The sequence below is a fragment of the Flavobacterium arabinosi genome, from assembly GCF_048158725.1.
Lineage (GTDB): Bacteria > Bacteroidota > Bacteroidia > Flavobacteriales > Flavobacteriaceae > Flavobacterium > Flavobacterium arabinosi.
In genome coordinates this window covers 115,343-173,013 of sequence record NZ_JBLNKX010000002.1, presented here as the reverse complement: position 1 = coordinate 173,013, position 57,671 = coordinate 115,343, and the positions used below count along the sequence as shown (strand labels likewise).

At 34.4% G+C, this 57,671-nt stretch carries 52 protein-coding genes (2 of these 52 running past the window's edge); 27 read left to right on the top strand and 25 right to left on the bottom strand.

Translation table 11 applies throughout. From position 1 onward, the window contains the following. On the bottom strand, positions 1-1,171 hold the 5' portion of the coding sequence (locus ACM55K_RS04860; protein WP_416849479.1) for a peptide chain release factor 3. It extends 419 nt beyond the left edge of the window; 1,171 of the gene's 1,590 nt are visible here — the first part of the coding sequence; the start codon lies at positions 1,169-1,171; its stop codon lies off the left edge, out of view. Between the two features lie 188 nt (positions 1,172-1,359). Further along, complete coding sequence (locus tag ACM55K_RS04855; RefSeq protein WP_416849133.1) at positions 1,360-2,802, bottom strand: alpha-amylase; 1,443 nt, start codon at positions 2,800-2,802, stop codon at positions 1,360-1,362. Between the two features lie 780 nt (positions 2,803-3,582). On the opposite strand from ACM55K_RS04855, the gene ACM55K_RS04850 reads away from it, so the two are divergent. The 6 genes from ACM55K_RS04850 to ACM55K_RS04825 all read left to right on the top strand — a co-directional run bounded on the left by ACM55K_RS04850 (position 3,583) and on the right by ACM55K_RS04825 (position 14,279). Then, positions 3,583-5,010 (top strand): peptidylprolyl isomerase, encoded by a 1,428-nt coding sequence (locus ACM55K_RS04850; RefSeq protein ID WP_416849132.1) that lies wholly within the window; start codon positions 3,583-3,585, stop codon positions 5,008-5,010. A gap of 78 nt (positions 5,011-5,088) precedes the next feature. Next, the gene (locus ACM55K_RS04845) at positions 5,089-6,042 is read left to right on the top strand and encodes an AAA family ATPase (RefSeq protein ID WP_416849130.1); all 954 of its coding nucleotides are present in this window, start codon (positions 5,089-5,091) and stop codon (positions 6,040-6,042) included. Between the two features lie 354 nt (positions 6,043-6,396). Next, positions 6,397-9,168 carry a bifunctional aconitate hydratase 2/2-methylisocitrate dehydratase gene (locus ACM55K_RS04840; RefSeq protein ID WP_416849129.1) on the top strand — a complete coding sequence of 924 codons (2,772 nt, stop codon included), beginning with the start codon at positions 6,397-6,399 and terminating at the stop codon, positions 9,166-9,168. 122 nt (positions 9,169-9,290) lie between these two features. Continuing rightward, the gene (locus tag ACM55K_RS04835) at positions 9,291-11,558 is read left to right on the top strand and encodes an aconitate hydratase (protein WP_416849128.1); all 2,268 of its coding nucleotides are present in this window, start codon (positions 9,291-9,293) and stop codon (positions 11,556-11,558) included. 199 nt (positions 11,559-11,757) lie between these two features. Then, entirely contained in the window at positions 11,758-12,078 is a 321-nt protein-coding gene (locus tag ACM55K_RS04830) for a hypothetical protein (protein ID WP_039109077.1), read from the top strand. Positions 12,079-12,788: 710 nt separating this feature from the next. Beyond that, entirely contained in the window at positions 12,789-14,279 is a 1,491-nt protein-coding gene (locus tag ACM55K_RS04825) for a LysM peptidoglycan-binding domain-containing protein (protein ID WP_416849127.1), read from the top strand. Positions 14,280-14,719: 440 nt separating this feature from the next. On the opposite strand, the gene ACM55K_RS04820 is transcribed toward ACM55K_RS04825, so the two are convergent. Both ACM55K_RS04820 and ACM55K_RS04815 read right to left on the bottom strand, forming a co-directional pair. Then, the gene (locus ACM55K_RS04820; RefSeq protein ID WP_416849126.1) at positions 14,720-15,175 is read right to left on the bottom strand and encodes a VOC family protein; all 456 of its coding nucleotides are present in this window, start codon (positions 15,173-15,175) and stop codon (positions 14,720-14,722) included. A 45-nt stretch (positions 15,176-15,220) separates the two neighbouring features. Further along, positions 15,221-16,273, bottom strand: a complete 1,053-nt coding sequence (locus tag ACM55K_RS04815) for a glycosyltransferase family 9 protein (protein WP_416849125.1) — start codon at positions 16,271-16,273, stop codon at positions 15,221-15,223. A 401-nt stretch (positions 16,274-16,674) separates the two neighbouring features. On the opposite strand from ACM55K_RS04815, the gene ACM55K_RS04810 reads away from it, so the two are divergent. Further along, entirely contained in the window at positions 16,675-16,902 is a 228-nt protein-coding gene (locus tag ACM55K_RS04810; RefSeq protein WP_416849124.1) for a CDGSH iron-sulfur domain-containing protein, read from the top strand. A 122-nt stretch (positions 16,903-17,024) separates the two neighbouring features. Here the strand turns inward: ACM55K_RS04810 and ACM55K_RS04805 are convergent, their stop codons facing one another. Then, positions 17,025-18,485 carry a sialate O-acetylesterase gene (locus ACM55K_RS04805; RefSeq protein WP_416849123.1) on the bottom strand — a complete coding sequence of 487 codons (1,461 nt, stop codon included), beginning with the start codon at positions 18,483-18,485 and terminating at the stop codon, positions 17,025-17,027. Positions 18,486-18,631: 146 nt separating this feature from the next. Then, positions 18,632-19,027, bottom strand: a complete 396-nt coding sequence (locus ACM55K_RS04800) for a VOC family protein (RefSeq protein WP_416849122.1) — start codon at positions 19,025-19,027, stop codon at positions 18,632-18,634. Between the two features lie 405 nt (positions 19,028-19,432). Between ACM55K_RS04800 and ACM55K_RS04795 the strand changes: the two genes are divergently transcribed. Further along, positions 19,433-20,842 carry an APC family permease gene (locus ACM55K_RS04795; RefSeq protein WP_416849121.1) on the top strand — a complete coding sequence of 470 codons (1,410 nt, stop codon included), beginning with the start codon at positions 19,433-19,435 and terminating at the stop codon, positions 20,840-20,842. A 247-nt stretch (positions 20,843-21,089) separates the two neighbouring features. Here the strand turns inward: ACM55K_RS04795 and ald are convergent, their stop codons facing one another. Further along, on the bottom strand, positions 21,090-22,214 hold the full coding sequence (gene ald, locus ACM55K_RS04790) for an alanine dehydrogenase (protein ID WP_416849120.1): 1,125 nt from the start codon (positions 22,212-22,214) through the stop codon (positions 21,090-21,092). Positions 22,215-22,413: 199 nt separating this feature from the next. Here ald and ACM55K_RS04785 point away from each other — a divergent pair, with 199 nt between their 5' ends. Then, positions 22,414-22,872: an Lrp/AsnC family transcriptional regulator gene (locus tag ACM55K_RS04785; RefSeq protein WP_416849119.1), complete on the top strand. Its 459-nt coding sequence runs from the start codon at positions 22,414-22,416 to the stop codon at positions 22,870-22,872. A gap of 156 nt (positions 22,873-23,028) precedes the next feature. Here ACM55K_RS04785 and ACM55K_RS04780 read toward each other — a convergent pair whose 3' ends face one another. Together ACM55K_RS04780 and ACM55K_RS04775 are read right to left on the bottom strand one after the other, a co-directional pair. Continuing rightward, positions 23,029-24,471, bottom strand: coding sequence for a glyceraldehyde-3-phosphate dehydrogenase (locus tag ACM55K_RS04780; RefSeq protein WP_416849118.1), 1,443 nt, complete (start codon positions 24,469-24,471; stop codon positions 23,029-23,031). A gap of 150 nt (positions 24,472-24,621) precedes the next feature. Further along, positions 24,622-26,022, bottom strand: coding sequence for a trypsin-like peptidase domain-containing protein (locus ACM55K_RS04775; protein WP_416849117.1), 1,401 nt, complete (start codon positions 26,020-26,022; stop codon positions 24,622-24,624). A 136-nt stretch (positions 26,023-26,158) separates the two neighbouring features. Between ACM55K_RS04775 and dapF the strand changes: the two genes are divergently transcribed. The 5 genes from dapF (at position 26,159) to ACM55K_RS04750 (ending at position 30,243) form a co-directional block, all read left to right on the top strand. Next, positions 26,159-26,941 (top strand): diaminopimelate epimerase, encoded by a 783-nt coding sequence (dapF, locus tag ACM55K_RS04770; protein ID WP_416849116.1) that lies wholly within the window; start codon positions 26,159-26,161, stop codon positions 26,939-26,941. 32 nt (positions 26,942-26,973) lie between these two features. Then, positions 26,974-27,522: a GNAT family N-acetyltransferase gene (locus ACM55K_RS04765; protein ID WP_416849115.1), complete on the top strand. Its 549-nt coding sequence runs from the start codon at positions 26,974-26,976 to the stop codon at positions 27,520-27,522. 21 nt (positions 27,523-27,543) lie between these two features. Continuing rightward, on the top strand, positions 27,544-28,584 hold the full coding sequence (gene mltG / locus ACM55K_RS04760; RefSeq protein WP_416849114.1) for an endolytic transglycosylase MltG: 1,041 nt from the start codon (positions 27,544-27,546) through the stop codon (positions 28,582-28,584). A 2-nt stretch (positions 28,585-28,586) separates the two neighbouring features. Next, the gene (locus tag ACM55K_RS04755; RefSeq protein ID WP_416849113.1) at positions 28,587-29,504 is read left to right on the top strand and encodes a DUF2279 domain-containing protein; all 918 of its coding nucleotides are present in this window, start codon (positions 28,587-28,589) and stop codon (positions 29,502-29,504) included. 97 nt (positions 29,505-29,601) lie between these two features. After that, the gene (locus ACM55K_RS04750) at positions 29,602-30,243 is read left to right on the top strand and encodes a peptidoglycan-binding protein LysM (RefSeq protein WP_416849112.1); all 642 of its coding nucleotides are present in this window, start codon (positions 29,602-29,604) and stop codon (positions 30,241-30,243) included. A 76-nt stretch (positions 30,244-30,319) separates the two neighbouring features. On the opposite strand, the gene ACM55K_RS04745 is transcribed toward ACM55K_RS04750, so the two are convergent. From ACM55K_RS04745 to udk, 5 genes are all read right to left on the bottom strand, one after another. After that, a complete protein-coding gene (locus ACM55K_RS04745; protein WP_416849111.1) occupies positions 30,320-30,853 on the bottom strand; it encodes a hypothetical protein in 534 nt (177 codons plus the stop codon). A gap of 349 nt (positions 30,854-31,202) precedes the next feature. After that, positions 31,203-33,341, bottom strand: a complete 2,139-nt coding sequence (gene scpA, locus ACM55K_RS04740) for a methylmalonyl-CoA mutase (protein ID WP_416849110.1) — start codon at positions 33,339-33,341, stop codon at positions 31,203-31,205. 55 nt (positions 33,342-33,396) lie between these two features. Next, positions 33,397-34,764: a methylmalonyl-CoA mutase subunit beta gene (locus ACM55K_RS04735; RefSeq protein WP_416849109.1), complete on the bottom strand. Its 1,368-nt coding sequence runs from the start codon at positions 34,762-34,764 to the stop codon at positions 33,397-33,399. A 42-nt stretch (positions 34,765-34,806) separates the two neighbouring features. After that, positions 34,807-35,139, bottom strand: a complete 333-nt coding sequence (locus ACM55K_RS04730; RefSeq protein ID WP_416849108.1) for an FtsB family cell division protein — start codon at positions 35,137-35,139, stop codon at positions 34,807-34,809. Positions 35,140-35,262: 123 nt separating this feature from the next. Next, positions 35,263-35,871, bottom strand: a complete 609-nt coding sequence (udk, locus tag ACM55K_RS04725) for a uridine kinase (RefSeq protein ID WP_416849107.1) — start codon at positions 35,869-35,871, stop codon at positions 35,263-35,265. A 153-nt stretch (positions 35,872-36,024) separates the two neighbouring features. On the opposite strand from udk, the gene ACM55K_RS04720 reads away from it, so the two are divergent. From ACM55K_RS04720 to ACM55K_RS04705, 4 genes are all read left to right on the top strand, one after another. Continuing rightward, positions 36,025-36,606 (top strand): Crp/Fnr family transcriptional regulator, encoded by a 582-nt coding sequence (locus tag ACM55K_RS04720; protein ID WP_416849106.1) that lies wholly within the window; start codon positions 36,025-36,027, stop codon positions 36,604-36,606. Positions 36,607-36,696: 90 nt separating this feature from the next. Next, positions 36,697-37,449 (top strand): pirin family protein, encoded by a 753-nt coding sequence (locus tag ACM55K_RS04715; protein WP_416849105.1) that lies wholly within the window; start codon positions 36,697-36,699, stop codon positions 37,447-37,449. Between the two features lie 50 nt (positions 37,450-37,499). Beyond that, positions 37,500-38,030 (top strand): YceI family protein, encoded by a 531-nt coding sequence (locus tag ACM55K_RS04710; protein ID WP_416849104.1) that lies wholly within the window; start codon positions 37,500-37,502, stop codon positions 38,028-38,030. Positions 38,031-38,103: 73 nt separating this feature from the next. Beyond that, entirely contained in the window at positions 38,104-38,415 is a 312-nt protein-coding gene (locus tag ACM55K_RS04705) for a response regulator (protein WP_416849103.1), read from the top strand. 53 nt (positions 38,416-38,468) lie between these two features. Here ACM55K_RS04705 and ACM55K_RS04700 read toward each other — a convergent pair whose 3' ends face one another. The 6 genes from ACM55K_RS04700 to dnaA form a co-directional block, all read right to left on the bottom strand. Further along, complete coding sequence (locus tag ACM55K_RS04700) at positions 38,469-39,350, bottom strand: SDR family oxidoreductase (protein WP_416849102.1); 882 nt, start codon at positions 39,348-39,350, stop codon at positions 38,469-38,471. Between the two features lie 77 nt (positions 39,351-39,427). Next, the gene (locus tag ACM55K_RS04695) at positions 39,428-40,555 is read right to left on the bottom strand and encodes a methionine aminotransferase (RefSeq protein WP_416849101.1); all 1,128 of its coding nucleotides are present in this window, start codon (positions 40,553-40,555) and stop codon (positions 39,428-39,430) included. A gap of 149 nt (positions 40,556-40,704) precedes the next feature. Beyond that, positions 40,705-41,223: a hypothetical protein gene (locus ACM55K_RS04690; protein WP_416849100.1), complete on the bottom strand. Its 519-nt coding sequence runs from the start codon at positions 41,221-41,223 to the stop codon at positions 40,705-40,707. Between the two features lie 510 nt (positions 41,224-41,733). Beyond that, positions 41,734-42,456 carry an SAM-dependent methyltransferase gene (locus ACM55K_RS04685; protein ID WP_416849099.1) on the bottom strand — a complete coding sequence of 241 codons (723 nt, stop codon included), beginning with the start codon at positions 42,454-42,456 and terminating at the stop codon, positions 41,734-41,736. 115 nt (positions 42,457-42,571) lie between these two features. Continuing rightward, positions 42,572-43,039: a low molecular weight protein-tyrosine-phosphatase gene (locus ACM55K_RS04680; protein WP_416849098.1), complete on the bottom strand. Its 468-nt coding sequence runs from the start codon at positions 43,037-43,039 to the stop codon at positions 42,572-42,574. 8 nt (positions 43,040-43,047) lie between these two features. Further along, positions 43,048-44,475 (bottom strand): chromosomal replication initiator protein DnaA, encoded by a 1,428-nt coding sequence (dnaA, locus tag ACM55K_RS04675; RefSeq protein ID WP_035674283.1) that lies wholly within the window; start codon positions 44,473-44,475, stop codon positions 43,048-43,050. A gap of 184 nt (positions 44,476-44,659) precedes the next feature. On the opposite strand from dnaA, the gene ACM55K_RS04670 reads away from it, so the two are divergent. Next, a complete protein-coding gene (locus tag ACM55K_RS04670; protein WP_416849097.1) occupies positions 44,660-45,064 on the top strand; it encodes an acyl-CoA thioesterase in 405 nt (134 codons plus the stop codon). A gap of 29 nt (positions 45,065-45,093) precedes the next feature. Here ACM55K_RS04670 and ACM55K_RS04665 read toward each other — a convergent pair whose 3' ends face one another. The 3 genes from ACM55K_RS04665 to ribD are packed head-to-tail and all read right to left on the bottom strand — an operon-like array spanning position 45,094 to position 47,373. Next, the gene (locus tag ACM55K_RS04665) at positions 45,094-45,723 is read right to left on the bottom strand and encodes an IMPACT family protein (protein ID WP_416849096.1); all 630 of its coding nucleotides are present in this window, start codon (positions 45,721-45,723) and stop codon (positions 45,094-45,096) included. Positions 45,724-45,734: 11 nt separating this feature from the next. Continuing rightward, positions 45,735-46,337, bottom strand: coding sequence for an HAD family hydrolase (locus tag ACM55K_RS04660; RefSeq protein WP_416849095.1), 603 nt, complete (start codon positions 46,335-46,337; stop codon positions 45,735-45,737). After that, complete coding sequence (ribD, locus tag ACM55K_RS04655; RefSeq protein ID WP_416849094.1) at positions 46,330-47,373, bottom strand: bifunctional diaminohydroxyphosphoribosylaminopyrimidine deaminase/5-amino-6-(5-phosphoribosylamino)uracil reductase RibD; 1,044 nt, start codon at positions 47,371-47,373, stop codon at positions 46,330-46,332. The genes ACM55K_RS04660 and ribD overlap by 8 nt, the downstream gene beginning before the upstream one ends. A 118-nt stretch (positions 47,374-47,491) precedes the next feature. Here ribD and ACM55K_RS04650 point away from each other — a divergent pair, with 118 nt between their 5' ends. Continuing rightward, a complete protein-coding gene (locus ACM55K_RS04650) occupies positions 47,492-47,977 on the top strand; it encodes a GNAT family N-acetyltransferase (RefSeq protein WP_416849093.1) in 486 nt (161 codons plus the stop codon). 134 nt (positions 47,978-48,111) lie between these two features. Beyond that, on the top strand, positions 48,112-48,963 hold the full coding sequence (gene prmC / locus ACM55K_RS04645; protein ID WP_416849091.1) for a peptide chain release factor N(5)-glutamine methyltransferase: 852 nt from the start codon (positions 48,112-48,114) through the stop codon (positions 48,961-48,963). A 76-nt stretch (positions 48,964-49,039) separates the two neighbouring features. Here prmC and ACM55K_RS04640 read toward each other — a convergent pair whose 3' ends face one another. Together ACM55K_RS04640 and ACM55K_RS04635 are read right to left on the bottom strand one after the other, a co-directional pair. Continuing rightward, a complete protein-coding gene (locus ACM55K_RS04640; protein WP_416849089.1) occupies positions 49,040-50,284 on the bottom strand; it encodes an ABC transporter permease in 1,245 nt (414 codons plus the stop codon). An 88-nt stretch (positions 50,285-50,372) separates the two neighbouring features. Continuing rightward, positions 50,373-50,513, bottom strand: coding sequence for a hypothetical protein (locus tag ACM55K_RS04635; protein ID WP_416849087.1), 141 nt, complete (start codon positions 50,511-50,513; stop codon positions 50,373-50,375). A 163-nt stretch (positions 50,514-50,676) separates the two neighbouring features. On the opposite strand from ACM55K_RS04635, the gene hisS reads away from it, so the two are divergent. The 6 genes from hisS to ACM55K_RS04605 all read left to right on the top strand — a co-directional run. Further along, positions 50,677-52,047 (top strand): histidine--tRNA ligase, encoded by a 1,371-nt coding sequence (gene hisS / locus ACM55K_RS04630; RefSeq protein WP_416849086.1) that lies wholly within the window; start codon positions 50,677-50,679, stop codon positions 52,045-52,047. Between the two features lie 300 nt (positions 52,048-52,347). Continuing rightward, positions 52,348-52,926 carry a nucleotide exchange factor GrpE gene (locus ACM55K_RS04625; protein ID WP_416849084.1) on the top strand — a complete coding sequence of 193 codons (579 nt, stop codon included), beginning with the start codon at positions 52,348-52,350 and terminating at the stop codon, positions 52,924-52,926. 79 nt (positions 52,927-53,005) lie between these two features. Beyond that, on the top strand, positions 53,006-54,121 hold the full coding sequence (gene dnaJ / locus ACM55K_RS04620; RefSeq protein WP_416849083.1) for a molecular chaperone DnaJ: 1,116 nt from the start codon (positions 53,006-53,008) through the stop codon (positions 54,119-54,121). A 145-nt stretch (positions 54,122-54,266) separates the two neighbouring features. Further along, on the top strand, positions 54,267-55,187 hold the full coding sequence (locus ACM55K_RS04615; RefSeq protein ID WP_416849082.1) for an ABC transporter ATP-binding protein: 921 nt from the start codon (positions 54,267-54,269) through the stop codon (positions 55,185-55,187). Between the two features lie 59 nt (positions 55,188-55,246). After that, positions 55,247-56,563: an ABC transporter permease gene (locus ACM55K_RS04610; RefSeq protein WP_416849080.1), complete on the top strand. Its 1,317-nt coding sequence runs from the start codon at positions 55,247-55,249 to the stop codon at positions 56,561-56,563. 137 nt (positions 56,564-56,700) lie between these two features. Then, positions 56,701-57,671, top strand: partial view of a sigma-54-dependent transcriptional regulator gene (locus ACM55K_RS04605; RefSeq protein WP_416849079.1) — the 5' portion only. 193 nt of this gene lie beyond the right edge of the window; the window shows 971 of its 1,164 coding nt (coding positions 1-971); its start codon is at positions 56,701-56,703; its stop codon lies beyond the right edge, outside the window.

The window sequence follows — 57,671 nt, the reverse complement described above, 5'->3', positions numbered from 1 at the left end:
AGAAACTAGGAATTCCCTTGAAGCTCATGATTTCACCCTCAGTCAATGTATCTCCAATTTTAAAATTTCCAGTATCATGTAATCCTACAATGTCGCCAGGATAGGAGATATCCACGATTTCTTTCTTTTCAGCAAAGAAAGCATTTGGACTGGAGAATTTTAAATTCTTTTTTTGGCGGACGTGATAATACGGTTTGTTTCTTTCAAAAGTTCCGGAAACGATTTTTATAAAGGCCAGACGGTCTCGGTGTTTTGGATCCATATTAGCGTGGATTTTAAAAACAAAACCAGTCATTTTTTCTTCTTTTGGGTCAACTAGTCGAGTTTCTGAATCTTTTGGTCTTGGTGATGGAGCTATTTGCACAAAACAATCCAGTAACTCTCTTACTCCAAAATTATTCAATGCCGAACCAAAAAATACAGGTTGTAATTTCCCGTCTAAATAATCCTGACGATCAAATTTTGGATATACTTCGTCAATAAGTTCTAATTCTTCACGTAATCTGTCAGCAGGTTTTTGACCGATTATTTTCTCTAATTCTGGATTTTGAACATCAGAAAAAGCAATAGTCTCTTCAATGTTTTTGCGACTGTCTCCACTAAATAAGTTGATGTTTTGTTCCCAAAGATTATAAATTCCTTGAAAGTCATATCCCATTCCTATTGGAAAACTTAACGGAGTAACTGTTAAACCCAGCTTTTGCTCTACTTCATCCATTAAGTCAAAAGCATCTTTTCCCTCTCTGTCTAATTTATTGATGAATACAATAATTGGAATTTTTCGCAATCTACAAACAGCGACTAATTTCTCCGTTTGTTCCTCAACACCTTTGGCAACATCAACTACAACAATAACGCTGTCAACAGCTGTTAAGGTTCTAAAAGTGTCCTCCGCAAAATCCTTGTGTCCCGGAGTATCTAGAATATTTATCTTTTTGTCTTTATAATTGAATGCCAAAACCGAAGTAGAAACCGAAATTCCTCTCTGACGTTCAATTTCCATAAAGTCACTGGTAGCGCCTTTTTTGATTTTGTTGTTTTTTACAGCACCTGCTTCTTGAATGGCTCCACCAAAAAGGAGTAGTTTTTCAGTAAGTGTTGTTTTTCCGGCATCAGGATGTGAGATAATCCCGAAAGTTCTTCTGCGTTGTATTTCTTCTAAAAAGCCCATATTTGTATAAATAGTTTGCAAAAGTACTATTTATAAATGCCAATTAAAAAAATAGTATACTCTTAATTGATTATATGAATTTTGAAGAGGATATTCTTTTAATTTTTAAGATCAATTATAGAATTTTGAAGCTGTTGACCTATAAAAAAAGGGCTACCTTTTCAGGTAGCCTTTAGAATAATTGTAGATTACATGTTAATGGACCAAACGGAATACCCATTTGGGGGACACTGAATTTTTACCCATGTGTCTCCTTGGGTTGTAGGTATCCAAGTTGAGTTACCGGTAAAATCTTTGATTTGAGCATTAGCCCAATTTGTAGGAACCCATCTTTCTTGCCAAGTGGATGAATTATTAATATAAACGATTAATCCTGGATTTCCATTATAGCCGTTTCTTCGAGCAATATACTCATCCGTATCTGCATATAAAATAGAAGTCGTGCCAGTTGCTTTATTGTTGTGAATCCAAATCAGGTTGTTCATTTTTGTTTTATTCAGCCATTCTTCATAATCTCTGTAAAAAATAGTTGGATACCCTTCATGTGTAAGAATATAAGCATACGCTAATTCTTTTTTCCAAATTTCATCTGTGTCATGATTGGTAACGAAAGTAACCGCTTTGTATGGGTTTCTTTTCCACATCATATCATCATTCAATAAAGCAAGGTTGTTTCCGTCAAATGCGTCGTTCATTTTATAATAACAAGCAAAATCAAATACAGAACTATTGGCGTTGTTCGCCCAATCATTCAATGTGTTTACGTTTGAATCCCATAATTCTCCAACAGAAAATCCGCCGACATTTGCATTCCAACTGTTAATAACCCAAGGACCAAAACCTTTTACATAATCAAATCTCCAGCCATCAAAGTGCATGGTGTTTTTATAGTATTTACCCACGCCATCAGCTCTTTTCCAAAGCCAGTCTTGTACATTAGGAACTACATGTGCTAAATCTGGGAATCCTCCAAAAGCGCCTTCGTCATTATTTGCATAGGAATTTTTATAAAAATCAGCACTGGTTCTTGGGAATTTTCCTGAAGCTACACCGGTAAAATTAGTGTAGGTTTGTGTTCCTGTGAAAGGATTGTTTTCTAATTGTCCACCGCTATTGTGATTAATTACGATATCAGCATATACTTGCATGTTTTCAGTATGTGCTTTTGTTATTAAACTTTCTAATTCGGTGCGTGAACCAAATCTGGTTTCTACAGAACCATTTTGATTATAATCTCCAAAATCAAAATAATCAGTTGGGTCGTATCCCATTGAAAATGCACCATTTTGTGCTTTTGATACTGGAGGAAGCCATAGGGAGCCGATACCTGCATTAGACCATTCGGTCACTTTGGTATTGACGGTATTCCACCAGGTTCCTCCCGAAGGTACGTCCCAATAAAAGGCTTGCATCATAACGCCACCTCCGGGATTTGCTACATATTTTCCTGTTAATGAAGTAGTTGTTTTTCCAGTACTAAATGGATGCCCATCATGATGCGTTACGTCTATTACATTGAATTGTGAAGCTGCTGCAGGCGAATCTGTTACTACATCATCATTTGAACTGCACGAATAAAAGCCAATGAATAAGGCTGATAAAAGATAAATTTTGAAATTTTGTTTTTTCATAAAATAAATAATTTAGGTTAAATAATAGATTTGGTTAATAGCAATGAATAATAGAGTAGGATATTAATTCTATAGCATGTGGGTTTTGGCCTTTTTTATTGGTTTAAGGTTGAAGATGAAAACTCAAATTTATTAAAATGATAGTAAGTGAATTAAATAAATGCATTAAATGTAATTTCACGCTATTTATTTGAATAAAATGTTATTTTTTTGCTAATTTATGCAAATTCTTACACGATATGTGTAAGGGTTATTTTAATTCTTTACGAAAACGTAATAGTGTTAAAAACTTTTTAAATAGGAGCCTTAAAATGAGAATTTTAGGCCTCTTTTTGAGTTTTTTTATGTTGTCTAATAAAGTGTTTTAAGGATTTTGAGTCCTATTTAAAGATTTCAAAACAAGTTCGCCTCGGAAATAAATAATTCAAAAAAGAATAGAAGCCAAAAAGATAAAAGAGGGAGTCGATTTAAATAGGTGTATTTAAACTATTTCATTTAGTCTTTAAAGTGCACTTTTAATACGATTTATAAAGTAAATAAGGCGATAGATAAATGCGTTTATAAATTTTTGTTAATAGTAGTAAGGAAACTTGTATTATGTAATTGAATTGTTATTTTTGTTCGTTTTAAATTTAAAGATTTGAAAGTAATTGTATTGTTAAATTCAATTCATTTCTTGATTCTTAAAGTGTATATTTGGCCAAAATTAATATACTCTTTCTCATTCAGATTTAAAGACAGGAAAAACAACGATACTTTACGATAAAAATAAATTAAAAAATGCCATTTAAAAAAATACAAATGAAATTCATAAATAATAAAATTGTACTTTCTTTTTTTCTTTTGCTTTTTTCATGTGTGATTACCAGGGCACAAGAAATTATTAAAGATAGTGCGGTTGTTACTACTAATAAGATACAATCCAATCAAAAACAAAAAATTGACGGTGTAATTGCTACAGTTGGAGATTACATTATATTAGACTCAGATATTGATAAATCTTATTTAGAAATTTCGAGTCAAGGGGGGTCTGTAAAAGATATTACAAGATGTCAAATGTTAGGAAAATTACTTGAAGATAAATTGTATGCGCATCAAGCGATACAAGATAGTGTTAAAGTGTCGGATTCCGAAGTAAAAGGGATGATGGAGGATCGAGTAAACTATATGGTTGAGCAATTGGGATCTTTGGATAAAGTAGTTAAGTATTATAAAAAAAATTCTGAAGAAGAGTTTAGAACTTATTTCTTTGATATTCTAAAAGAACAGAAGCTTACTTCAGAGATGCAAAAGAAGATTATTGATGCGGTCGAAATAACACCTGAAGAGGTTCGTAATTTTTTCAAAACTATACCTGCGACTGAGCTTCCAGTTTTTGGTGCGGAAATGGAAGTAGCACAAATCGTTATTAAGCCTAAAGTTTCCGAGGCTGAAAAACAAAAAGTGATTGACAAATTAAATAGTTTCAAAAAAGAAATTCAGGAAGGTTCCAGTTTTGCAACTAAAGCAGTTCTATATTCGCAAGATCCCGGTTCAAGATCTAATGGAGGGTATTATAAAATGAATCGTAAAACGCCTTTTGTCAAGGAATTTAAAGATGTTGCTTTCGGACTTGCCGAAGGAGAAATATCTGCTCCATTTGAAACGGATTTTGGGTATCACATTATATATGTAGAAAAAATAAAAGGACAGGAAATAGAATTGCGTCATATTTTATTGACTCCAGCAGTTTCTGAAGAATCACTGAAAGAGGCTAAAGAAAAAATTACTTTAATTAGAAAAAGAATTGAGGATAAGGAAATAACTTTTGCGGAGGCAGCAAGAACGTTATCTGAAGAAAAAGAAACCAGAGCAAACGGTGGAGCATTAATCAATCCAAAAACACAGGATACTCGTTTTGAATTAACAAAAATGGATCCTAGTTTATACGGACAAGTTTCCAATTTGAAAGAAGGAGAAGTTACTGCGCCATTCATCGAAGATGAGCAAGGAAAGAAAAAATTCAAGTTGATTACCGTAACCAATAGAATAAACGAACATACGGCTGATTATGCTAAGGATTACATCAAAATTAAAGACTTAGCGCTGAAAGAAAAACAAATCAAAGCGATTGGAAAATGGTTTGATGAGAAAATCAAAGAAACCTACATTAAAATTATCGGTGAATACAGAGATTGTGCTTTTACAAACAACTGGTTGAAAAAATAATTTTTATAAAATAAATAAAAAGAGTTAGCTTTATGAATTCATATCGCTAACTCTTTTTAATTTAAAATACATTCTAAAATGTCTGACGTAGCAGCAATACATAACTTAGTTCAAAAACGAAATGAGCTAAAAAACGAAATAGCAAAAATTATTGTAGGTCAGGATGCGGTGGTAGATCAAATTTTGCTTTGTATTTTTTCTGGAGGTCATGCGCTTTTAGTTGGGGTTCCCGGATTAGCAAAAACATTGATGGTAAATACATTGGCGCAAGCCTTAGGGCTTGATTTCAAAAGAATTCAGTTTACTCCTGATTTGATGCCATCAGATATTTTGGGAAGCGAAATATTAGATGAAAGCCGAAAATTTAAATTTATAAAAGGGCCTATTTTTTCGAATATTATTCTGGCAGACGAAATCAATAGAACACCGCCTAAAACACAGGCAGCTTTGCTGGAAGCAATGCAGGAACGTTCCGTTACTATTGCTGGGGAGAATTATAAATTGGATTTGCCGTATTTTGTGCTGGCAACTCAAAATCCTATTGAGCAGGAGGGAACGTATCCTTTGCCTGAAGCACAATTAGACCGATTCATGTTTGCCATAAAACTCGAATATCCTTCTTTTGCGGAAGAAGTGCAAGTGGTAAAACGCACAACTTCTGATATTAAAAACACAATTAATCCATTATTTACGGCGCAGGAAATTATTGATTTTCAACAATTAATTCGCAGGATTCCTGTTGCGGATAATGTAATTGAATATGCAGTAACACTGGTCAGCAAAACACGTCCGGACAATCCGTTGTCGAATGAATTTGTGAAAAATTATTTAGATTGGGGAGCTGGACCAAGAGCTTCGCAAAATTTAATTTTGGCTGCCAAAGCCAATGCTGCTTTTAATGGGAAATTTTCACCGGATATCGAAGATGTAAAAGCGGTGGCTACCGGAATTTTACGTCACAGAATCATCAAAAATTACAAAGCTGATGCCGAAGGAATTACCGAAGAGATGATTATTGATAAATTGATTTAAAGAGTCGTTTTTAGTCATAAACTAAAAAGTTTCCTTTTGACTCATACAATATCACATATTTAGTAGTATAATTTAGAAAAAAATGAAAAAATAATCTTGGTAAAAAGGTGATTTTGTCTTCTAAAGTAATAATTATACAAATAATCTTTCTGATTTTCAGAATTTTTCAATAAAACACATAATATTTATTCTTTTTATAAATATTATGATTCAAATGGCATCTTTTGCTGATTTTTTTAAATTCTCATCTTTAATTCTTAAGTTTGCATCACAAATAAAATAAACTAATATTATGGCTTTTTTATTTTGAAATAATCAAGGAAATCTGCCATATAAAATTGAAAATACATCATTATGAACACTTATAACGATTACATCAAGGAGATCGAAGAACGAAAAATTCAGGGACTTCACCCAAAGCCAATTGATGGTGCCGAATTGTTAAGCGAAATCATTGCGCAAATTAAAGATTTAAATAACGACTACAGAGCAGATTCTCTTAACTTCTTTATTTATAATGTTGTACCTGGAACTACTCCTGCTGCTAATGTTAAAGCTAATTTTTTAAAAGAAATCGTTCTAGGTCAATCAGTAGTTGATGAAATTACGGCCGATTTTGCTTTAGAGTTATTATCACACATGAAAGGTGGAACTTCTATAAAGGTTTTACTTGATTTAGCTTTAGGTAATGATGTTGCTATTGCTAAACAAGCTGCTGAAGTTTTGAAAACACAAGTTTATCTTTATGAGGCTGATACAGATCGTTTAGCTGAGGCTTTCAAAAGCGGTAACGAAATTGCTAAGGATATTTTAGAGAGCTATGCTAAGGCTGAGTTCTTTACTAAATTACCAGAAATAGCAGAAGAGATTAAGGTAGTTACTTTTATTGCTGGTGAAGGAGATATTTCAACTGATTTACTTTCTCCAGGTAACCAAGCGCATTCAAGATCGGATCGTGAACTTCATGGTAAATGTTTGATTTCTCCTCAAGCACAAGATGAAATCAAAGCACTACAAGCACAGCATCTTGATAAAAGCGTGATGTTGATTGCTGAAAAAGGTACTATGGGTGTTGGTTCATCAAGAATGTCAGGTGTAAACAACGTGGCTCTCTGGAGTGGAAAACAAGCAAGTCCTTATGTTCCATTTATTAATATTGCTCCAATAGTTGCAGGAACAAACGGTATTTCTCCGATTTTCCTAACAACTGTTGATGTTACTGGTGGGATTGGTCTTGACCTTAAAAACTGGGTAAAAAAATTAGATGAAAATGGTAACGTTCTTCGTAATGAAAGCGGCGACCCTATTCTTGAGGAGGTTTATTCTGTTGCTACTGGGACTGTTCTTACAATCAACACAAAAACAAAAAAACTTTATAACGGCGATAAAGAATTGATTGATATTTCTAAGGCATTTACGCCTCAGAAAATTGAATTTATAAAAGCTGGTGGATCTTACGCAATTGTATTTGGAAAAAAACTTCAAACATTTGCATCAAAGACTCTTGGTATTGATATTGTGCCTGTATATGCTCCATCAAAAGAAGTTTCTGTTGAAGGACAAGGTCTTACGGCTGTAGAAAAAATATTTAATAGAAACGCTGTTGGTTCAACTCCAGGTAAAGTTTTACACGCTGGTTCAGATGTTCGTGTAGAAGTGAATATTGTTGGTTCACAAGATACAACTGGTTTGATGACTTCTCAGGAATTAGAGTCTATGGCTGCTACTGTGATTTCTCCAATCGTTGATGGTGCTTACCAATCGGGTTGTCACACTGCTTCAGTATGGGATAATAAATCTAAAGCAAATATTCCGAGATTGATGAAATTCATGAACGACTTCGGTTTGATCACAGCTCGTGACCCGAAAGGCGTTTATCACGCAATGACGGATGTAATTCACAAAGTACTTAATGATATTACTGTAAACGAGTGGGCTATCATCATTGGTGGTGACTCTCATACAAGAATGTCTAAAGGTGTTGCTTTTGGTGCTGACTCAGGAACAGTTGCTCTTGCACTTGCTACTGGAGAAGCTTCAATGCCAATTCCTGAATCTGTGAAGGTAACATTCAAAGGAGAGATGAAAGGGTACATGGATTTCCGAGATGTAGTTCATGCTACACAATCTCAAATGCTTAAGACATTTGGTGGAGAGAATGTATTTCAAGGAAGAATCATTGAGGTTCACCTTGGAACTCTTAATGCTGACCAAGCATTTACGTTTACGGACTGGACTGCAGAAATGAAAGCAAAAGCTTCGATCTGTATTTCTGAGGATTATACCTTGATCGAATCACTAGAGATTGCGAAGGGTAGAATTCAGATTATGATCGACAAAGGCATGGATAATAAAAATCAAGTTCTTAAAGGACTGATTGCTATAGCCGATAAGAGAATCGCCGAAATTATATCAGGTGAGAAACCAGCGCTAAGACCGGATGCAAATGCTAAGTATTACGCTGAAGTTGTTGTAGATCTTGATCAGATTTCTGAGCCAATGATTGCTGATCCTGACGTAAATAATGCTGATGTTTCTAAAAGATATACTCACGATACTATTAGACCATTATCTTTCTATGGAGGAGTTAAAAAAGTAGATCTTGGATTTATTGGTTCTTGTATGGTTCACAAGGGAGATATGAAAATTCTAGCGCATATGCTTAAGAATATTGATGAGCAAGAAGGTAAAGTAGAGTTCAAAGCGCCACTAGTTGTAGCTCCTCCTACTTATAATATTGTTGATGAATTAAAAGCAGAAGGTGATTGGGAAATTTTACAAAAATACTCTGGCTTCGAATTCGACGATAATGTTCCTAAAGCGGCAGCACGTACATCATACGAAAACATGCTGTATTTAGAGCGTCCAGGTTGTAACCTTTGTATGGGTAACCAGGAAAAAGCGGCAAAAGGAGATACTGTAATGGCAACATCTACTCGTCTTTTCCAAGGGAGAGTCGTAGAAGATACTGAAGGTAAAAAGGGAGAGTCATTACTTTCCTCTACACCGGTTGTGGTATTATCTACAATCCTTGGTAGAACTCCAACAATAGAAGAATATAAGACTGCAGTAGAAGGAATTAATCTGACTAAGTTTGCACCTTCTCATAAGTTATTAGTTAAATAATTCACATAATTAGTTAATTATAATTTAAAAGCCTGAGTCTAATGACTCAGGCTTTTTTTGTACTCTATTTTTTTGTATCTTGTATGTTTAAAATAGATTAGTAACAATTATATATAAATCTTATGGCTTTTGATATTGAAATGATTAAAAAAGTGTATGCGAATATGACTAGTCGTGTTGATGCAGCACGTGAAATAGTTGGTCGTCCACTAACTTTAACTGAGAAAATTTTATATAGTCACCTTTGGGATGGCGTTGCTAAGCAAGCATACGGAAGAGGAGTTGATTATGTTGATTTTGCTCCGGATAGAGTAGCCTGTCAAGATGCAACAGCTCAAATGGCTTTATTGCAGTTTATGCACGCTGGAAAGAAAACAGTTGCTGTTCCAACAACGGTTCACTGTGATCATTTGATTTTGGCTAAAAATGGAGCTGAATTTGATTTAGCGGCAGCAAATAAACAATCTAAAGAGGTTTTTGATTTTCTTTCTTCAGTATCTGATAAATACGGAATTGGTTTTTGGAAACCAGGTTCAGGAATTATTCACCAAATCGTTTTGGAGAATTATGCATTCCCTGGAGGTTTGATGATTGGTACCGATTCACATACTGTAAATGCAGGTGGATTAGGTATGCTGGCAATTGGTGTTGGTGGAGCTGATGCCGTAGATGTAATGTCAGGAATGTCATGGGAATTAAAATTTCCAAAATTAATAGGTGTAAAATTAACTGGAAAACTTTCTGGTTGGACTGCACCAAAAGATGTTATCCTTAAAGTAGCTGATATTCTTACTGTAAAAGGTGGAACAGGAGCTATTGTTGAATACTTTGGAGAAGGAGCTACTTCAATGTCTTGTACTGGAAAAGGAACTATTTGTAATATGGGAGCCGAAATTGGTGCTACCACTTCTACATTTGGTTATGACGAGTCGATGAGAAGATACCTTTCTGCAACAGGTCGTCAAGATGTAGTAGATGCTGCTGATAAGGTAGCTTCTTACTTAACTGCTGACCCAGAAGTATATGCAAATCCAGCAACTTATTTCGATCAAGTTATCGAAATTAACCTTTCTGAATTAGAGCCACATATTAATGGTCCTTTTACTCCGGATAGAGGTACGCCAGTTTCTAAAATGAAAGAAGAAGCTGCTGCTAACGGATGGCCAATTAAAGTAGAATGGGGATTAATCGGTTCTTGTACCAACTCTTCTTACGAAGATATGGCTCGTGCAGCGTCTATCGTGAATCAAGCTGTTGAATTAGGAATTAGCCCAAAAGCTGAATTTGGAATTAACCCAGGTTCTGAGCAAATTAGATATACAATCGAAAGAGACGGAATCATCGCTACTTTCGAAAAAATGGGAACCAAAGTATTTACAAATGCTTGTGGCCCATGTATCGGACAATGGGACAGGGCAGGAGCTGACAAACAAGAAAAAAATACAATCGTTCACTCTTTCAACCGTAACTTTTCTAAACGTGCGGATGGTAACCCAAACACACACGCTTTTGTAACTTCACCAGAAATGGTTGCTGCTTTAGCAATTTCAGGTCGTTTGGATTTCAATCCTATTACTGATACTTTAATCAACGATAATGGGGAAGAAGTAAAATTGAGCGCTCCTTATGGTGATGAATTACCTAAAAAAGGATTTGCTGTAGAAGATGCAGGATTTCAAGCACCAGCTGCTGATGGTTCAGGAGTTCAAATCGTAGTTAGCGAAACTTCAGATCGTTTGCAATTATTGGCACCATTCCAACCTTGGGATGGTAAAAATATTTCAGGAGCTAAATTATTGATCAAAGCTTTCGGGAAATGTACTACTGACCACATCTCTATGGCTGGTCCATGGTTGCGTTTCCGTGGTCACTTAGATAATATTTCTAACAATATGTTGATAGGAGCAGTTAATGCTTTCACAGATAAAACCAATTCGGTTAAAAATCAATTGACTGGTGCGTATGATGCAGTTCCTGCAGTTGCACGTGCTTACAAAGCAGCTGGAGTTCCGTCTATTGTTGTGGGAGATCACAATTATGGAGAAGGTTCTTCTCGTGAGCATGCGGCTATGGAACCTCGTTTCTTAGGTGTTCAAGCAGTATTGGTAAAATCATTTGCTCGTATCCACGAAACAAACCTTAAAAAACAAGGTCTTTTAGGATTGACATTTGCTAACGAAGCAGATTATGATAAAATCCAAGAAGATGACGTTATCAACTTTACAGATTTAGTAGATTTCGCTCCAGGAAAACCTTTAACATTAGAATTCGTTCATGCTGATGGAACCAAAGATATCATCTTGGCAAACCATACGTATAATGAAGGGCAAATAGGTTGGTTCGTTGCTGGTTCAGCATTAAACTTAATTGCTGCTGCTAGTAATGCATAAGTAAATTAAAATATTTTATATTCAAAACTCTCAGGGAAACTTGGGAGTTTTTTTGTTTTATGGTTTTTTAGAACAGGGCTATTTTTCATTTTAAATCATATTAATTTGAAGTTAAAATATTGATAATAAAGGTTTTGAAGTTTAAAATGATTGTGCTATTTTGTATCTTTAGTCACTATTAATTTTAAATCTAATTGCGATGAGAATGTTAGTTAATGTTATCTTCCCTATTGAGCCTTTCAACTCAATGGCAAGAAATGGTACAGCTGGTGAGATTATCAGTCGAGTGATTGAAGATATTAAACCAGAGAGTATTTATTTTTCTGAACAAGATGGTAATCGAGGTGCGGTTATGGTAGTTGAAGTTCCTGATGCTTCTGCTATTCCATCTATTGCTGAACCTTGGTTTTTAAATTTTGAAGCCAATTGCGAGTTTAGGATAGCTATGACTCCTGATGATTTAATGCGGGCTAACCTCAGTAAACTTGCAGAAAAATGGCATGATGTTCATGTAATGTAAAGAAAGCGAAAGAACTAAAAGCACCACTTCATATAAAATGGGGTGGTTTTTTTTTTGGAGCTATTTCCTGCTGACCGCTTCAAGCTTTTTCATAAAATTGCTTTTTTCCAAGATAAAAAAGGAGCTTCCACCGGTCGCTCTTTTTTCTCAGGAAAAAAATGCAATTCCATTTCAAAAGGCTTTCCACTTTCATCAGGGCTAGAAATCGGGGAGACGATTTCTTTTGGATTTTACGATTTAAAAAAAAGAAGTGAATAGTATCATTTTAAATAAAATGGAATTTTTTGTTCTAAAAAGACCAAAAAAATGCTGAAAAATAGGCGTTTTCTTTATTTTACACGTTAAAACCAAAAAAAAATATTGTTTTTTAAATTTTATAACTTAAATTAGCTTTTTGTAGATAAATTTTCAGAGAAGCTTTTTTTAATTGTAAACAAATCATCTTCATCAGAATATTTATTTCAGCGCAACAATACATTTGGCTTGTACTGCGTTACTGTTTGAGTAGCTTTTGAAATTCGAACAAAAATTCAATTAGATTTTAAAATGAAAACATTATTGCCCTCTTTTTTGAAAAGAGATACCATTTTTTTTGAATTTTTAAAAAATATAAAATAGTTGAAAAAAGAAACCCTAGCGAGATTTAATAATTATATCCCGAAATTGCTAAGGAGAATAAAAATGGGGTAAGTAATTTGAAATAAATGAATATGAGTTTAAGATTAGTTGTAACATTGTTTTTATTAAATAGTATTGTACTTTTTTCACAGGAAAGCACCAAGAAACATACCATCATAAAAGGGGAAACTATTTCGAGTATTGCAGAGAAATATGATGTAAAACAAAGCGAAATCTATAAATTAAATCCAAAAGTCAAGAATCTATTAAAACTCAATTCAGTCTTATTAATTCCTGTTACTGCTCCAAAAAACACCACTACCAAATCTAAGATTGCAACAAATTATTCCGAGAAAGAACACGAAGTGCTTGCCAAAGAAACACTTTACGGAATCGCAAGACAATACGGAATTACAGTAAAAGAATTAAATGAAGCCAATCCCACATTAGAAACTTCAGGATTAAAAATAGGACAAAAAATCGCAATTCCAGGTAATGCAACTTCAACAGAAATCGCAGTTGCTCCCCCAGCAAAAAAGTCTTCACAAAAAGTACCTGTAGCAATTGAACCTAAAATTGCTGAAACCGAAAGTACTATTGGCGAAAGTACTATTATAGAAGTTTTGCCAAAAGAAACAAAGTATTCCATTACAAAAAAATACGGAATCACAATCAAGGAATTCGATAAGGCCAATCCAACATTAGGAGTTAAATCACTTAGAGTGGGGCAAAAAATTAATATTCCTGCAAACGCATCACTAAAAACTGAAATCGCAGTTGCACCTCAAGAAAATAAAATACAATCCCTACAAGAGCCAACTGTTATGGCTCTACCGATAAATGATTTGTCAAAAGCAGCATTGGTAATTGTTACAAACCCAACAGAAAGTTCAAATACTTCAAATGAAACTATTGTTCGCGAAGTGTTGCCAAAAGAAACAAAGTACGGTATTGCAAAACAATACGGACTTACGGCTCATGAATTAGAAAACCAAAATCCTGAAATTAAATATAATTTTCCAGTTGGCTATAAATTAAACATTCGATCTGCTAATGCAAATAACGAAAATGTAGCAATTGCAGATACTGAAAATGGCAGGCATAAATTTATAAATGATGAAAACGATAACGAGCAATATAAGAACGTCGAAAGCAATAAATGGGAATTTAAAAGTTTTGTAAAACCGGCTTCCAATCCTAACTTTTTAGATGAATTGATTGAAACAGCTTCATCTAATATCGGGACTAGATACCAGTCAGGTGGAACTTCGAAATCAGGCTATGATTGTTCTGGTTTAATGTGTACTACATTTGGAGCTTTCGATATCAAATTGCCAAGAACTTCTATAGAGCAATCCCGTTTAGGAGTTGTAGTCAATGCAGAAGATGCTCAAAAAGGAGATTTAATTTTCTTTAAAACTAATGGAAGAAGCCGCATTAATCATGTTGGAATGGTGGTTGAAGTTTGCGATGGTGATATAAAATTCATTCATGCCTCAGTAGGTGGAGGTGTTGTTATTTCATCTGTGAAAGAGAAATATTATGAAAAAAAATTAACTCAAATCAATCGCGTTTTACAATAATCAAATTTTAGAAAACACATAACTTCTTATATATAATGGAAACTCTTCAGCAAACTGGGGAGTTTTTTGTTTTTTATTAAATGCAATTTCATCTTTAAACTTTTATAGCTTGAATGGATTTACAGTGGTGCCATCGTCTGTTTTAAGAGTTAATACAAAAGAGATAACGATTAATTTCGTATTACTGTTTTGAGTTTTTTATTTTTCCTCGTCCTATTATTGGTCTTATTATTTAGTTCAACATAGAACTTAAATCTATACTACAAAGTTGCAAAAGATACACAAAGAAAACATTACACAATTTAGAAGAAAAGTATCAATTTTCACACATCTGATTAGAAGCGTTTTATTGTTTTTTTGCGAAAGAATAGATAAGAGTCTACATTTTATTACTCACTTTTAAAATATTAAGGACTATAGCTTTTAAAAGTGATAGGAATCTATTTTTCAACGCTGTTTACTTCAATCCAATAGCCATCTGGATCCTGAAAATAAATCTGTTTAATCCCGTCAGCACGAACGTTGATTTTATGAAGCGTTCCTGGCCAGTCAGAATAAGTGATCTTCAGGTTTTCCAATACTTTTACCAGTCCATCAAAGTTCACGGCTTTAAAAGCAAGATGCACGGCTCTATTTATTGTAACGGGATCTTTAATAGTAGAAACTAAATGCAATTCTTTTCCATCTCCCAAAGAAATCCAACGGATGCCTTCTTTTCTCGTAAGATTAGTAATTTCTTTAAGTTTTAAAACGTTAGTGTAAAAATCAACTGAACGATCCAAATCTTTCACTGATAGCGCAGTATGATCCATAGTCAAAGAAAATGAGTTTTGGTCCTGTGCCCAAATTGATCCAGTAAACACGAATATAAGAAGTGAAAAGAGTATTTTTTTCATAGGTATTTAATTTTAGTTTTTTATAAGGAACAAGGTAATGCTAAATCAGTTAGCAGTAAGAATACGATTGATGATTTTAATACAATCATCCGTATTATTAGTATTGGTGTTTATTGCCACACTATTATTATTGTAAGGCGCATACATGTTTAGATTAGGGCGTGAAAACAAACCAACGGTAGGGGTTTGTGAAGCACTGGCCAAATGCATAATCCCACTGTCGGCACCAATAAAAATTACGGTATTTGCAATTACTGACCCAATTTCACGAACGTCTTTACTGTAAAAGGTAGGTGCTTTAAATCCAATTTGTGAAATATTTTCAACAGGTAACACTTCTATAATATTATAATTTGGGTATTCTTTTTTTAATCGATCATAAAATTCTTCCCACCAAGATTCTGAATAGCATTTGTCATCAGTGGCATAAGTAAAAATAGAAATTGTCTTTATATCGTTTTTTACTATTTCTTTCACTATTTTTTGACCTTCAGCAATTTCTGAAAAACTTAGTTTAATGTCTAATGGGGGAACTGGATTCTCATTTTTATTAAATCCTAATTTGGTTAAAAAACTTCTAAATTCGTATACCGGATATTTTGCAATGTTCTCATAATCGGTGTATTTTAATTGAATGTTTTCATCAACTTCGCCAAAAAACTTATATTTTGCATTAGCAAATTGCGCAGATAATCTTCCTGATGAAGAACCTTTATCTACATTTATAACAATATCATAGTGTTGTTTTTTGATTTTTATCCAAACTTGAAAGTAAGCTACTAAATTTTTAAAAGGCTTTTTAGGGAGTTCTATAATGTAATTGATGTTTTTATAATTTTGAAAAACAATGGGTGCTAAACCACCTTTTACAAATAGATCAATTTTACACTCTGGAAAAGTAGCGATAACTTCTTGCACTAGCGGCGTAATCAACAAAAGGTTTCCTAATCTATGATTTGGCCTTGAAATTAAAACTCTTTTAATTTCGATTTTTTGAGTCAAATCAATTTTTTGATTTTTTTGTGAACTGCCAATGTTTTTGGTCAAACTGTGTGTTATTATCCTTCTATATTCATTTACTTTTTTTAAGACACTCATGCTTTTAATATTATAGGGTATTGAATTCTTTTTGGTTAAAATTAAAAAGGTTGTATATTCATGAAACAAAATATGAAATAATTAAACACAGCCCAGAAATGTACTACGTACTTGACAAATGTACAATATAGATGGAAATCATTCTGCTTATACCATAAAATAAAAAGAGAACTAGAATTTATATTTGTGCAAAGTCTCCTTCCTAAAGAAGGAAGTGTGATTGTAATTGATTTGGTATCAGATTTTATTTGGTTCAGCTGACTGCTATTAATTCATAATTTACGTTTTACTTAATATAGAATTAATGTAAATTAGCCTTAGATATCATAAAAATAATAGCGATTTCAAAGTGGTATGCATATATTTTGCAATCTTTGAATTCTAAAAAATTAAATAGTATTATGAGTAAGACAAAACTAATAATTAATCGCAATGGATCTATAAAAATAGAAGGTGATTTCGAAATAATGGACTTTGAAGGGAAGGTTTATGGATTAGAGGGGAGAACCGCATTAGGCCTTTGTCGTTGTGGATTATCATCCAACAAGCCTTTTTGTGACGGTTCACATCGTAACAATTTTGAACATGAAGCAGAAGCATTTGATTTGCCGCCAATGAAAACCAATTAAAGAATAAGTTTTCTATTTCAATAAATAAAAAAAGCTACATCATTGTAGCTTTTTTTATGTTTTGTGATGTCTCCTCATTCTAGGTACGGAAAAGAGTTCCGCGATCGGGCGATATATTTGTTTTAAAAAAGTTTATCCCACGGATTATCACTTCTAAAAGGAATGGCAGGAAGTCCTTCTTTGTTGATGAAATTGGATTGGGCAGCTTCGTTCCAACCAAAACGCACCGAAAGGGGATGTGGAACTTCAGAAGCAGAAACGATTATTTTATTGCCCTCTATTTCCGCTTTTGCCGATACAAATTTCCCGTCCAAACCTGCTATACTAAACCAGGTAAGAGGTTTTTTATCACGGCTTGCTAAACCACTTCCTACATTTGAAAAAGTGATTTCAATGGTTTGGTGTACTATTTTCATTTTTTGATAAACAGGTCCGGAACAAACGACATTTTTTTGTCCATACGCTTTATTTGTGGCCACTAGACTTAAACGGCGACCAACTTCCCATTTGTATCCAGGATGCAAATCAGCAATACTGTCGACTAAATCGGTAATTGCAATCATGCTTGTATTCTTTAAATGCAATGCGAGCGCCTGTGATTCCCAGAATTCGGGAAGATTTTCAGTAGTGTGTGGACGAACATCTTTGGCAGTAGAATAATTGTAGGGCGCTATTTGAACAAAATAAAAAGGTAATTTTTTATCTTTCCAATCGTTACGCCAACTTTCAATCAGTGTTTTAAGCTTATAGGCATAACGGATATTTTCGTTCAGAAAACAATTTGATTCCCCCTGATACCATAGAATTCCTTTCAATGTAAAAGGAATTAGAGGTTGTATCATGGCCTCATAAAATTTACCAGGATCGCCACCATCCGCACTTAATTTGTCTAGAATTTTTCCGTTTTTCATTTTAGGAGCCACTTCCATTTTAGAAGCCTGAATCCACGGTTCAATCCGACTACCAGGTACTGCTGCAGAAATCATTCCGATAGGAACCTGTAATTTAGCATATAAGTCTTTCGCAAAATAATAACCAACAGCCGAAAAATCAACCAATGGTCGTCCCATCGCCGCGTCCCAACCGAGATGTTCTGGACTTGGATCCATGTATTTTCGACGGTCAAGAAAAATGCGGATATTGAGATTATTTGCAGTGTTTAAATCATCTTCAGGCGGTCTGTTTCCATTCACTGCTGATTGGAATTTACTATATTTTCGCATAGCATATTCCATGTTAGATTGGCCTGAACAAAGCCAGACTTCCCCAACCAATATATTTTTTAGTAGGATTGTATTTGTCCCTTTAATAGTCATTTCGCGTGGTGTAAACGAAGCTTTCATCGGGTTGAGTTTCACTGACCATTTTCCAGAGTTATCGGCAACCGTTGTTTTGCTTTGTCCAGCAAAAGTGACTGCTATTTTTTCACCTGGACCAGCAGTTCCCCACACAGGTACTTCTTTCAGTTGCTGTAAAACCATATTATGTCCCAGAATTTTCGGGAGCGTAACTTGACTGGAAAGATTGAAAGTAAATAAAAGTAAAACAGTTAAGGATAAGAAAGTCAATTTTTTGGAATGCATATTTTTATAGTTTAAAATGGCACGGGATGACTAAAACGCAGCCCGTGAATAAAGATTATTCAGTATTTTTTTGTGATTGTTTGTATTTTGAAGAAGTTTTTCAGAACAGATGGTGTCATTTGGTTAAGGGATTGTGGCAGGATGAATTACATTCCCGGCCAATATAACACATTGAATTTGTGGCCGTCTGGATCTGCAAATCCAAAAGTGTATCCCTTTTCGAATTTCTGGGGTTCAGCATAAATTTTTCCGCCTGCTTTTTTGACCTTTATGAACCATTGATCAACTTCTTCTATACTTTCAGCGGAAAGAGAAAAAATTACTTCGTTTTGCTTTTCAAGATTTGCCGCCTCACTGTTCGCAAAGCTTTCAAATCTTGCTTTCGCAAAGAAATGAATAATAAATTTATCATTGCCAAAAAAGAAACTCGACAACTCTTCCGTACGATTGCCATTTTTTTTAAAATCTAATTCTGTGTAGAATTTGGTTGTTTTATCTAAGTCATTTGAGACAAGATTCGCCCATATCATTTTAGCTTCCATAAGTTTAAATTTTTAGATATCTATTTGCGAAAACTAAGTTATGACTTTAATGCTTTTTTCTTTGCAAAAGCCATATTGAATTGCGTTTATTGTTCGGATGTCAGAAAAATCGCTGCTAAATTTTTTTAGTGCTTTTTACTGGGGATTCTTGTTGTAGTTCTTGATAGTCGATTGGTATTACTGGCCTAACCATTGTTGTTGCGGTTTGCGTGAGTGATGGAAGCGGCATCCTTTATTTTCTTTCTTTAAGAAAATAAAGATATAGCGCACAGCCCGACCCAGAGTTTTTACGGAGGGTCACGCCCAAAACTTTAAAATTATTGCGCATCCTTTCCTCCATTTTCTTAAATTTCCAAAAAAAGTATATCTTTAGCCAACTAAAACCAAAACCCCAAAACAAAAAATATGGAAGACCAAAAACCAGAAGATTTTAAAAGAGAATTAGGATTGCTTGATGGAACCATGCTTGTGGTGGGTTCTATGATAGGTTCAGGGATATTTATAGTAAGTGCTGATATTGCACGACAAGTGGGATCAGCGGGTTGGTTGATTTTGATTTGGTTGATTTCGGGATTGATTACTATGATTGCAGCTGTAAGTTATGGCGAATTGAGCGCTATGTTTCCAAAAGCGGGTGGTCAATATGTGTATCTGAAAGAAGCATACAATAAACTGATTGCCTTTCTTTACGGTTGGAGTTTCTTTGCTGTGATCCAGACGGGAACGATTGCCGCGGTAGGTGTTGGGTTTTCAAAATTTGCGGCTTATTTGGTTCCGCCATTAAGTGACGAAAATATTCTGTATGAAATAGGTTCTTTCAAGCTCAATGCAGCACAAATTGTCTCAATAATCACCATTATTTTACTGACGTACATCAACAGTCGCGGGGTGAAAAACAGTAAAATAATGCAAACAGTTTTGACGGTTATTAAAATTTTATCGTTGTTTGGATTAATAATTTTTGGATTTATTCTTGCTGCCAAAGCAGAAATTTGGAATGCGAACTGGACAAATGCATTTAGTTCCAGAGCCTTCAACACCGAAAGTGGTTCTTGGATGCCAATAGGCGGAACGGCTTTGTTAACCGGAATTTCGGCAGCGATGGTGGGTTCTTTGTTTTCCAGTGATGCTTGGGTGGGAGTTACTTTTATAGCGGGTGAAATTAAAAATCCAAAGCGAAATGTAGGTTTGAGTTTGTTCTTGGGAACTTTTATCGTTACGATTATTTATGTTCTTACGAATTTGATGTACCTCGCCGTAATTCCTTTGGACGAAATTGCTACTGCAAAATCTGACAGGGTAGCGGTTGTGGCTTCACAATATACTTTTGGTGATATGGGAACGATTATCATTGCGGTGATGATTATGATTTCGACTTTTGCTTGTAACAACGGATTGATTATGGCAGGTGCCAGAGTCTATTATACCATGGCAAAAGATGGTTTGTTTTTCAAGAAAGCAGCAGTGCTTAACGATGCCAGTGTTCCGGCTTGGGCCTTATGGATACAATGTGTTTGGGCTTCGGTTTTGTGTTTGACAGGGAAATATGGTGATTTGTTGGATTTTGTAATTATCATTGTATTGATTTTTTACATCTTGACTATCTACGGGATTTTTATTCTTCGCAAGAAAATGGCAGATGTAGAACGACCTTACAAAGCTTTTGGATATCCATTTCTACCATTTTTATACATAATTATTGCTTCGGCGGTGTGTATTTCTTTGTTACTGACTAAATTTTCTACTTGTGGTTGGGGTGTTTTGATTATGCTGACAGGAATTCCTGTGTATTATATGACGAAACCGAAGGAGTAGTTTTGCAGATTACAGTTTTTTAGATTGAATTTAATACTAAATACTGCGTTCTGATTTCTTGTTTGCGTAAGGGATAGCAGCGGAAATCCTTTTATGAAGCGTAGCGGAATAAAAGATTACAGCGAATAGCCCGACCCGAAGTTTTTACGGAGGGTTACGCCGAAAACACTTTTAATATAGTATAAAAACAGAAAACCCGTCTTGAGACAAGACGGGTTTTTCTAGTGTAGTAAGCACTTGTTTAATGTTAGTTAACTGCGTTTTCTAACACTAACTCTTCATGAAAAGGGAGATTCCAAGCTTCAGCAACTCCTTTGTAAAGGATTTTTCCGTTAGCAATGTTCAATCCTTTTTTCAATTCTTCATTTTCGGCACATGCTTTTTGCCATCCTTTGTTTGCTAATTGCAACGCGTAAGGTAAAGTAGCATTTGTAAGCGCCAATGTTGAAGTATAAGGTACTGCACCTGGCATATTAGCCACACAGTAATGTACGATGTCGTCTATGATAAAAGTTGGGTTTTCGTGTGTGGTTGGTGTACAGGTTTCGATGCAACCTCCCTGATCAACAGCTACGTCAACTACCACAGTTCCCGGACCCATTAATTTCAACATATCACGAGTGATTAAATGCGGTGCTTTGGCTCCCGGAATTAAAACAGCTCCAATAACTAAATCGGCTGTAGCAATTGCTTCAAGGATATTGTAATGATTTGATATTATTGTAGTCACATTAGCCGGCATCACATCAGATAAATAACGCAAACGAGCTAAGCTTACATCCATAATGGTTACTTGAGCACCAAAACCAGCGGCCATTTTTGCAGCTTGTGTTCCTACTATTCCACCACCTAAAACTAATACTTTAGCAGGAGGAACTCCCGGAACGCCACCTAAAAGGATTCCTTTTCCTTTCAATGGTTTCTCTAAATATTTAGCACCTTCCTGAATTGACATACGGCCTGCCACTTCTGACATGGGTACCAATAAAGGCAAGCTACGGTCTGCTTTTTCAACAGTTTCATACGCTAAACATATTGCGCCACGCTCAATCATAGCATGCGTCAATGGTTCAGATGAGGCGAAGTGGAAATAGGTAAATAATAATTGGTCTTTTTTGATCAAAGGATATTCAGAAGCGATAGGTTCTTTTACTTTGATTATCATTTCAGCAATACTGTAAACGTCTTCAATTGTTGGCAATAACTCTGCTCCAGCCTCAGCATATGCCTTGTCGCTAAAACCACTATTTTCACCAGCACTTGCTTGTACATAAACGAGATGACCTTGTTTTTTGAATTCGGCTACACCTGCAGGAGTAAGTGCTACACGGTTTTCGTTATTTTTGATTTCTTTAGGAATTCCGATTATCATAGTCTTGTGTTTAAATGTTTGAATTTAATTGCTTTACAAATTTATATATAAAGAAAATATTATTGTTGTATGCTATTAAATTAAGAAAATATTAATTTTATTTAGTAATTTAGCATAAAATATTTCTGAATATGAGTTTTTTATATTTCTAAAAAGAAAAAAAAACTGCTTTTGTACCTAAAAAAAGAATCTACAAATTATGATATTGGACGAAACTGACAAAAAAATCTTACGTCTTCTTCAGGAAGATGCACATTTGACCTTGAAAGATATTGCCAATCAAATCAACCTTTCGCTGACACCGGTTCATGACAGGGTAAAGCGTTTGGAAAAAGAAGGAATTATTGAGAAGTACGTTTCGATTTTGAATAAAAAGAAGCTGGGTAAAAACCTGACGGTGTATTGCCAGGTTACACTTGTAAAGCAGACCTATGATATCTCAGAAGGATTCAATCAAGCGATACTTAATTTACCTGAAGTAGTGGAATGTAATTTTGTTTCTGGAAGTTTTGATTATATGTTGAAAATCGTATTGCCGGATATGGAAAGTTACCATCATTTTCATCAGAAAAAATTATCTGTTTTACCAGAGGTTTCTTTGATTAACAGCTTTTTCATTATTTCGGAAGTGAAGAGTACAACCGTTTTACCGATTTAATCTATATAAATTTTAGATTGTGATCCAATAAACAAAAAAAATCCGTTTCAATTTAAAGAGACGGATTTTCTATTTAATTCAGGTTGGGTTGCGCTACAAAAATTAAAAAACTAAAATTAAAACTAAAACCGCAACGTACAACCTGTAATCTAAATGCTAGTAATACGTGAAACGTCTTACTTTAGCAATATATTTCGCCAGTCGGATGACTTGGTGGCTATACCCATATTCATTATCATACCAAATGTATAAGACAATATTTTTTCCGTCATTGGAAACAATTGTAGCATTGCTGTCATAAATGGAAGGTGCCGAAGTCCCTACAATATCTGAAGAAACTAACTCATTATTCAACGAATATTTTATTTGTTCTACCAGTTCGCCTTCCAAAGCATACTTTTTCATGATTGTGTTGATTTCCTTAAGCGAAGTTACTCTGCTCACTTCAAGATTTAGAATTACCAAAGAACCATTGGGAACTGGCACTCTGATAGCATTAGAAGTCAGTTTTCCTTCAAGCGATGGTAATGCTTTTGCAACAGCGCTCCCTGCGCCCGTTTCGGTAATTACCATATTTAAGGCGGCAGCTCTACCCCGACGGTATTTTCGATGCATATTATCAACCAAATTTTGGTCGTTAGTGTACGCATGAATAGTTTCCAAATGTCCTTTTACAACACCTAAAGTATCTTCAATAACTTTCAAGATTGGAGTTATCGCATTCGTAGTACATGACGCAGCCGAAAAAATGTTTATTTCATCCGGATTGTATTCATTTTGGTTGACACCATGAACAATATTTGGAACTCCTTTCCCGGGAGCGGTAAGCAAGACTTTATCGGTCCCTTTTGAAACTAAATGTCTGCTCAAAGCTTCATGATTTGTGAATGCGCCAGTATTATCAATAACCAAAGCATTGTTGATTCCGTAAAGGGTATAGTCAATTTCTTCGGGTGCATTTGCAGATATTACATGAACGGTTGTGCCGTTAATAACTAACGCATTATTTTTAGTATCAGCAACAACTGAACCTTGAAAATCACCATGAATAGAATCATAACGCAATAAGGAAGCTCTTTTTTCCAGGGAAGTTGCATCGTTTTTATCCCGGGTTACAATGGCTCTCAATCGCAATTGGTTTCCTTTTCCTGTTTTCGAAAGTAACTCACGAGCCAGTAATCTTCCAATTCTGCCAAAGCCATACAACACTACATCTTTAGGTTGAATTTCTTCAGATGTTTTGGCATCTTTTAATTTGTCTAGTACAAAATGCCTTGTGTCAGGATATTTTTCATCTTCTAAACGGTACTCATAAGTAAGTTTACCAATATCCAGTTTTGAAGGTGGCAAATCTAATTCTAAAACAGCTCTGGCAATTTCTACTGAATCAAACACAGAAATTGGTTTGCCCACGAATTCACCTGCGTATTCATGCAAGTTGATGATTTCGCTAACGTTTTTGTCAATTAATTGATTTCTGAACAAAACCATTTCAATTGATTTGTCATACCATAAATCACTGATGATTTTGATCAATTCTACTCCTGAACGTCTTCTGTCGGCTTGAAAAGAAACTTCTTTTTCGTATGTAATGCTCATGTGAAAATTTGTAAAATAAATTAATGATTTTTTAAATTTTGCGCAAAATTACCCATTTCAATCGATTTCGTAAGCTATTTTATGATTTATTTTTAAAATAAAAAAGCCACCTCGGTTTACAAGATGGCTTTCATTTTGAGATTATAAGTATTAGATTATAATTTTTATAGTTTCTCCGTTTTTATTAATCATCTCAATTCGGATACTTTGACTTTCGTCCTTTTTATCTAAAAGTTTAGAGACTGTTTCTATATCTGTTGCTTTTATATTATCAATACTCAGAATAATATTTCCTTTGAGTTCTTCCTCATATTGTTTCAGGTTTTCGTTAGTAACAGATCTAATTTTAATACCATAGCTCAAATTGAATTTCTTTTTATCAGAAGCATCCAAGTTTTCCAATTCCAGACCTTTGAATTCCGTAGTAAAAAATTCATTTTTACTCAAAATTACCGGAACAATTCTGTTTTTTCCGTCTCTAAGAATGGTTACCTGAACTTTATCATTAGGTCTTTTGGTATTGATATACCCTGAAAGATCGGCATAAGTAGCCACATTTTGGTCATCCAATTTTACGATAATATCTCCTTTTTCAAGTCCGGATTTTTCGGCACCGGAATTTTTAGTCACGTTTTTGATATAAAATCCTTGTGTTTGGGAAATGCCTAATTCTTTCGAAGCAGTTCCATTTAATTCGCCACCTTCAACTCCAAGAATTCCTCTTTGCACATTACCAAATTCCATAATATCCTCAATTATTTTTCGGGCAATATTTGACGGAACTGCAAAAGAATAACCAACATAAGAACCCGTCATGGATGAAATCATCGTGTTGATGCCAATTAATTCCCCGCGGGTATTTACCAATGCGCCACCACTATTTCCTGGATTTACAGCTGCATCTGTTTGTATGAAAGACTGAATGCCACTAGTGCCCAAGTCTCTGGCTTTTGCCGAAACGATTCCTGCGGTTACCGTTGAGGTTAAGTTGTACGGATTTCCTACTGCCAAAACCCATTCGCCTATTTTCACCGAATCAGAATTGGCGAAAGCAGTATACGGTAACTTTTCGTCGGCATCAATTTTCAATAAAGCAATGTCCATTTTAGAATCGGTTCCAATGAGTTTGGCTTTATATGATTTTTTGTTATTTAAGGTGATTTCAATTTCCGAAGCATCTTTTACCACATGATTATTAGTTACAATATAACCGTCTTCAGAAATAATTACACCGGAACCTGTTCCTATTTGTTCTTGCTGTTGCTGTCCACCGTAGCCGTAAAAATATTCAAGCATTGGGTTGGTCACCGTTTTACGCGATACATTTTTTACGTGAACTACCGTATGAATGGTCTTTTCGGCAGCTTCCGTAAAATCAACATTTTCAGCGGATAATCCTACGCGTTTTCCATAGGAATCTGAGGCTACGGTTGTGATTGAGTCTTTGTTATTCGAAAAATAGCCATCATTGTCAAATAATAATTTGTAAGCCCCTAATGTTACGGCTCCACTCAGCAATGATATTAAAAACAGTGTTGAAAATCGTTTCATATTAGAATTCGTTTTTAAATTATTTTAAAGTAAAAATAGCGTTAAATTACTTTTTTATAAAACAGTTTAACGCTCTTTAACAATGATTAACATTTCATTAATAGTTCGTACTTTTGTATATCTCAATTTAAATAAAATGCAAATAGAATTTTATAAATACCAAGGAACAGGAAATGATTTTGTGATGATTGATAATCGTCAGGAGATTTTTCCAAAAGACAATATTCAACTTATAGCCCACTTATGCGACAGACGTTTTGGGATAGGTGCAGACGGACTTATTTTATTGGAAAATGACCCGGATACTGATTTCAAAATGGTCTATTACAACTCAGATGGAAATCCAAGTTCCATGTGTGGCAACGGTGGAAGATGTTTAGTGGCTTTCGCCAAAAAGCTAAACGTTATTGACGACAATACTACTTTTATAGCGACAGATGGGTTGCATCATGCCTCAGTTGCTGACAATGGAATAGTTTCTTTGCAAATGATAGATGTCGAAGAAGTGAAAATTACTCCGGATTATGTATTTATGAATACAGGTTCGCCACATCATATACAATTAGTGGAAGATTTAGAACACTATAATGTCAAAGAAAACGGAGCGAGTATCCGATACGGTGAGTTATATGGAAAACAAGGAAGCAATATCAATTTTGTAAAAAAAATAGATGAAACTACCTTTTCATTAAGAACATACGAAAGAGGTGTGGAAGATGAAACATTAGCTTGTGGAACGGGAGCAACTGCAGTAGCAATCGCGATGAATGTTTTGGGTGAAACAAAAGCAAACTCGATAGATTTGAATGTTGAAGGAGGAAAATTAGTTGTTTCTTTTGATAAAAAGGATGGGCAGTTTACCAATGTTTTCTTGAAAGGACCAGCTGAATTTGTGTTTAAAGGAACTATCGAGATATAACTAAAACCCAAAATCAAGAACCTGATACCTAAATGATAACATTAAAAGGAGAAAATATCTACATCCGCGCACTTGAACCTAATGATTTGGAGTTTGTTTACGCTATTGAAAACGACCAAAGTATCTGGGAAGTGAGTAACACGCATACGCCTTACAGCCGGTTTTTAGTAAAGCAATATTTGGAAAATGCGCATCAGGATATTTATGAAGCCAAGCAATTGCGATTGGCTATTTGCCAAGATCAGGATTTTCCAGCTTTGGGATTAATTGATTTATTTGATTTTGATCCAAAGAATAATAGGGCAGGGGTTGGGATTGTAATTCAAGGCAATGAAAACCGCAAACAGAATATTGGTTCAGAAGCATTAGGACTATTGATTAGGTATGCTTTTCATCATCTGAACCTGCATCAATTATATGCAAATATTGGCATTGAAAATGTAGCAAGTACCGCTCTTTTTACTAAATTTGGTTTCCAAAATATAGGAATAAAAAAAGATTGGAATTTGGTTAACGGCGTTTACAAGGACGAAGCTATCTTTCAATTAATTAATCACACGAGCGTCAGCGAACTGGCGTAGCAATTTTAAAAAATAATTATTTTGAACTTAAAAAAAATTATAACAATCATATCTGTTGTATTAATATCAGTATTAATAGTTTATGGATTTATTTTGTTGCGTCAAATTTTTTCAGCGAATACAAAATTTGCTGACAAAGAACTCTATGTGTACATTCCAACAGACTCTAAATACGAAGATGTAAAAAAAATAATTGCTCCTTATGTCGAAAATATGGACCGTTTTGAAACGGTTGCCAGCAAAAGAGATTATCCTGAAAATGTAAAACCAGGGCGCTTTTTATTCACCAAAGGAATGAATAGTTATGAATTAGTAAAAACGTTGCGATTAAATGTACCGGTGAATTTAGCTTTCAATAATCAGGAACGATTAGAGAATTTAGCAGGACGCGTGGGTTCCCAAATTGAACCCGACAGCTTATCATTGCTGACTACATTTAAAGATTCTGTTTTCTTGAAAGAAAATGGTTTTACCGAAGAAAATGTTTTGGCGATGTTCATTCCAAATACTTATGAAACCTATTGGAATACCTCGGCTGAAAAATTCCGAGATAAAATGATTAAAGAATACAGAAATTTTTGGAATAAGGAACGTGTTGCCAAAGCCGCCAAACAAGGATTAACCCCAATTGAAGCAACTATTCTTGCTTCAATAGTACACAAAGAATCTGTTAAAAAAGACGAGAGACCAAGAATTGCAGGAGTTTACTTGAATCGTTTAAGAGCTCAAATGCCATTGCAAGCTGATCCAACAGTTATTTATGCGATAAAAAAGAAATCAAATGATTTTAATCAGGTTATCAAAAGAGTCTTTTATAATGATTTGACAATGTCTTCACCATACAATACGTATGTAAATATCGGACTTCCTCCTGGGCCTATCGCGATGCCTGATATTACTGCATTGGAAGCAGTTTTAAATCCAGAGAAAAACAATTTCATCTATTTCTGTGCCAGTGTGGAACGTTTTGGATACCATGAATTTGCCGCTACTTTAGCAGAGCATAATAAAAATGCGAAAAAATATTCAGATTGGATAAACAGTCAAGGGATAAAAAGATAGTTTTGATATTTAAAAAACTGCTTTTTTTATTCTGGTTCTTGATTGGGTTTCAAACGGGTTTTTCGCAAAATACAATTGATGCTTTCCTTACACCATCGGATTCTTTACATAAGAAAAGACAAAATACCGTTGTGATCTCTGAAGCGGTATTGGCTTCCGGGATTTTGATAGGTTTAAACCAACTTTGGTATACCGATTATCCAAAGTCTGATTTTCATTTTATAAATGATAATTCGGAATGGCTTCAAATGGATAAATTCGGACATTCTTTTTCTTCGTATCATTTAGGAAGGTTTGGTGCCGAAATGTTACAATGGAGCGGAGCCAGTAAAAAGAACCAATTGGTTTACGGAGCTGGTTTGGGATTTGCTTTTTTGACAGCTGTTGAGGTTATGGATGGATATTCTTCTGAATGGGGTGCTTCGTCAGGGGATATAATTTCAAATGCTTCCGGAACGGCTTTATATGTTTCACAAGAATTACTGTGGAAAGAACAGCGTATAACACCTAAATTTTCTTTTCATACCACACAATATGCAAATCAAAGAGCAGAGATTTTAGGGAGTTCATTTACCGAACAAATTCTAAAAGATTATAATGGACAAACCTATTGGCTTTCGGTCAATTTACATTCCTTTGCTAAAGACTCAAAAATACCAAAATGGCTGAATCTTGCTTTGGGTTATGGAGCCGAGGGAATGATAACAGGAACTAGACAAAATGAGGCTCAATTTCCGACTCTAAATAGACAAAGATACAGACAATTTTACCTGAGTTTTGATGCCGATTTGACTAAAATTAACACTAAATCCCACTTTTTAAAGACTCTTTTTTCAGTTTTAAATACAGTAAAAATACCAGCTCCAACGATTGAAATGGTGCACTTCAACGATGTTAAATTACACTTAATCTATTTTTGATAAACTTTAACTCATTGATTATCAGTATAATTATTTTTTACGTATATTTGCACGTAGAAATTTCTTAACGGGACAGCGTTTTGAAGAAAAACAATTTATGATAAAGAAATGGTATTTTTATACAGGTTTGACAATTATTATTGCCTTTTTAAGCTCGGGTTTTAAGCCCTTTAATTTAGACACCAACTCTTGGTTTCTAGTTCACGAAGAAGATGGATCACACTACTTATTTCCATCTGAAAAACAAGAAGATTACACCAATTTGAATATCCCTTTTACTGGAAATTTCTTTATTGGATTCAAAGAAGCAATCGGATATAGAGAATCTGAAAGCAAATACAAAAAAATTAATTCACTCGGATATTTAGGCAAATACCAGTTTGGTATTGAGACACTAAAATCAATCGGTATATATAATAGTTCCGCTTTTTTGAATAGTCCTGAAATGCAGGAAAAAGCATTTATTGCTCTTTTGGCAAAAAATAAATGGGAACTAAAAAAGGAAATTGAAAAATACGAGGGCACAATAATGAATGGAATCCACATAACGGAATCTGGAATTTTGGCCGCTGCACATCTTGGAGGTGCAGGTTCAGTAAGAAAATATTTGAAAAATAAAGGTAAAAGATATTTCCGGGATGCTTACGGCACTTCAATACGGAGCTACATGAAATCCTTTGGTGGATATGATACTTCTTTTATTGTTGCTGATAGTAATGCCAACATAAAAAATATATAATTTTTACTTTATTCAAACAAGAGGCTACCAAATATATTTTTGGCAGCCTTTTCTTTATTTATTGTTCAAACTAGTATTATTTCATTTTTATAATTTCGCCATCGGGACGAACTACTAATTTAACGATTTCATTGTCTTTTTTAATCTTAACGTTATACTGTTTTTTAATAACGTCCCCTTCCTTTTGTGTATAAAGAAATTGATCGTTTACAATAGCCCATCCGGGATAAGCTCTGTAAATAGAGTAAATTACCTCACTAGGAAGTTTTACATTTTTATACTCTTCAACCACACGGATTAATTTTCCATTCTCATCATAAGTTGCAGATAAAGTCCCTTTTTTGGTACTCAGAACCAAGAGATATTCTTCAAAACCTTCAAAGTCTTTCCCAAGATCATAAGCGATGAATTTTTCTTCTACAGCTTGAACACTTTGATCTGGGTTATTATCCGGAAGATAGACTGAGAAATCTTTCCCTGCTTTTTTGATTACAACTGGTGGTAATTCTGTGATTTTCATCTTTCCCTGAACGGTATCTTTCTTCTGATCTTGTGAATAAGATGGTGCGCATAAACCTAAAAGTAACAAAATAATAAGTAATGATTTCATGATATTTGGTTTTAAATTAATATTAAATAAGATAAATTTTAATGGACAAATAAATGCTCAATGATATTGTTTACTTTTTCTTATTAATAGTGTTAATAAATTGTATATCAATAGCTTAAATAAAAATTATTTTAATGATAATTTTGAAAAATATGTTGACTACAGTAAAATTAACATATTTATTCAGCCCATTAAGTTAATTATTTCTGTATATTATGTTAAAAGTAACTATTCTAAAAGCCCTTTTTTTAATAGGAATACATGCTTGTAATTTAGATTGAAAAACGGGTACAAAAAAACACCAACCTTTCGATTGATGTTTTTTAAAATTGATATAAAAGGAATCTGTTTACTCGAAACTTTCCATCAGTATTTCCAATATCTTGATAGCTGCTTCACTAATTTTTGTTCCAGGTCCAAAAACGGCAACGGCACCAGCATCAAACAAAAACTGGTAATCTTGCGCAGGAATTACTCCGCCTACAACCACCATGATATCTTCCCGACCGTATTTTTTAAGTTCATCGATTACTTGAGGCACAAGGGTTTTGTGTCCTGCTGCAAGAGAGGAAACTCCTAAAATATGCACGTCGTTTTCTATCGCTTGTTTGGCAGCCTCAGCCGGTGTTTGAAAAAGTGGACCAATGTCAACATCAAAACCTACATCGGCGTAACCGGTGGCAACAACTTTTGCCCCACGATCATGTCCGTCTTGCCCCATTTTGGCAATCATAATTCGAGGGCGACGTCCTTCTATTTTAGCAAATTCATCTGCTAATTGTTTTGCTTTTTCAAAACTTTTGTCGTCTTTTATTTCTTTACTATACACACCGCTAAAGGATTTAATTTGTGCTTTGTATCTTCCAAAAACCGTTTCCAGCGCATCGCTAATTTCTCCTAATGTTGTTCTATTTCTGGCTGCTTCAACGGCAATTTCGAGTAAATTGCCTTCCCCAGTTTGAGCACAAAGGATTAATTTTTTTAGAGAGTCTTGTACTTTTTCAGTATCTCGGGTCGCTTTTATTCGGTCTAATTGTTCCAGTTGTTGTTTGCGAACCATTTGGTTATCCACATCCAAAATCTGTAAAGGATCTTCTTTTTCTAATCGGTATTGATTAACGCCCACAATAATATCCTGGCCACTGTCTATTCTTGCTTGTTTTCTGGCCGCAGCTTCTTCTATTCGAAGTTTTGGAATTCCGGATTCAATGGCTTTCGTCATTCCTCCCAGTTCTTCCACTTCTTCAATCAGTTTCCACGCATTTTCGGCAATTTCATTTGTTAAACTTTCTACGTAATAACTTCCAGCCCAAGGATCTACGGTTTTGGTGATTTTAGTTTCTTCTTGTAAAAAAATTTGCGTGTTTCTGGCAATTCTTGCAGAGAAGTCTGTTGGTAAAGCTATAGCTTCATCCAAAGCATTTGTATGTAAAGATTGTGTTCCTCCAAAAGCGGCTGCTGCAGCTTCAATGCACGTTCGAGCCACATTGTTGAAAGGATCTTGCTCTGTTAGGCTCCAACCCGAAGTTTGACAGTGGGTTCGCAAGGCTAATGATTTATCGTCTTTTGGTTCGAATTGTTTTACCAGTTTTGCCCATATCATTCTTCCTGCACGCATTTTGGCAATTTCCATAAAATGATTCATTCCAATGGCCCAGAAAAATGATAATCGTGGAGCAAATTCATCAATTTTCATTCCGGTTGCTAATCCGGTTCTGATGTATTCCAATCCATCGGCTAGCGTGTATGCTAACTCAATGTCAGCAGTAGCTCCCGCTTCTTGCATGTGATAGCCTGAAATAGATATCGAATTGAATTTTGGCATTTTTTTGCTGGTGAATTCAAAAATATCAGCAATGATTTTCATCGAAGGGGTTGGAGGATAAATATAGGTGTTGCGCACCATAAACTCTTTCAGAATGTCATTTTGTATCGTTCCTGAAAGTAATTCGGGTTTTATGCCTTGTTCTTCTGCAGCAACAATATAGAAAGCCATAATAGGTAAAACGGCGCCATTCATGGTCATGGAAACTGACATTTCGTCCAGCGGAATTTGGTCGAATAATACTTTCATATCTTCCACGGAATCAATCGCAACTCCCGCTTTTCCTACATCACCCACTACGCGTTCGTGATCTGAATCATACCCGCGATGCGTAGGTAAATCAAAAGCTATAGAAAGTCCTTTTTGACCAGCAGCCAGGTTTCTTCTATAAAAAGCATTGCTTTCTTCGGCAGTCGAAAATCCGGCATATTGGCGCACTGTCCAAGGTCTGCGGACGTACATTGTTGCATAAGGTCCGCGTAAATTTGGTGCAAAACCAGCTCCGAAATCAAGATGCTTGAGATTTTCAATATCTTGTTCTGAATAGGTTGGTTTTAATTCTATTCCTTCGGCTGTGATAAATCGATCAGTCAATAAAGGGCCATTCTCGACTTCCGACTTTTGACTTTCCAATTGAATATGTTGAAGCGCTTTTCTTTTCATTTTTTAGTAATGAATTATACTGTTTGTAACTATTTTTTAACGGAATACTAAACGCTTAGCTCTCTTTCTCTAATCTTTCCTGTTCTATTTTTTCGGCCAGTCGTTTTTCGATTATTGGCGTAATTAATGTTTTTCTCGGTTTGACTTTTACAAAAGGAAACAGTTCTAAATCGTGTTTCATTTTATCGGCTTTGTTGGGATGTTTGTTTGTTCCCAATAAAATTTCTTTACCATTATCAAATAATTCTTGCGCCGTATCTGCACTTTCCTGAATTTTTCTTTTGATGATTCCGTCATTAAGTTGTTTCAAGAAACCACCATTAGATTCCATATCCTTGAATAAAGCTAACGATTTTTCGGTTAATTGATTGGTAAGGCTTTCTATATAATAACTTCCGTCAGCCGGATTATTTACTTTGTCAAAATAACTTTCATTTTTGAGTATCAATAATTGATTTCTCGCGATTCGATCTCCAAATTCATTGTCTTTATGATACAATGCATCATAAGGTAAATTAGCAATAGCGTCTGCTCCGCCAATGATTGCCGACATACATTCAGTTGTGGTGCGCAGCATATTTACATTATAATCATACAATGTTTTGTTGCGTTTTGTTGGCGAAACAATAATGTTGCAATCCACGTTATGGTTGTATTCTTTGGCTATTAGGTTAAAAAGTAATCGTAAAGCACGCAGTTTTGCAATTTCAAAAAAGTAATTTGTCCCCACAGCAACTTCAAAAACAATGGGTTGATTTATAGATTCAATTCGGTTGAAATATTCATTGGCATGTCCTAAACTGTAGGCGATTTGTTGGACCATGTTAGCACCTGCATTTTGATACAAAGCGGCATTGATGCTTATTAAAGATACTGATGTTGTTGCTGCCGCAAGTAAATTCAACGTTTCAAAATTACTTTTTTCTTTGGTTACAAACCAGTTTCCGTCTTTGGCTAACTGTCCAATTGGGTCCAGATTGCAGAAAATTAGCGTATTGTTTTTCTTGGCAAATGCATCAATTTTTTTTACGAAATCGATTGAGATAAAACTCAAATGGAAGTAAACGGTGACTTTTTCTAAAGGTAATTTCTCCAATAGTTTTGTGACATCAATCGATTCATTTTCTATTGTAAACCGAAGGCTGTCCGCACCACGTTTTAACGTATCTAGCGCTCTTTCAATTGATTTTTCAAAATCATAAACAAATATGTTTTGGCAAATTTTGAATTGAGTTGCTTTTGTAGTAACCGGAAAAGCTTTCTTGAATTCATCTTTATGGTAAAATGGTTTTACCTGAATGTCTTCGGGGGAGTTCCAAACTAAGGTTTCATTATAATCAGCTCCATCGAGTTCAAATTGGATTTTTTGTTTCCATTGTTTGGAAGAAATGGGATTGAAATCATCGAAAAGGTTTGCAGCCATTTTGTTTGTTGATTATTTTATGGTTTTAAATAATTAAAATCTTTAATTACTTGTTTTTTTTTCAATCGTGTCGCCTTCGAATTCAATGATATAAATATCTTCACTATCTTTTTTCATATAGTATTTTTCGCGGGCGTATTTTTCTATTTGCTCTGAATTTTTTAATTCTTTGATGTTCTCCTGATCTTTTTTTATTTCCTCTTGGTAATACTTTTTATTGTCTTCCAGTTCTTCAATTTGCTTGTCCAGAAAACGATGGTCGAAATAGGAATAGTTATCCAGAAAAATCATCCAAGTAGCAAAAAATAACAAGACCCAAATGTACTTGTTACTCAAAAATTTAAACCAAAATTTGTCTTTATACGGATTTGTCATTTTTATTTTTTTAGCCCCGATTACAGTGAAAATCCTTTTTATTTTTTCTTTAAAAATAAAAAGATTGTAACGGAAAGCGGGAAATAGCTCCTAATAATTAATTAGATTAAAATTACAACTAAATTATAGTATTTTTTGATTTATTACCGCCCGAACTACGTCTATGGCTACGGTATTGTATTTGTCATTTGGTATAATAATGTCTGCAAATGCTTTTGTTGGTTCTATAAATTGCTCATGCATAGGCTTTAATGTCGTTTGGTATCTATTGATGACTTCGTGCATATCGCGGCCACGTTCTGCAATATCACGTCTCATACGACGGATTAATCGTTCGTCAGAATCAGCGTGAACATATATTTTTACATCAAATAAATCTCTTAATTCTGGATTTGCCAAAATTAAAATACCTTCTACAATCATCACTTTTCTAGGATGTGTAAAAACGGTATCGTCAGTTCTATTGTGCGTTACAAAGGAATAAACGGGTTGGCTGATGTTGTTTCCTTCTTTTAGTTCTTTAAGATGGGTAACTAATAATTCGAAATCAATAGCCCGCGGATGATCAAAATTGATGAGTGCTCTTTCATCAAATGAAAGCCCGTGGTTTTCTTTGTAATACGAGTCTTGTGAAATAATACCTACTTCTGTCTCCGGTAATTCATTCATAATCTGATGAACTACGGTTGTTTTTCCGCTTCCAGTTCCACCTGCAATTCCTATAATGAGCATAAAAGATGTATTATTTATTTGTCAAAGCAAAAATAGGAATTTAATTGCGAGTGGTTTTTGTTTTTTGAGGAAATGTTGCTAATTTAATATATTTATTGGGCGTTATTAATTAGCATTTTTTTCTACCTTTAGTTTTCTAAAAATCGTAGCATTTTGTACTCACAAATCAATAGAAATATCAGTCGCTATGTGGCTTTTGAACCGAAAGAAATGGAAATTTTCAATTCTTTATTGGAATATAAAACCGTTCCTAAGAAAACGATTCTGCTTCATGAAGGTGAAATGTGCAACTTTGAAGCATTTGTAATCAAGGGTTGTTTCAGGAAATATTATATTGATGCTAATGGTTTCGAAGTTATTCTTCAATTTGCAATTGAAAATGCTTGGATAAGCGATATTTCTTTTAGTATTTATGAAGATAAACCGAGTCGTGTGTTTATCGAAACATTGGAAGATTGTGAGTTTTTTATGTTCAGTCCTGAAACAAAAGAGACTTTATTTGCGAAAGCACCCAAGTTTGAAAGAGCTTTCCGAATATTGATGCAACGCAATCTAGCAGTTACCCAAGATCGCTTATTCAATACCATTTCTAAAACGGCTACCGAGAAATATTTAGAGTTTCTCGAACATTATCCTACACTTTCACAACGCGTTGCCCAGCATTACATTGCTTCCTATCTTGGGATTTCTGCAGAGTTTTTAAGCAAAGTAAGAACCAAAATTGCCAAACTCTAAATTTTCATTGTTTTTCATTTCTTGTCCTAGTTCAATGCATGCGCTTTTTTTTTGACGCAACTTTGTACCATAATATTAAAGAAAAGAACAATGGAAAATACAGATAAAATAAAAGACGGAGTTATCACTCATTCAGTTTTGCACAAAGCCAATACTCGTGGTCACGCCAATCATGGTTGGTTGGAATCCTATCACACTTTTAGCTTTGCTAATTATCACAATTCGGAGCGCACGAATTTTGGTGTTTTAAGGGTTTTGAATGACGACAGAGTTAGTCAAGGAATGGGTTTTGGGAAACATCCGCATGATAATATGGAAATTATTTCTATTCCGCTCGAAGGAGATTTAGAACACCAAGACAGTATGGGAAATACCACTGTAATCAAAGAAGGAGATATTCAGGTTATGAGTGCCGGTACAGGGATTTTTCACAGCGAGTACAATAAGAATAAAGACCAGTTGGTGAAATTTTTACAGATTTGGATTTATCCGAATCAAAAAAATGTAACCCCGCGTTATGATCAAGTTACGTTGAACTTAAAGGACCGTCACAATAAATTACAACAAATTTTATCCCCAAATGCAGAAGACGAAGGCGTTTGGGTTCATCAGGATGCTTGGTTTCATATCGGGAAATTCGACAAAGATTTTTCTACCTCTTATCAATTGAAAAAACCAGGAAATGGAATTTATGCTTTTGTTTTGAAAGGTGATTTCACAATTGGAAACATCGCTTTAAATGAACGTGACGGATTAGGAATTTGGGATACTGATACAATTTCAATCGCTGCAAATTCTGCTGATGCCGAAATCCTTTTGATGGAAGTACCAATGAAATTGTAATCAGATAAAAAAACAATAGAAATAACTAATAATAAATAAATAATACTACTATGTCAACAACAAAATGGGCAATAGACCCAACACATTCAGAAATTGGTTTTAAAGTAAAACACATGATGTTTACTACTATTTCAGGAAAATTTTCAAAATTTGATGCTTCAATTGAATCAGAAGATACTAATTTTGAAAATGCAAAAATTGAATTTACCGGAGCAATCGATTCCATATCTACCGGAAATACAGATAGAGATACCCATTTATTAAGTCCTGACTTTTTTGATGCAGCGCAGTTTCCAGAAATCAAATTCACAGCAACTTCATTTACCAAAATTAATGAAGGTGAATATGAATTGGTTGGAGATTTAACCATGCATGGCGTTACAAAATCAGTAAAACTGGCAGCAGAATTTAGTGGATTAATGAAAGATCCATGGGGGAACACAAAATTAGCTTTTTCATTAGAAGGAAAAATCAATAGAAAAGATTGGGGACTGAATTGGAATTCAGCACTTGAAACAGGTGGAGTTTTAGTAGGTGAAGAAGTTCGATTGAATATAGAATTGCAATTTATAAAATTATAATTTTCACAAGAACTAAAATAGTAATCTCAAAGAATTAGAATCTTTGAGGTTGTTATTTTATAAAAGTTGAATTATGGAAACTACCAATATTCTTTACATAGGAAGACATATCGAAATTCTGGCAATTGTTGTCCGACTCATTAATTCTAATGAAGATTGGAATGGAGTAGGTGTTATGAATGATGAAGAGGCAAAGGAAATTTTTTGTCAAAAAGAGTTTTCAGTGGTATTATTGGGTTCCGGAATTCAGAAAAAAAGTGAAACTGATTTATGTGTTTTTTTCAAAAAACAAAATCCAAATATAATTGTTGTACAGCATTATGGCGGTGGGAGTGGTTTGCTGAAAAGTGAAATTTTAGTAGCTTTAGAAAATAATAAAAATTAGCACAAACAAAAAAGAGAGTCATTTATAGGCTCTCTTTTTTTTATTTAAAACTATTATTTGTTCTTCTTTGCTTTGATCATCATTTCCAACTGATCCCAAAGTTCTTCGGGGATAGATTCGAGAATGTTGAATTGTCCGGCGCCTTTGAGCCATTCACCACCATCAATAACAACGACTTCACCATTTACATACGCTGAAAAATCAGAAACTAAATAAGCCGCTAAATTGGCTAATTCCTGATGATCTCCAACACGTTTTAACGGCACTTTTTTTGCCATATCAAATTTCTCGGCTAAATCTCCTGGTAGTAATCTGTCCCAAGCGCCTTTCGTTGGGAATGGTCCCGGAGCAATCGCATTGGAACGAATCCCGTACTTAGCCCATTCTACAGCAAGACTTCGTGTCATGGCCAAAACTCCCGCTTTTGCAGTAGCACTTGGCACCACATAAGCAGAACCAGTCCAAGCGTAAGTCGTTACAATATTTAAGATGGTAGATGATTTTTGTTTGGTGTCAATCCAATGTTTTCCAAAAGCAAGGGTACAGTTTTTTGTTCCTTTTAAAACAATATCAATTACAGTATCAAAAGCATTTGCAGATAATCTTTCGGTTGGCGAAATGAAATTTCCGGCAGCATTATTAAGTAAAACATCTACTTTACCAAAAGCTTTCAAAACTTCCTGTAACATGTTTTCGACTTCTTCGTAATGACGCACATCGCATTGAATAGGAAGGCAGGTTCCACCTGTTTCAGTTTCCAGTTCTGCAGCTGTATTTTTTAGTTTTTCTAAATCTCTGGATGTAATGGCAACTTGCGCACCCAATTCTAAGAAATATTTAGTCATTGCTTTTCCTAAGCCACTTCCACCACCAGTTACGACAATCACTTTGCCTTTTAGCGCATCGTCCCGTAACATTTTATCTGTATAACTCATGTTTTGATATTTTTTTTATTGTAAATATAATAAAATTAAATAGTATGCATGCATAATAAAAAATAAAATTGTTGCTTTTAAATGGCACACAATCTTTTAGCAGCTTCTTCCAGTGTTGCATTGTCTTTGGCAAAACAAAACCGAATTAATTTCAGATCTTTTCCATCAGCATAGAAAGTAGAAATAGGAATAGCGGCCACACCATGTTCAACAATTAGGCGTTTGCAAAAATCAACATCATTTTCATTTGAAATAGCAGCATAGGAAACAACCTGAAAATAAGTTCCTTCGCAAGGCATGAGTTTGAAGCGACTGTCTTTTAATAATTGTCTAAAGTAATCTCGTTTTTCCTGATAGAATTTCCCAATTTCATTCACAGAAACGAAGTCTAAGTAGTCACTAATAGCTACTTGACATATACTATTTACACTGAAAACTAAAAATTGATGGACTTTTTTGATTTCTTTCATAAGGTATTCAGGCGCGACCAAATATCCTATTTTCCATCCGGTAACATGGAACGATTTTCCAAAAGAAGAAACCATCACGCAACGATTGAGTAGTTTTTTTTGAGTATGAGCCGAAATATGTTTTTCTTCGAAAGTGATGTATTCGTACACTTCATCTGATAGAACTAAAATGTCAGGATATTTTTCCAATAGAATTTCCAATGAATCAAAATCGGATTTGGTTAAAATTTTACCAGTCGGATTATGCGGATTATTAATGATAATCATTTTGGTTTTTGGCGTACAGGCTTTTTCGATAATCTCCCAATTTGGTGTATAATCATCGTTTAGTGCTACCCTAACTGGATTTGCGTTGCATAATAGTACTGGTGCTTCATAACAATCATAACTTGGATCTAAAATAAGAACTTCATCATTAAGTTTTACTAAAGCCAGTATTGTGGTGAAAATGGCTTGGGTAGCACCTGCTGTTATTAATAATTCAGTATCAGCTTGAACGGTTCTTTCGTAGGAGCTTTTTACGAGAGTCACTATTTTTGATAATAATGGCTGATAACCTGACATTGGGGTGTATTGGTGTACGTCTTCTTTGGCAAGTTTGGAAACAATAGCTGTTAATCTTTCATCCACAGGAAAGTTTGGAAAACCTTGCGATAGATTAATAGCATTATACTCAGCTGCCATTTTTGACATAACAGTAAAAATACTTGTGGTTATATTTGGAAGTTTACTCATAAAATGATTTCATTTATTACTTGATAAATATAACTCGTTTAGCTATAAGTTTGTTTTTTTGAAGATTAAAATCCAAAAAATATATAGTTGTCTAAGTCTCAAAAAAAAAGCTATCTGAATGATAGCTTTTAATTTATGTTTATTTGTGATTACATTCCTTTGACAATATCCCCATTCGCATTAACAACTAATTTGCGAACGTCTTTGTCTTTTTTTATTCTCAGATTATATTCTTTTTTAATAACATCACCTTCTTTTTGAGAATATAAATATTTGTCATTTACAATTTGCCACCCAGGAAAAGCTTTATAAACGGAATAAATTACACTATTTGGAAGTCTTACGTTTTTATAGTTTTCAACAACCCGGATCAATTTTCCATTTTCATTATAAGTTGCATTCAATGATCCATTTTTGGTTTCCATAATTACTAAATAGTTTTCATATCCTTCATAATCTTTTCCCAGATCATACGCGATAAATTTTTCTTCTAAAGCTCTTACATTTTTATCAGGATTTCTATCGGGTAAATATATAGAGAAGTCTTTTCCAGCGCTTTTAATTACAACCCCAGGTAATTCTTCCATCCTTATATTCCCATCAATATCCTGCGAATACGATGTAAGGGTTATGCTTAAAAAAAGCACAACAATAATAAACGATTTCATGATATTAGTTTTTAAATTATATTCAAGTCATGTCATAGCTATGATTAAAATAAATTTAGTAAGGTTTATCATTTTCTTCCCCTTTTTGTTTTTAATTTATTTAAATCATTATAATTCAAAACATTAGTGGTTATATTTTTTGAATATTAAGTCAAAAAATTATATTGGGGACTAGTAAAGTTAGTGTTTTTTTCAAAGTGATGCAGTTAACTTTTTCTATAAATAAAGTTAATATGTATGGAAATTCAGTATCTATTTTTAGCAAGAAAATCCACTTGTGGCTGTAAATAAAAGGGAAGATTGTTCTGTTTTTTGTTCTATGAAAAATAATCATCCAGTAATGAACATTTTATAGATTCACTTATTATTTTAATTTGTTTTCAGAGCATGGAATGGCAATACTTAGAAAGTATGTTTTCTCGTGTTTCTTTAAATAGCCTATTATGAACGGAATTTTTTAATCTAATAGAAAGCTATTCTGTTCGGATTTTAAATTCAGAAATTAAGCTGTTACATTTTATGAATTATAAAAATAGTAGGGCGGTTGTGTAAATCTACTTGTGTTTTTTTCCAATCAGAAGCGCGCATAGTTTTTATATATTCTGTTGGTAAAGTTATATCCGTTGCGATACAAAGATAGGTTGCAGGATTTAGGGCTTGTAAAATATCCTCCAGCATTTTATTATTTCTATAAGGTGTTTCTATAAAAATTTGAGATTGGTTTTTATCCTGAGATAGTTTTTCCAAGTTTTTAAGAGCCGTTTTCTTTTCCCCTTTTTCAATTGGTAAATACCCATTAAAGGTAAAACTTTGTCCGTTCATTCCAGATGCCATCATCGCTAAAAGAATAGAAGAAGGGCCTACTAGTGGGACAACCTGGATTCCTTTTTCATGTGCCAGTTTTACAATAACTGCGCCGGGATCAGCTACGCCGGGACAACCTGCTTCGCTCATCAATCCTACATTTTTTCCTTCTAATAAAGGTTTGATAAAATCTAAATGCTCTTTAGCTTCAGTGTGTTTGTTTAAAACAAAAAGTTTCAGCTCCGATTGTTTTTTTTCAGGACTAACTCCTTTGATGGATTTTCGGGCTGTTTTTTCGTTTTCAACGACATAGTAATCAATAAAATCAATACTTCTTTTTATGGTTTGTGGCAAGACATCCATAGGATTGCTATCTCCCAATGTAGTTGGTATTAAATAGAGTTTTCCTAAAAGAGAGGTTGATTTCATCCGTTTGATTTTATGTTTTTAAAGGGAATTAAGTGCTGTTTTTTTCTTGTAAAGAGCAGAATTGCTTTTTAAGGAACTATAGATGCTTCGAAAATAAATTTTTAAACCTGAAATATTATTGGTGCTTTTCAATAAGTTTTTTAGCGATTACTTCGCAAACTTCATCAAGCATATTGTAAACTATCTCAAATCCATTTGTTAAACCAAAATAAGGATCGGGAACATCTACATTTTCATTTGGAAATAATTCATTTAAAATGAGGTATACTTTTTCTTTTTGATCTTGGTTTTGAGCGAGCTCGATAACATTCTCGTAATTAGAATTATCCATCACAAAGATATAATCAAAAGTATGAAAATCATTTGCGCTGAATTGACGTCCTTTTTGATTTGAGATATTTATTTTATTTTTTTTTGCAACAGCAATGGAACGATCATCAGGTGAATGACCAATATGCCATGAACCTGTTCCTGCTGAATCTACTGTAAATTTATTTTTTGGGAGTTTTGATGCTAATATACCTTCGGCCAAGGGCGACCGACAAATATTTCCTAAACAAACCATTAAAATTTTTATGGGCATGATGCTTTTTATAGCGTTAATTTTTTATTGATGTCTTCAACAAATTTCTTGAATTGTTTGTCGGTAGCAACTAAATTATCAACGGTTTTGCAAGCGTGTAATACTGTAGCGTGATCTCTGTCTCCAATTTGTGAACCAATGTTTGCCAAAGATGCTTTTGTGAATTTTTTTGCAAAAAACATAGCTAATTGTCTCGCTTGTACAACATGCCTCTTTCGAGTTTTTGATTGTAGCGTTTCTAAATCCAATTGGAAATAATCGGAAACAATTTTTTGAATGTAATCGATAGAAATTTCTCGTTTTACATTTTTTACAAATTTTTCAACAACACTTTTAGCAAGTTCTAAAGTAACTTCTTTTTTATTAAAAGAAGATTGAGCAATCAAGGAAATAATAGCTCCTTCCAGTTCTCTTACATTAGATTTGATGTTTCTGGCAACGTATTCAATTATTTCTTCAGGTATTTCTACACCATCTCTATACAATATATTTTTAAGGATAGAAATTCTGGTTTCATAATCAGGTTGATGCAATTCTGCAGACAATCCCCATTTGAAACGAGATAATAAACGTTGTTCAATATCTTGCATGTCAACTGGTGCCTTGTCTGATGTCAAGATTACCTGTTTCCCGTTTTGGTGCAAATAATTGAAAATATGGAAAAATACATCTTGAGTTCCTGATTTTCCAGAAAGGAATTGAACGTCATCAATAATTAAAACATCAATTAATTGATAGAAGTGTATAAAATCATTTCGGTTGTTTTTCTTTACCGAGTCAATATATTGTTGTGTGAAAATTTCCGCCGAAATGTATAACACCGTTTTTTCAGGATATTTGTCTTTTATTTCTACACCAATAGCATGCGCTAAATGCGTTTTTCCAAGACCAACTCCTCCAAAAATTAATAATGGATTAAATGAAGTTCCTCCAGGTTTATTGGCAACAGCCATCCCAGCAGAGCGCGCTAATCTATTAGAATCACCTTCCAGAAAATTATCGAAACTGTAATTCGCGTTAAGTTGAGATTCAATTTTTAGATTTCTAATACCAGGAATTACAAAAGGATTTTTTAATTCTGGGTTCAGGTTTTTAAATGGAGCATCTACTTCTTGTGGCTTCATAGGAACTCTATTAGCACTTGGCAATTGTTCCGTAAACGGTTGTTTGTTGCCATAAGTGTTTTCCATTCTGATTTTATAGAGTAACTTTGCGTTTTTTCCAAGTTCTTTGGTAAGTGCCACTTTTAATAATTTTACATAGTGTTCTTCTAGCCATTCGTAGAAAAATTTACTTGGAACTTGAATATATAATGCATTATCGGTTAGCTCAACTGATTTGATTGGTTCGAACCAAGTTTTGTAAGCTTGATCCTGAATATTGTCTTTTATGAAAGAAAGACAGTTTTCCCATACTGATTGAGCAGTTTTGTTCATATATTCTGTTAAATTATTTTTATTCGGTAATTATTATCTTACTAAAAAAAGAGTGAAATTTCATCGTTTTTCGGGGTAACAAATATGTGAACAAATTTCTGTAAAAAAAAATATATTGGGTAATAATTTTACGAATTATTGTTGTAAGGCACGTTTTAATTTTTAATTTTTTAATACATAATTAATGAAAGATCATCAAATTCAAGTTCGTGTACGTTACTCAGAAACGGACCAAATGGGTGTTGTATATCATGGAAATTACATCCCTTATTTTGAGATAGGAAGGGTGGAATGGCTTAGAGACAAAGGGATTTCATATAAAAACATGGAAGAAAGCGGTATCGGGTTGCCGATTGTTTCGATGAATATAAATTATAAAAAATCAGCTCGGTATGATGAGTTGCTTACCGTTCATACCACTTTCAAAAGTCAGAGTTCTGTGAAGATTGAATTTGATTGCGCTATTTATAATGAGTCCGAAGAGTTGTTAACAACTGCCCAATTTATTTTGGTTTTTGTGGCCTTAAAAACGGGTCGCCCAACAGCTCCTCCAGATTATATTTTAGAATTGTTAAAAAGGATAGAATAAATTATAAAAACAGCATTTTTGAATAGAAATTAGAGTCGTTTTATATCGATTTCAAACATCAGATTAAAAATGTTGAATATCATATCAGCATTTTTTTTTCGTGTTTTTATTTCGATTTTGCCTATCGGAAGTCCTGAATCTTCATTTATTTCCATTTTCTGAGCCACCATTTCGAGCTTTTTCTCCTTGATTACTCGCATCACTTTGTTCATGTTTTTATAATCAAATGTGATTGAATAATGAATATTTATAGTTTTTTCGACTATTTCGCAAGTTTCAAGGACCACCTGGGCGGTCGTCTTATAAGCAGATATCAATCCACCAACTCCTAGTTTTATGCCTCCAAAAATCCGAACCACCACAATTAATACATTGGTTACGGAAAATGACTGAATTTGTCCGTAAATAGGCATGCCTGCAGTGTTGCTTGGTTCTCCATCATCATTAGCTCTATACGTTACTGTGTCAGCACCTATTTGATAGGCATAACAAAAATGTCCAGCATTGGGATGTTGTTTTCGTAAAATTTCGATTAGTGGTTTTACTTCGTCTTCAGATTGAATTGGGTAAGCATAGCCAAAGAATTTACTGTTTTTTTCTTTGAAAAGTATTTCTGAAGAGGGAAATTCAATGGTGTTGTAAGTATCTTTAAATTCCAAAAGAGTTTATTCTAAATTATTTTTTTGTCAAATAAATTAACGACATCTTCTTCTCCAACTTGTAAATTCCAAACTTGAAACCCTAATGCGAGAGCCGCATCTGTATTTTCTTTTTTATCGTCAATGAATAAAGTGCGTTTTGGAGCCAAATCATGTTTGTTTACCAAATAATTGAAAATTTCAGGATTGGGTTTTCTCATTTCTACTTCAAACGAAAAATAGACTTTTTCAAAACATTGGTAAAAATCACTGTAAAATGAAATTCCGTTTTTTTGCTCGAAAGTTTCTATATGAATGGCATCCGTATTGGACAATAAGAATAATCGGTATTTTTTGGAAAGCATTTGAAGAAATTCCAATCGGTACAATGGAAAATCAAGAAGAATTGCATTCCAAGCTTCAAGAATTTCATTTATGGAAGCATTGGGTATATGTTTTTGAATACCAAGAAGGAAATTTTCACGTGAGATTTGACCCGTTTCAAACTGAATATTTAAATGGTCCAAATCTTCATTCCACTCAGACATACCTAATTTCTGCAAGGCATCCATAGTAGCTTGTTTATTCAAATTGATAAAGATATCCCCAAAATCAAATATAATAGTATTAATCATGGTTTCTAGAAATTATAAGTTCATCATTGCCAATCGAATATTTTTCGAACGGTTTTTTATCTAGTATTGGGGCTTTTGTTCCCGTAGTAAATTGAACGTTTCCAACAAAGATTCTTGCTTCATCCCAAAGGTTTGCGTCAATAAAAGTCTGAAGAGTTTGTCGACCGCCTTCAATAATTACAGATTGAATTTGATGCTGATATAACGCTTTCTCTATTTGTTTCGCTATGTTTTGTTCAAAATCAATTACTTCAAAGATAGTGTTTTCTTTTTCAATTGTGGTTTTCGATTTCGAAAATTGGATAGTTTTAACCTGATTATTAAAGATATGACTGTCTTTGGGAATTCGATTATTTTGATCTATAATTACTCGAATCGGATTGTTTCCATGCCAATCCCGTGCATTTAGTTTCGGATTATCATCAATAACTGTTTGCGTTCCCGCCAGAATAGCTTGCTCTTCAGTTCGCCATTTGTGGACTAATTGTCGGGAATAAACATTGGTAATCCAAACTGGTTTTTTTTCATTTTTTTCTAAAGGTGCAATAAACCCATCCTGACTTTCGGCCCATTTCAAAATGATGTACGGTCTTTTCTTTTCGTGAAAAGTAAAAAAGCGTTTGTTCAGTTCATGACATTCCGCTTCCAGAATGCCAACTGTAACTTGTATTCCGGCTTCAATAAGTTTTTTGATTCCGTTTCCTGCGACTTTTATATTTGGATCAATAGTACCGATAACCACATTTGGGATTTTATTTTTGATGATCAAATCGCAGCAAGGTGGTGTTTTCCCAAAATGACTGCAAGGTTCTAAACTTACATAAATAGTCGCTTTTTTTAATAATGATTTATCTTTTACTGAATTCACGGCATTTACTTCGGCATGCGGTTCTCCAGCTTTTTTATGCCAGCCTTCGCCAATGATTGTATCGTTATAAACAATTACACTGCCTACCAAAGGATTCGGATACGTTGTTCCTAAACCATTTTTGGCTAACTCGATACATCGTTTTATATATTTTTCATGTATTTTCACATTACAAAAGTAGTAATTTTTGAGTTTAGCCCCGAAACTTCGGGATTAGTTTTGAAACTTTAGAAAATAACAATAAACAATTTCTATTTTTGTAAGTAAAATTAGTTTCTGAAATAAAATGGAAGATTACAGCATTAGAAAAATAAAAAAAGAAGACAATCAGGCAGTTGCACAATTGATACGAGCTGTTTTTGACGAATTGAAGATTCCAAAAGTAGGAACAGCCTATGAAGATCCTTATTTAGATTTAATGTTTGAAGAGTACAATAAGCCTAAATCAGTTTATTATGTTGTTGAAAAAGGCGGAAAAATTATCGGTTCCGCTGGAGTAGCGCCGCTAGAAAATGAAGCGGAAACTATTTGTGAATTGCAAAAAATGTATTTCCTTCCAGAAACTAGAGGTTTGGGAATTGGCAGTAAAATGATGACTATTTGTTTGCAAAGTGCGAAGGATTTTGGTTTTGAAAAATGTTACCTCGAAACAATGCCCTTTATGCATGATGCCCAGAAATTATATAAAAAAGTAGGTTTCGAATACATTTGTTCCCCAATGGGAAGCACCGGTCATACCAGTTGTCCGGTTTGGATGTTGAAGGATTTATAAAACTTCAAAATTCTTTGTTCAACATTCCTTGTTCAAACTTTAATTTTTTTAATGTTGAATATTCAATTTGGAATAACGAATTTTGAATCAAAAAACTGAATATTCAATTTGGAATAACGAATATTAAAAACCCAATGAAAATTAAAGAATACAGAACTCAATTTATTAATGAGCTTACTCCAATTTACGATGCCGGTGAAGCCGAAAGTTTTTTCTATTTGATATTAGAAGAGAAAAAGCAATTGAAAAGAATTGACTTGGCGTTACATCCTGATCTGGTTTTTTCCGAAGAGGAAATTGCGGTTTGGAATTCTATTTTGGAACCATTAAAAAAAGAAATTCCAATACAGTACTTATTAGGTAAAACCAGTTTTTATGGTTTGGATTTCGAAGTCAATGACAACGTTTTGATTCCAAGGCCGGAAACCGAAGAACTAGTGGATTGGATTATTAAAAGTAATTCAAAGATTAAAGATTTAAAGATTTTAGATGTTGGAACAGGAAGTGGCTGCATTGCTATTTCATTGGCAAAAAATATTCCTAATGCCCAAGTTTTTGCCATTGATGTTTCTGAAAAAGCTTTGGCTACAGCCCAAAAAAATGCCAAAATCAATGCCGTAAACGTTACTTTTATCAATCAAAATATTCTTGGAACCGAAGATTTGCAACAGCAATTTGATATTATTGTTTCGAATCCTCCTTATGTTCGTAATCTGGAAAAAGAGGAAATCAAGAAAAATGTTTTGGACAATGAACCGCATTTGGCTCTTTTTGTCGAAGATAATGATGCCTTGATTTTTTATAAAAAAATAGCCGAATTAGCTCAAAAAAATCTTGTGCCAAACGGACAATTATATTTTGAAATCAATCAATATTTAGGCAAAGAAATGATGGAGTTGCTCGAAAAAATGAACTTCAAAAACATCGAATTGCGCAAGGATATTTACGGAAATGACAGAATGATGAAAGCAGATTTAAGGGTTTAAACTTCTGAAATCAAAAATCGTTAATCAGCATTCAAAAATCAAAAAAATAGCATAAATGATTTTTTTAATCTGTCCACTACTCGTATCGCAATGCCTCAATTGGATCCAGTTTCGCAGCTTTTACGGCAGGATATAAACCAGAAACGATTGCTACAATAAAACTGGTTATAAACGCTGCCATAATTGCGCCCCACGGAATTACAAACACAAAGGTCATTGCGGTGGCGATTCCAAAACCAATCAAAATTCCAAAAATAATTCCCACCAACCCGCCTAATTGTCCAATAAGTAAGGTTTCTATAAAAAACTGAAAAGCAATCGTAGTTTTTTTGGCTCCCAATGCTTTTCGAACCCCAATTTCTCGGGTACGTTCCGTCACCGAAACAATCATGATATTCATCAAAGCAATCGAAGAACCAAGAACGGTTATTATTCCGATAAGCCAGGAAGCGAGTCCAAGATATTTTGTAATTCCAAGGATTCTATTGATAAGATCATCACTACGAACGACACCGAAATTATTGTCTTTTATCGGGCTTAATTTACGGACCCTACGCATCGTGCTGGTAGCATTATCAATGGCTTGGTCCAATAATTCTTTCTTAGAAACCATGATGCTCATAGTGTAATTGATATTTGGTGCGGTAAAAAGAGAACGAGCTACTTGAATTGGGATTAAAATTCGTAAATCTTGGCTGTTTCCAAAGGTGGAACCCTTTTCTTTTAATACTCCTATGACTCTAAATCGGGCGCCACGAATCGAAATTACTTTATCAATAGGATTCACATCTTTCAGTAATCCTTTTTCAAAATCAGAACCTACTATGCACACATACGCATTGTTATCGATGTCAAAACCGGTAAAATTTCGCCCTGCACTAGTTTCTAAACCAGAATTAGTCATAAAATGTTCATCAACGCCTACAATTGAATTTTCGGGATCGGTTTTAATCGCTCCGAATTTAACTTCCGCCACTGATGTGGCCTTGAAGGACAGGGAAGTTTCAGTAAAAGGATAGTTGTATTTATTTTTGAAAGCCACAGCTTCCGGGTAAGAAATAATAGGATTTATAATTTCACGTTCCTGGCCACCACGGTTTCGGACTTCATTTTCATATTGATTAATATTGAAAGTATTGGCTCCCATCGAAGCAAAATCAGATGAAATTGTGTTTTCTAAAGCCGAAACAACGGTTAATATGCTTACCAAAGCCGTAATCCCAATCGCGATAATTAGCACCGTAAGTATGGTCCGTAACAATTGTGTCCTGATAGAACCAAATGCAATCCGAATATTTTCTTTGAATAATTTTAGCATCATACGAGTTTGACACGAAAATACAATTTTTGTTACAAATTTTCTTTTCAAAAATCCTAATTTATTTTTAGGAGCTATTTCCAGCTTTCCGCTACAAACGAAGTTCACTGAACTCAAATAAAAATAAAAAATACGTGAAGTAATCGGTCAGAGAAAATAATTTGTTTTCAATTGCCTGAAAGGAGCTTCCTTTGGCCGCTCTTTCAGGCAAGAAAACAATATTATTTTTCACTTCCCTATTTTCGCTGTAATCTGGGCTAGGCATCAGGGAATAAAATGCGAAAATTTGTAAACAGATTTATTTTAAAAATAAGATATTTGCAAAAGAATTAAAAATCAAAAATTACAAATTAGGTTTGTATAAATTTTTAATTCGTAATTTTTAATTCATAAAAATGGCATCAAAACCAAGCATTCCAAAAGGGACTAGAGATTTCTCACCAACCGAGGTGGCAAAACGTCAATATATCATTCAGATTATAAAAAGTAATTTCGAGAAATTTGGTTTTCAACCTATAGAAACACCTTCATTTGAAAACTCCGAAACCTTAATGGGAAAATACGGAGAAGAAGGCGATCGTTTGATTTTCAAAATATTAAATTCCGGAGATTATTTGGCCAAAGCCAATGCAACTCATTTAGAAAATAAAGACAGTACAAAATTAACGGCAAGTATTTCTGAGAAAGCCTTGCGTTATGATTTGACTGTTCCGTTTGCCCGTTATGTGGTACAACACCAAAACGAAATTGAATTTCCATTCAAAAGATACCAAATCCAACCTGTTTGGCGTGCTGACCGTCCGCAAAAAGGGCGTTTCAGAGAATTTTTTCAATGTGACGCTGATGTGGTGGGTTCTAAATCGTTGTGGCAGGAAGTGGAGTTGGTTCAACTATATGATACTGTTTTTTCTGCTTTGGGTTTAGAAGGGGTAACTATCAAAATCAACAACAGAAAAATTTTATCTGGGATTGCGGAGGTTATTGGCGCATCAGATAAATTAATTGATTTCACCGTTGCATTGGACAAGTTGGACAAAATAGGCGAGGACGGCGTGAAAAAAGAAATGATGGAGAAAGGCATTTCGGAAGAAGCCATTGAAAAAGTACAGCCGTTATTTAATTTCACAGGAACCATTTCGGAAAAAATAAACCAACTTTCGGTTTTGCTTGCGGAATCCAGTGAAGGAATGAAAGGAGTGGAGGAGTTGCGTTTTATTTGTGACAACGTGATGAAACTTGGATTGTCAACTGCAATTTTAGATTTAGATGTGACGCTGGCAAGAGGACTGAATTATTATACAGGAGCAATTTTTGAAGTGGCTCCGCCAAAATCGGTTGCTATGGGATCCATCGGTGGTGGTGGAAGATACGATGATTTGACGGGAATTTTCGGACTCAAAAACATGAGCGGTGTTGGAATTTCTTTTGGTTTGGACCGAATTTATTTGGTTATCGAAGAGTTGAATTTATTTCCTGAAACCGTAACAGCAACTTCCAAAGCGTTGTTTATTAATTATGGTGACACAGAAGCGTTTTATGGATTGCAAGCCATACAAAAATTAAGAGCTTCCGGAATAAAAGTAGAATTGTATCCTGATAATGCAAAAGTGGCCAAACAGTTTCAACATGCGGATAAACGAGGAATTCCTTTTGCTGTAATTGTAGGAGAGCAAGAAATGGAGTCTAATTCTTTTTCGCTTAAAAATTTAGTGACAGGAGAGCAGGTTTTGCTGGATTTAGAAGGTCTAAAAAAGATACTTTCATAAGTGACATTTAAACATAAAAAAAGCTTCGTTTTGTAAAACGAAGCTTTTTTTAATATAGGGTAATATGAATTAATAATTTTTTAGTGGGCAACCTTTTGTGTTTTCTTTAAAAAAACATTAACAAATTTATGTAATCTTTATTAATATAATCTTAAAATTATATTAAAATTTCAGCACAATGTATTAAAATTATTTTGCTGAAATTGTTTCAAAACAAAAGAGTGTTTTAATAGTAAGATGACAATTTGACATTTTATAAGATTTGGCAGTACTTTTGCAATCCAAAGAAAAGAATAAAAAATGAAGTTTAAGAATTTTTTTAAAAACACAAGTAATATGACTACTGAAAATACAGAAATCGATCAAGAAATAGATGACCTAACATTAGAACAGAATGCGAATGGTGAGCAGCTTATTGTTGAGGAATTAGGTGTTGAAGAACAATTAACTCAAGACTTAGCCAAAGAGAAAGATAAGTATTTACGATTATTTGCTGAATTTGAAAATTACAAACGAAGAACTACTAAAGAGCGTATCGAGTTGTTTAAAACAGCAAATCAAGAAGTTTTACTTGCTATGTTGCCTGTTTTAGATGATTTTGACAGAGCTATTGTGGAAATAAGTAAATCTGAAGATGAAATTTTATTGAAAGGGGTGGAGCTTATTCATGAGAAATTAAAAAACACTTTAGTTTCTAAAGGATTAGAACAAGTTGAGGTTAAGGCTGGAGATGCTTTTGATGCAGATTTTGCTGAAGCAATAACTCAAATTCCTGCATCATCAGACAAAATGAAAGGTAAAATTGTCGATGTTCTTGAAAAAGGATATAAATTGGGAGATAAGATCATCCGTTTTCCAAAAGTTGTTATAGGGCAGTAGTAGAGACGCGATAAATCGCATCTTTAACATCAAGCGTAAAGGCGTATTGCAGTGCGACTCAACAAAAGAAAAATCAAAAATGAAAAAAGACTTTTACGAAATATTAGGCATTTCAAAAAATGCTGATGCAGCCGAAATTAAAAAAGGCTACAGAAAACAAGCAATAGCACATCATCCTGACAAGAATCCTGGAGACAAATCGGCAGAAGAAAAATTTAAATTAGCGGCCGAGGCATACGAAATACTAAGTGATCCTCAGAAAAAAGCAAAATACGATCAATACGGGCATCAAGCTTTTGATGGTTCAGGCGGTTTTGGCGGAGGTGGTCACGGCGGAATGAATATGGATGACATTTTCAGTCAGTTTGGCGATATTTTCGGAGGAGGTTTTGGTGGTTTCGGAGGTGGTGGAGGCGGCGGAGTTCGTCGTGCTAAAGGAAGCAACCTTCGTATCAAAGTAAAATTGACATTGGAAGAAATTGCCAATGGTGTCGAGAAAAAAGTAAAAGTAAAGCGCAAGGTTCAAGCACCGGGAGTATCTTACAAAACCTGTTCTACCTGTAATGGACAAGGTCAGGTAATGCGAGTTACCAATACTATTTTGGGTAGAATGCAATCTGCTTCCACTTGTCCTACATGTGGAGGTTCGGGGCAAATTTTAGACAAAAAGCCTGCAGAAGCTGATTCACAAGGAATGATTCTTGAAGACGAAACAGTCTCGATAAAAATTCCTGCCGGTGTAGTAGACGGAATGCAATTGAAAGTTTCCAACAAAGGGAATGATGCTCCGGGAAACAGTATTCCTGGAGATTTAATTGTTGCCATTGAAGAATTGGAACACGAGTTTTTGAAGCGTGAAGGCGAAAACTTGCATTATGACTTATACATCAGTTTTGCTGAAGCAGTATTGGGAATTTCGAAAGATATTGAAGCCATTAACGGAAAAGTGAGAATTAAACTGGAAGAAGGAATTCAATCAGGGAAAATCCTTAGATTAAAAGGAAAAGGAATTCCGAGTATAAACGGATATGGTAACGGAGATTTACTGGTACATGTAAATGTTTGGACACCAAAAACGCTTAACAAAGATCAAAAACAATTTTTTGAAAAAAATCTTACAGATGAAAATTTTATTCCAAATCCGGAAAAATCAGATAAATCATTTTTCGAGAAAGTAAAAGATATGTTTTCATAATAAAAAACGGTACAGACGCGATTTATCGCGTCTCATCTGAAAAATACATTCCCCATCCTTGTTAAAATAAGGATGGGTTTTTTATGAAACAATTCTAAGTATTTCGGTACTAATTATTTACTTTTACCACAATTAAAAATTTAGCATGAGTAATATACTTGAAGTTAATAAAGTCGTCAAGCAATACGGTGATTATGTGGCGCTTAACGAGATTTCATTAACTGTTCCAAAAGGAAGTATCTACGGACTTTTAGGCCCAAACGGCGCAGGAAAAACATCTCTTATCCGAATAATAAACCAAATTACATTACCTGATAGCGGCGAAATTATTCTGGATGGTGAAAAACTGCAACCCAAACATGTTCAATATATAGGGTACTTGCCGGAAGAAAGAGGATTGTACAACACGATGAAAGTGGGGGAACAATGCTTGTATTTGGCTCAAATGAAAGGACTTTCTAAGGCTGAAGCCAAGAAACAACTCGAATACTGGTTTGACAGATTAGAAATTCAAGGGTGGTGGAACAAGAAAGTCCAGGAACTTTCTAAAGGAATGGCACAGAAAATTCAGTTTGTGGTGTGTGTGTTGCACAAACCAAAACTGTTGATTTTTGACGAGCCGTTTTCTGGTTTTGATCCTGTAAATGCCAATATTATCAAAGACGAAATTCTGGCGCTGAGAGAAGAAGGAGCTACGATAATTTTTTCGACACACCGCATGGAAAGCGTTGAAGAATTATGTGATCATATTGCGCTGATTCATAAATCCAATAAACTGATTGAAGGAAAACTGGACGATGTCAAAAGACAATTTAAAACCAATAGTTTTGAAGTAGGCATTTTATCGGATAATGTAGAAGGTTTGATGTATGATATTACACAGAAATTTACCGTTGGACCGGCTAATTTTAAATCACTCAACAAAGAATTGAAACTGGAAATTCAGCTTGGAAATGCAATGCCAAATGAATTGTTGAATATCCTGACACAACGCGGACAAGTGACGCACTTTGTGGAAAAAATACCAAGTGTAAATGATATTTTCATTCAAACTGTAAGTAAGTAAATATATAGGATTACCGATTTTAGAAATAAAAAATCGACGGTCAAAAATCACAAATCTAAATGAGCATTATTTTATTAATCATAAAAAGAGAATTTATTGCCAAAGTGCGCAATAAATCTTTTATTGTTATGACTTTTTTAAGTCCGTTACTATTTGTAGGAGTAGCTGCATTTGTGGGGTATTTAGGTTCCATGAAAGCGGATACCAAACGAATCGCCATTCGTGATGAATCGGGTTTGTTTGCAAAGGAATTCACTTCAGAAAATGCTAAGAAAGGGGAATACAAATATCTTGATTTGTCTCAAATAGATTTAAAATTCCTGAAAGACAGCATCACCAACGAAAACTACGAAGGATTGTTATACATTCCAAAGGAAAGCAATTCAAAAGATTTCGAAAATAAAATTCAATTTATTTCGAATGAGAGTCCAAGTATTTCGTTCATTGAAAGTGTCCAGGATGTTATTGCAAAGAAATTAACCAAAACCAATTTGGAAAAAGCGCATCTCGATACATTAGCGATAAAAAATGCAGAATCTAAAGTCAATATTAATTTAACAAAAGCTTCGGGCGAAGAAAGTGTAAAAGGACTTAACGAGATAAAAATAGGAATTGGTGGGGCTTTTGGATATCTTATCATGATGTTCATTATCATCTACGGCAACATGGTAATGCGCAGCGTTATCGAAGAAAAAACGAATCGAATTGTTGAAATCATAATTTCCTCCGTAAAACCATTTCAATTAATGATGGGAAAAATTGTAGGAACGGCATTAGCAGGATTGCTGCAATTCGTTATTTGGGCCGTTATCGGACTATCTTTAATGTTTGCTGCGTCACTATTTTTTGGTGTAAATGTTGGACCGACTGCCAGAATTTCACCCGAATTAATGCATACCGCCCAACAAGAATTTGCCGGAACTGCCCAGATGTATATCAAGGAATTATGGAATTTGCCCATTGCAAGTATCTTGATTGGGTTTGTGATTTATTTCATTGGCGGGTATTTTCTATACAGTTCATTTTACGCAGCAATTGGAGCGGCCGTTGACAATCAAACCGACTCACAACAATTTCTTTTGCCTATCATTATGCCATTAATGTTGAGCGTTTATATCGGTTTTTTTACCGTTATAAACGATCCGCACGGGACAATTGCAGTAGTTTTTTCAATGATTCCGCTCACATCACCCATCGTTATGCTCATGCGAATCCCGTTTGGCGTACCTTGGTGGCAAATGGCGATATCAATAACACTATTATTCGGCACCTTCTTTTCAGTGGTTTGGTTTGCCGCCAAAATATACCGAGTAGGAATACTCATGTACGGCAAAAAACCTACGTGGAGCGAATTATACCGATGGTTGAAATATTAATACCTTGGTTTGTTTCCGCTTCCGTTAAAATTTAATTAATTTATGGAGCTATTTCCCGCTTTCCGTTGCAATCTTTTTATTTTTAAAGAAAAAATAAAAAGGATTTCCACTTCAATCGAGGCTAAAAAAATTAAAATATGTCAAAAATACTAATCATAGAAGACGAGGCCGCTATTCGAAGAGTACTCACAAAAATACTCTCCGAAGAAAACGATACGTATCAGGTGGAAGAAGCCGAAGACGGTGCTGCAGGTTTTGAAAAAATAAAAAACAACGATTACGATTTGGTTTTGTGTGATATCAAAATGCCAAAAATGGACGGTGTAGAGGTTCTGGAAGCAGTCAAAAAAATCAAGCCCGAAATTCCTATGGTTATGATTTCCGGTCATGGCGATATGGAAACGGCCATCAATACGATGCGTTTGGGTGCATTTGATTACATCTCAAAACCACCAGATTTAAATCGATTATTGAATACGGTTCGTAACGCTTTAGATAAAAAACAACTCGTAGTTGAAAATAAAATTCTGAAGAAAAAAGTCAGTAAAAACTACGAAATGATTGGCGAAAGCGAAGCCATTAATCACATCAAATTGATGATTGACAAGGTTGCTCAAACCGAAGCCAGAGTTTTAATCACGGGACCAAACGGAACTGGAAAAGAATTGGTTGCGCATCAATTACACGAAAAAAGTGAAAGGGCTAATTTCCCTTTAATCGAAGTGAATTGTGCTGCGATTCCATCTGAATTGATAGAAAGCGAATTATTCGGTCACGTAAAAGGAGCTTTTACATCGGCAGTGAAAGACCGTGCAGGAAAATTTGAAGCTGCTGATAAAGGAACCATTTTCTTGGATGAAATTGGAGATATGAGCCTTTCGGCGCAAGCCAAAGTATTACGTGCTTTACAAGAAAGCATGATTACCAGAGTGGGAGCCGATAAAGATATTAAAGTTGATGTTCGTGTTGTTGCCGCGACAAATAAAGATTTGAAAAAAGAAATCGCCGAAGGGCGTTTCCGTGAGGATTTGTACCATCGTTTGGCTGTTATCCTGATAAAAGTTCCCTCGTTGAATGACAGACGAGAAGATATTCCAATGTTGATTTC

What these genes read in the sequence shown, in the direction of transcription:
- ACM55K_RS04785 (WP_416849119.1), top strand. Translation starts at nt 22,414, where the DNA reads ATGATATTGGACGAAACTGACAAAAAAATCTTACGTCTTCTTCAGGAA.
- ACM55K_RS04850 (WP_416849132.1), top strand. Translation starts at nt 3,583, where the DNA reads ATGCCATTTAAAAAAATACAAATGAAATTCATAAATAATAAAATTGTA.
- ACM55K_RS04815 (WP_416849125.1), bottom strand. Translation starts at nt 16,273, where the DNA reads ATGAGTGTCTTAAAAAAAGTAAATGAATATAGAAGGATAATAACACAC.
- ACM55K_RS04690 (WP_416849100.1), bottom strand. Translation starts at nt 41,223, where the DNA reads ATGAAATCGTTTATTATTGTTGTGCTTTTTTTAAGCATAACCCTTACA.
- ACM55K_RS04670 (WP_416849097.1), top strand. Translation starts at nt 44,660, where the DNA reads ATGAAAGATCATCAAATTCAAGTTCGTGTACGTTACTCAGAAACGGAC.
- ACM55K_RS04805 (WP_416849123.1), bottom strand. Translation starts at nt 18,485, where the DNA reads ATGCATTCCAAAAAATTGACTTTCTTATCCTTAACTGTTTTACTTTTA.
- ACM55K_RS04765 (WP_416849115.1), top strand. Translation starts at nt 26,974, where the DNA reads ATGATAACATTAAAAGGAGAAAATATCTACATCCGCGCACTTGAACCT.
- udk (WP_416849107.1), bottom strand. Translation starts at nt 35,871, where the DNA reads ATGCTCATTATAGGAATTGCAGGTGGAACTGGAAGCGGAAAAACAACC.
- ACM55K_RS04735 (WP_416849109.1), bottom strand. Translation starts at nt 34,764, where the DNA reads ATGGCTGCAAACCTTTTCGATGATTTCAATCCCATTTCTTCCAAACAA.
- dnaJ (WP_416849083.1), top strand. Translation starts at nt 53,006, where the DNA reads ATGAAAAAAGACTTTTACGAAATATTAGGCATTTCAAAAAATGCTGAT.
- ACM55K_RS04835 (WP_416849128.1), top strand. Translation starts at nt 9,291, where the DNA reads ATGGCTTTTGATATTGAAATGATTAAAAAAGTGTATGCGAATATGACT.
- dapF (WP_416849116.1), top strand. Translation starts at nt 26,159, where the DNA reads ATGCAAATAGAATTTTATAAATACCAAGGAACAGGAAATGATTTTGTG.
- ACM55K_RS04800 (WP_416849122.1), bottom strand. Translation starts at nt 19,027, where the DNA reads ATGGAAGCTAAAATGATATGGGCGAATCTTGTCTCAAATGACTTAGAT.
- ACM55K_RS04820 (WP_416849126.1), bottom strand. Translation starts at nt 15,175, where the DNA reads ATGAAAAAAATACTCTTTTCACTTCTTATATTCGTGTTTACTGGATCA.
- ACM55K_RS04810 (WP_416849124.1), top strand. Translation starts at nt 16,675, where the DNA reads ATGAGTAAGACAAAACTAATAATTAATCGCAATGGATCTATAAAAATA.
- ACM55K_RS04640 (WP_416849089.1), bottom strand. Translation starts at nt 50,284, where the DNA reads ATGATGCTAAAATTATTCAAAGAAAATATTCGGATTGCATTTGGTTCT.
- ACM55K_RS04715 (WP_416849105.1), top strand. Translation starts at nt 36,697, where the DNA reads ATGGAAAATACAGATAAAATAAAAGACGGAGTTATCACTCATTCAGTT.
- ACM55K_RS04830 (WP_039109077.1), top strand. Translation starts at nt 11,758, where the DNA reads ATGAGAATGTTAGTTAATGTTATCTTCCCTATTGAGCCTTTCAACTCA.
- ACM55K_RS04855 (WP_416849133.1), bottom strand. Translation starts at nt 2,802, where the DNA reads ATGAAAAAACAAAATTTCAAAATTTATCTTTTATCAGCCTTATTCATT.
- ACM55K_RS04845 (WP_416849130.1), top strand. Translation starts at nt 5,089, where the DNA reads ATGTCTGACGTAGCAGCAATACATAACTTAGTTCAAAAACGAAATGAG.
- ACM55K_RS04660 (WP_416849095.1), bottom strand. Translation starts at nt 46,337, where the DNA reads ATGATTAATACTATTATATTTGATTTTGGGGATATCTTTATCAATTTG.
- ACM55K_RS04685 (WP_416849099.1), bottom strand. Translation starts at nt 42,456, where the DNA reads ATGAAATCAACCTCTCTTTTAGGAAAACTCTATTTAATACCAACTACA.
- ACM55K_RS04825 (WP_416849127.1), top strand. Translation starts at nt 12,789, where the DNA reads ATGAGTTTAAGATTAGTTGTAACATTGTTTTTATTAAATAGTATTGTA.
- ACM55K_RS04700 (WP_416849102.1), bottom strand. Translation starts at nt 39,350, where the DNA reads ATGAGTTATACAGATAAAATGTTACGGGACGATGCGCTAAAAGGCAAA.
- hisS (WP_416849086.1), top strand. Translation starts at nt 50,677, where the DNA reads ATGGCATCAAAACCAAGCATTCCAAAAGGGACTAGAGATTTCTCACCA.
- ACM55K_RS04615 (WP_416849082.1), top strand. Translation starts at nt 54,267, where the DNA reads ATGAGTAATATACTTGAAGTTAATAAAGTCGTCAAGCAATACGGTGAT.
- ACM55K_RS04650 (WP_416849093.1), top strand. Translation starts at nt 47,492, where the DNA reads ATGGAAGATTACAGCATTAGAAAAATAAAAAAAGAAGACAATCAGGCA.
- ACM55K_RS04750 (WP_416849112.1), top strand. Translation starts at nt 29,602, where the DNA reads ATGATAAAGAAATGGTATTTTTATACAGGTTTGACAATTATTATTGCC.
- scpA (WP_416849110.1), bottom strand. Translation starts at nt 33,341, where the DNA reads ATGAAAAGAAAAGCGCTTCAACATATTCAATTGGAAAGTCAAAAGTCG.
- ACM55K_RS04795 (WP_416849121.1), top strand. Translation starts at nt 19,433, where the DNA reads ATGGAAGACCAAAAACCAGAAGATTTTAAAAGAGAATTAGGATTGCTT.
- ACM55K_RS04780 (WP_416849118.1), bottom strand. Translation starts at nt 24,471, where the DNA reads ATGAGCATTACATACGAAAAAGAAGTTTCTTTTCAAGCCGACAGAAGA.
- ACM55K_RS04680 (WP_416849098.1), bottom strand. Translation starts at nt 43,039, where the DNA reads ATGCCCATAAAAATTTTAATGGTTTGTTTAGGAAATATTTGTCGGTCG.
- ACM55K_RS04745 (WP_416849111.1), bottom strand. Translation starts at nt 30,853, where the DNA reads ATGAAATCATTACTTATTATTTTGTTACTTTTAGGTTTATGCGCACCA.
- ACM55K_RS04610 (WP_416849080.1), top strand. Translation starts at nt 55,247, where the DNA reads ATGAGCATTATTTTATTAATCATAAAAAGAGAATTTATTGCCAAAGTG.
- ACM55K_RS04710 (WP_416849104.1), top strand. Translation starts at nt 37,500, where the DNA reads ATGTCAACAACAAAATGGGCAATAGACCCAACACATTCAGAAATTGGT.
- ACM55K_RS04705 (WP_416849103.1), top strand. Translation starts at nt 38,104, where the DNA reads ATGGAAACTACCAATATTCTTTACATAGGAAGACATATCGAAATTCTG.
- ACM55K_RS04730 (WP_416849108.1), bottom strand. Translation starts at nt 35,139, where the DNA reads ATGACAAATCCGTATAAAGACAAATTTTGGTTTAAATTTTTGAGTAAC.
- ACM55K_RS04625 (WP_416849084.1), top strand. Translation starts at nt 52,348, where the DNA reads ATGAAGTTTAAGAATTTTTTTAAAAACACAAGTAATATGACTACTGAA.
- dnaA (WP_035674283.1), bottom strand. Translation starts at nt 44,475, where the DNA reads ATGAACAAAACTGCTCAATCAGTATGGGAAAACTGTCTTTCTTTCATA.
- ACM55K_RS04775 (WP_416849117.1), bottom strand. Translation starts at nt 26,022, where the DNA reads ATGAAACGATTTTCAACACTGTTTTTAATATCATTGCTGAGTGGAGCC.
- ald (WP_416849120.1), bottom strand. Translation starts at nt 22,214, where the DNA reads ATGATAATCGGAATTCCTAAAGAAATCAAAAATAACGAAAACCGTGTA.
- ACM55K_RS04695 (WP_416849101.1), bottom strand. Translation starts at nt 40,555, where the DNA reads ATGAGTAAACTTCCAAATATAACCACAAGTATTTTTACTGTTATGTCA.
- prmC (WP_416849091.1), top strand. Translation starts at nt 48,112, where the DNA reads ATGAAAATTAAAGAATACAGAACTCAATTTATTAATGAGCTTACTCCA.
- ACM55K_RS04840 (WP_416849129.1), top strand. Translation starts at nt 6,397, where the DNA reads ATGAACACTTATAACGATTACATCAAGGAGATCGAAGAACGAAAAATT.